The following is a 43,210-nucleotide window of genomic DNA, read 5'->3' as shown; positions in this document are numbered from 1 at the left end:
CAGCACCCCAACCCAGACCGGACACGCCCCAGGGTTGGGGAATTACGTGACGGCAGGTGAGGAATTACGTGACGGACAACCCCTCAGACCTGGGGGAATACGTGACCGCTGACACCAGGGCGTGTCGAGTGCAATGCTGGCCGGGTTTTGTTTCATCTACCGACAATCAAGATGGAGAGGTGCATTAGTTAGTGGGCACACACGGATCAGTTCAATCGTCGGACTCGCCTTCGGCTAATTCCGTTTCTCGGCGGATACTGGCCAGGTCAACGGCAGCGGTGCTGGTGTTGATGGCTGGATTGGGCGGGACTGCGCCGGTGGCGAGCGCCGACGATGATCTGTCTATTCTGGGAGGCAGTCCGTCGACCGTCTCGGCGGTACCTGACGGCGCAACTGCCGGTGAGGGCACCATTGAGTGTTCGATCAAAACGGACAATCCGCACGGCTCAGGCCATGTTGGCGGAACCATCAATGTGGAATCGCACGTGACATGCAGCGGCGCTAACAACGGGAACGTGGCGTCTCTTACTGCACAGACCCAGCTGTGGCGGATCACTCCACCGCCGGAGCGTATGAGACTCGGCAAACAAAAATCGAATCAAAATATGAACAATATCGAAACATACGCGGACACGCCGTGTATTGCCCAAAGTTACCAGTATTACGGCATCGGTATTGCAAACGTCGTCTTTCCGCCGGGGTATAAGCCCCCGACCGCGCGTATCGGACATCAAGGCCCCACCGTTTCGGTTCTGTGCGGAAGCTAGCCCAAGCACGGCACCGGTGTGGGTGTTGTGCCGCGAGCCGGCTGTTAGTCAGCGCTGTTTAGCGGTTTGAGCTGCACGCTTGGTGGTGTGTTGAGCCACGCGGTGGAGACCACCGACCAGTGCGCCACGCTGGCATAGGGTCCGGCCTCACTATGGGCGAGGCCGGACCCGTCGGTCGTGATGAGGGGGGTTGTCGAGATCGTGGGGTGGGCCAGCAGCAATCCCGCAGCCGACAGGTGCACCGCATCCCAGGATTGGGCAATCGCCGGCCAATCCGGGTACTGGCAACCGTCGGCGGTGATCGGATGTGAGGTGATCAAGGCGATCCAGTCGCGTGCTGAATCTATCCGCGCCACGCGCGCCCGGGTGGTGTCGAAATGGACTTCCCAGCGCGGGTAGTTATGACGCAGATTCTCTCCGGAGATAAGCCAGGAGTCCTCGTTGTTGGCCAGCGGCGTCGACGTCCAAAACGCGCCATCGGGTAACGCACAAAGCCGTTTTCGATTGCTGATCTGCGGTGCGCGCAACTGGGTGAGCGTTCCCTGGTGAATCTGTGGTGAGGCAAACGTGCCTAACTTCGCCAAGGCCGCCAGCGCCACCCTATCGGCGGCCTCATTCTCAGGATCATGCACATCAAGGTTTGTGACTTGAAGGCAACCATCGGAGTAGAGGTAGTCGCGAACCGCAAAAGCTGCCTCGCGGATCAGGGCGTCAGGATGTAGCGAATCGATCTTCTCTTGCGGTGAACGGCGATCGGACTTCCCCCCATATCCCAGGATCCCGACGAGGAACAGGCGACCGGGAAAGGTATCCAGGAGCGATTCATGCTTGCTCACAGCCGCCGCCTCCCCGACGGGATTTGTCTCGACGGGGCGTCGATGAATGTCGCTGTGCATCATGTCCTTCGCGTTTCGGCTCGCACACGGTGACGTGCCAGAGCGGGATATGGCTTTCGGCATACGGCTCACACCGTGCCGGCATAATCCTATGCGGTGCGCGTCGAGGCATCTGACAGCGAATTCCCCGAATCCTCTGTGGTAGCGGATTGGTGGGTCGTGCAGTGCTCGACGCTGTCTCCGACGTTTATCTGTCTCGTTTCTAGAGAAACGAGACACCTCTTTAGGCCCCACTCCCCCGGCATGCAGTCCCAGGTCGCGGCTCGAGAGCTGCACGGTCGCTCTCGACCATAGCCACGTTCAACGACGACGTTGTAGCGAAAGGCGCCGGCGTCGAGCAGCGTGCCACCATCAGCCGGAACATTCGGCCGACGGAAGATCCGAATGTCACCGAGAAACACCCGCCCGCCATCCGGCAACAGCTCAAAGGCGCGGTCGACGATGTCCGACAAGTACGCGACGCTGGGGAAATATTGAACCACTGAGTTGAGCACGACGAGATCGATGCCGCACCGCGTCAGCTCGACCGCGTCGGCCGCCTCCATCTGCAGCAGTTCGAGATTGCCCAGCAGCCGATCCCGGTGCCCCGCCAGTGCCGCTATCGCAGCCCCCGACACATCAGTCACCACGTACGGCTTCGCACCACGGCGCAACATCGGCGCAGATCATCCCTGTACCCACACCAATCTGTAGGCCCGGACCCTCCCGCCATTCAAGCCGCTTTTACGCCCTCCGGCGACCGCTGTCGAGTCCTTGCCAGCGCCGGGCACTTCCCGCACGAGACGTTGATCCCGGCGATGGCCTTCGCATTATCGGGGTCCAGCTATGACAGCGACGGCAGCTCAGGACACAACCCCAACCACTCGTTGTCTTCGTCTGACCGCTCAACGCGGTAGGTGTACTCGTCGGTCGGGTCGACCACGATGACGCGTCTAAAGAGTTGAGGTCGCGTGGACGCGTTATCCACGGGTCAGGCATGACGACCATCGTCCCATCGCAGCAGCCCAGCACTTGAATTACATCGCTTCTAAACTAACTGACCCACTACCCACTCCCGCGCGCGATTGACGCTTTCGCGCGCCCCGGGATTATGTATAGCATCATACATACCCCCCGGGAGGAGCGGCGATGCGAAGCCACCGCGCACGGATGGTCACCTCGGCCGCCCTGCTGATCAGGGAACGCGGCGCGCACGCCACCGCCATCTCCGACGTCCTGCAGCACAGCGGGGCGCCCCGCGGGTCCGCGTATCACTACTTTCCGGGCGGGCGCACCCAGTTGCTGTGCGAAGCGGTGGACTACGCCGGCGATCACGTCGGCGCCGTCATCGGCGAGGCCGACAGTGGGCTCGAACTGCTGGACATCCTGATCGAGAAGTACCGCCGCCAACTGGTCGACACCGATTTCCGCGCCGGCTGCCCGGTCGTGGCGGTCGCGGTCGAAGCCGGTGACGACCAGGACCGCGACCGGATGGCGCCCGTGCTCGAGCGCGCGGCGGTGGCCTTCGGTCACTGGACGTCCCAGATCACCCACCGCCTCATTGCCGACGGCATCCCGGCCGAGACGGCCGGCGAACTGTCGATGCTGATCACCTCTGCGCTCGAGGGGGCGATCGTGCTGGCCCGCGCCCGGCGTGAGCTCGCGCCACTGGATCTCGTCCACCGTCAGCTGCGCAAATCACTGTCGTGCGCCCTGGAAGCCCTGGGAAAGGAAACCCGCGATGACCGCTGAATGGCAGTCCACCGCCTGCATCCTCTGCGAATGCAACTGCGGCATCGTCGTGCAAGTCGAGGACGGGCATCTGACCAAGATCCGCGGCGACAAGGAGCATCCGGCATCGCAGGGCTACACCTGCAACAAGGCGCTGCGGCTGGACCACTACCAGAACAACCGAGCCCGGCTGACCTCGCCGATGCGCCGGCGCCCGGACGGCACCTACGAAGAAATCGACTGGGACACCGCGATCGTCGAGATCGCCGAGGGTTTCAAGCACATCCGCGACACCTACGGCGGGGACAAGATCTTCTACTACGGCGGCGGCGGTCAGGGCAACCACCTGGGCGGGGCCTACAGCGGCGCCTTCCTCAAGGCGCTGGGGTCCAAATACCGGTCGAATGCGTTGGCGCAGGAGAAGACCGGCGAAGCGTGGGTCGACGCGCAACTGTACGGCGGCCATACCCGCGGCGAGTTCGAGCACGCCGAGGTGGCGGTGTTCGTGGGGAAGAACCCATGGATGTCGCAGAGCTTCCCCCGGGCCCGGGTGGTGCTCAACGAGATCGCCAAGGACCCGGGCCGGTCGATGATCGTGATCGACCCCGTCGTCACCGACACCGCGAAGATGTCCGACTTCCACCTGCGGGTGCACCCCGGGACCGACGCCTGGTGCCTGGCCGCACTGGCCGCCGTCCTCGTCCAGGAAAACCTGTGCGACGACGCGTTTCTCGCCGAGCACGTGCGCGGCGCCGACACCGTGCGCGACGCGCTGCGCGAGGTGTCCGTCGGGGACTGCGCTCTGCGCTGCGGCGTCGACGAAGAACTCCTGCGGGCCGCGGCGCGGCGCATCGGCACCGCCTCCAGCGTGGCGGTGTTCGAGGACCTCGGCATCCAGCAGGCACCCAACAGCACCCTGAGCTCCTATTTGAACAAGCTGCTGTGGATCTTCACCGGCAACTTCGCGAAAAAGGGTGGGCAACACCTGCATTCGTCGATGGCGTCACTGTTCAGTACCGTCTCGGGCCGCACCCCCGTCACCGGCGCGCCGATCATCGCCGGCCTGGTGCCGTCCAACGTCGTGCCCGAGGAGATCCTCACGGATCACCCGGACCGGTTCCGGGCCATGATCGTCGAAAGCGGGAACCCCGCCCACTCGCTGGCCGACTCGACGGCGTGCCGGGAGGCCTTCCGATCGCTGGAGTTGATGGTGGTCGTCGACGTCGCGATGACCGAGACGGCCAGGCTGGCCCACTATGTGTTGCCGGCGGCGTCGCAATACGAGAAGCCTGAGGCCACCTTCTTCAATTTCGAGTTCCCCCACAACGGCTTTCACGTGCGCAGGCCGCTGCTCGAACCGCTGCCGGGCACGCTGCCGGAACCGGAGATCTGGGCCCGGCTGGTGCGGGCGCTCGGCGTCGTCGACGACGCCGACCTGCGTCCGCTGCGCGAGGCCGCCCAACGTGGCCGCGAGGAGTACGCCGGGGCGTTCCTCAGCGCGGTGTCCGCCAATCCGACTCTGGCGCGGCTGGTTCCGTACGTGCTCTACGAGACGCTCGGCCCGACGTTGCCCGCAGGAATGGCCGGCGCGGCCGCGGTCTGGGGCCTGGCCCAGAAGGTCGCGATGGCCTACCCCGAGGCCGTGCGCCGGGCCGGCCATGCCGACGGCAACGCGCTGTTCGACGCTATCCTGAACAGCCCGTCGGGCGTGGTGTTCACCGCGCACAACTACGAGGACGACTTCGCGCTGATCAGCCACGCCGACCACAAGATCGCCCTGGAAATTCCCGAAATGCTCGCCGATCTGCGGGCATTGGCCCAGGCGCCGCCGCAACTGACCACGGCGGAGTTCCCGATCGTGCTGTCGGTGGGCGAGCGGCGCGCCTACACCGCCAACGACATCATCCGCGACCCGTCGTGGCGCAAGCGCGACACCGACGGGGCGCTGCGCGTCAGCGTCGAAGACGCCCAGGACCTGGGGCTGGTCGACGGCGCCCGGGCGCGCATCACCACCGCCGCCGGCAGCGCGGAGGCGACCGTCGAGGTCACCGAGACCATGCTGGCCGGACACGCGGCACTGCCCAACGGTTTCGGCCTCGACTACGTCGGGGCCGACGGGCGGACCGTCGTTCCGGGCGTCGCCCCCAACGCGCTCACCTCGACCCGGTGGCGCGACCCGTACGCCGGCACTCCCTGGCACAAACACGTGCCCGCCCGCATCGAGCTCTGCCCGGCCGGGTGACTAGTTCATCCAGTCGGCGGAGCCGTCGCTCTTCGGGTACGGGCCACCGGTCGAGTTCTTCACCACGATCACGTCGCCCGGCCCGAAGTTGTCGAAGAACCACTTCGCGTTGGACGGGCTGATGTTGATGCAGCCGTGGCTGACGTCGCGCTTGCCCTGATCGTCCACCGACCACGGCGCGCTGTGCACGAAGTCGCCGACATTGTCGAACCGGACGGCCAGGTCGACGGTCACCTTGTAGCCGTACGTGGAGTTGACCGGCACCCCATACGTCGAGGAGTCCATCACCACGGAGGGCATCTTCTCCTGCACGTAGTAGGTGCCGTTGGGCGTCTGGTGGTTGCCCGCGGACATCCCCATCGACATCGGGATCGTCTTCTCCACCGCGCCGTTGCGGGTCACGGTCAGCTGATGGGTGGTGTCGTCCGCGGTGGCGATCAGCGAGTCACCGGTCTGGAAGCTGTTCACGGTGCCGCCCGCGTCCACCGTCACCGCCGTGTGGGCGGGCCAGAAGCTCAGCGGGCGCCACCGCAGCTGGGTCGGGGTCATCCAATAGAACTTGCCCGGCACCGGCGGGGTCGACATGACGTGGACGGCGTCCATGGCCGCGCCGGCGTCGTCGACGCGCGCGGGGAAGTTGATGATGATCGGCTGCCCGACGCCCACGGTCGAGCCGTTGACCGGGACGATCTTCGGCGGACCGAACGGCGCGACGCCGGTGAACGGGCTGGGGTTCTGCCCGGCGGCCGGACCGGCCGCCACGGGCTGGCCGAGCGGCGGCGGGAAGGGCGGCGGCGCCAGCGGGTTGGGGGGCGGCGGCGCCGCGAACGGGTCCGGCGGCGGCGCGGGCGGCCCGGGCGGGATGGCCACCCCCGGATCGCCGGGGGCGGGGTCCGGATCCGCGAGCGCGGGACCGGCGCTCAGCACCAGCAGGCCGGCCAACCCGGCTGCGCTCAGAGCGGCGAAGAAGCGTCCCCTTGTCCAGCCCGACATATGCATCCCTCCACTCACATCCTGGAGACAGTTTGGCATAGCGAGGTGACCGGCTACCCCGGTCCGCGTCCGTCACCCGCGGCAATTATGGTCGCTGACCTGCCGAGCTATGAATCACGTGAGCTTGTCGGCGCAACGTCGAGCACGTGCCGGTTGGCCGCCATACCGGCGAGCGCCGCGGCCATCAGGCCGGCCGAGGCGGTCAGCATCAGGGCGACGCTGCGCTCGTAGAGGAGGCCGCCCAGCAGCGAGCCGGCCATGATGCCGACCTGGAACGCCGTCACGTACAGGCCCGACGCCCCGTCGGGGTCGTCGGCGCCGCTGCGCATCGCGGCGGCCTGCATCATCGGCGAGACGGCGGTCGCCATCGCACCCCACAGCACGATGGCGCACGTTCCGATCAGCACAGTCGCCACGACGGGCTCGCCACCGAACGCCAGGCCCGTCAGCACGGCGAACACGGCGGTCAGGCCGGCCATGCAGAAGACGATCGCCCCACGGGGCCGCCGGTCCAGCGGCCGGGCGACCATGCCCACGGCGATCACGCCGGCGGCGCCGTAGGCGGCCAGCACCCAGGCCAGGTTCGGCCCGCGCACGCCGACGACCTCGCGGATAACCACGACGATGTAGGTGTACGAGACGAAGTGGCCGGTGACGCCGACCATCGCGATCAGGCTGACGATGATCAGCCGGCGGTTGCGGTGATGCCGGGCGCGGGGGCCGACGCAGGCGAGCTGGTCGTTGCTGAGCACCATCTCGGGCAGCAGGAGCCGGGCCACCACCGTGACGGCGGCCGCCGCGACCGTGATGCTGACCGCGGCCAGCCGCCAGCCCCACATCAGGCTCATGGCTGCCGTCAGCGGACTACCGATGACGAGGGCGAGGCTGGTGCCGATGTAGATCGACATCGTGGCGCGGCCGGCATGGCTGGGCGGCACCAGCCGGGTGGCGACGGGGGCAATGACCGACCACAGCAGGCCGTGGGTGACCGCGCACAGCACCCGCCCGGCGGCCAGCACGGCAAAGTTCGGCGCCAGCGCCGAGATCAGCTGCGAGACGGTCAGGCACGCCAGGCTCACCACCAGCGCGCGCCGCCGCGGCCAGTGCGCCGTCCACCGCACCAGCGGGAAGGTCGACAAGGCCGCCACCAGCGCGTACCAGGACAGCAGCGTCCCGACGAGGACCACGCTCACCTGCAGGTTTCGCGCGATCGAGGACAGCGCGCCGACCGGCAGGATTTCCGCGGTGACGTAGGTGAAGGCCGCCGCTGCCAACACAGCAAGCTGCGCCGCGATGCGTGGCGTCCACGTTCGCGTGGCAACGGTCGTCTCGGCTGTCCTGGCAGTCATAGCTGGGTTGCGGGATGGGCCGGCAATGCCGCCGACACGACCGCGCTGCCCCTACGGTACGCACCGAGGCAGCGGGTTCATGCATTCTTTCGTTTCAACACGCCCTAGGCGATCAGGAACGAACCAGCCGCGCGATGGCCGCGGAGGCCTCGGCCAGCTTCTCCTCGGCCTGGTCGCCGCCCTCGGCCACCGCGTTGGTGACGCAGTGGCTGAGGTGTTCGTCGAGCAGGTTCAGGGCCACCGACCGCAGGGCGCTGTTGACGGCGCTGATCTGGGTGAGGACGTCGATGCAGTACTTGTCCTCGTCGATCATCCGTGCGATGCCCCGCACCTGGCCCTCGATGCGGCGCAGCCGCTTGGCGTAGTTGTCCTTCTGCTCGGAATATCCGTGTGCGGTAGTCATGTCCCTCGTACCTCTTGCCATCCGCACCCGACGTGCGGTCGCCACCGCCACCAGCCTATACCCCGATGGGGTATGACCCGCGCATTTGCGATGCGGCCGTCCGCGCATACTTGAACGATGGCCCCCACCACCGGTTCGGCGCAGGACGCCGACATCAAACCCCGTAGTCGTGACGTCACCGACGGCCTGGAGAAGGCCGCGGCCCGTGGCATGCTGCGCGCGGTAGGCATGGGTGACGAGGACTTCGCCAAGCCGCAGGTCGGGGTCGCGTCGTCCTGGAATGAGATCACGCCGTGCAACCTCTCGCTCGACCGGCTCGCCAAGGCGGTCAAGGAGGGCGTGTTCGCGGCGGGGGGGTACCCGCTCGAGTTCGGAACGATCTCCGTCTCCGACGGCATCTCGATGGGTCACGAGGGGATGCACTTCTCGCTGGTGTCCCGCGAGGTGATCGCGGACAGCGTCGAGACCGTGATGCAGGCGGAGCGGCTGGACGGCTCCGTGCTGCTGGCCGGCTGCGACAAGTCGCTGCCCGGGATGCTGATGGCCGCCGCGCGCCTGGACCTGGCGTCGGTCTTCCTCTACGCGGGTTCCATCCTCCCGGGCGTGGCCAAGCTCTCCGACGGCAGCGAGCGTGAGGTCACCATCATCGACGCGTTCGAGGCGGTCGGAGCGTGCGCCCGCGGGTTGATGCCGCGCGAGGACGTCGACGCCATCGAGCGGGCCATCTGCCCCGGCGAGGGGGCGTGCGGCGGCATGTACACCGCCAACACGATGGCCAGCGCCGCCGAAGCGCTCGGCATGTCGCTGCCCGGCAGCGCGGCGCCGCCGGCCACCGACCGGCGCCGCGACGGTTTCGCGCGCCGCAGCGGCCAGGCCGTCGTCGAACTGCTGCGGCGCGGCATCACCGCCCGCGACGTCATGACCAAGGAGGCGTTCGAGAACGCGATCGCGGTGGTGATGGCCTTCGGCGGCTCCACCAACGCGGTGCTGCACCTGCTGGCCATCGCCCACGAGGCCGAGGTGGCCCTCACGCTGGACGACTTCAGCCGAATCGGGTCCAAGGTGCCGCACCTGGCAGACGTCAAGCCGTTCGGCCGCCACGTCATGTCCCACGTCGATCACATCGGCGGCGTGCCGGTGATGATGAAGGCGTTGCTCGACGCCGGCCTGCTGCACGGTGACTGCCTGACGGTGACGGGCCAAACCGTCGCCGAGAATCTCGCTGAGATCGCCCCGCCCGACCCGGACGGCAAGGTGCTGCGCGCGCTGAACGATCCCATCCACCCCACCGGGGGGATTACCATCCTGCGCGGTTCGCTGGCCCCCGAGGGGGCGGTGGTCAAGTCGGCCGGCTTCGATTCCGACGTGTTCGAGGGGACCGCAAGGGTTTTCGACGGCGAACGGGCCGCGCTGGACGCCCTCGAGGACGGCACCATCACCCAGGGCGACGCGGTGGTGATCCGTTACGAAGGCCCCAAGGGCGGCCCCGGGATGCGGGAAATGCTCGCCATCACCGGCGCGATCAAGGGCGCCGGGCTGGGCAAGGACGTCCTGCTGCTCACCGACGGCCGCTTCTCCGGGGGGACGACCGGCCTGTGCGTCGGGCACATCGCGCCCGAGGCGGTCGACGGCGGACCGATCGCCTTCCTGCGCGACGGTGACCGGATTCGGCTCGACGTCGCGAACCGGACGCTCGACGTGTTGGCCGACCCGGCCGAATTCGACGCGCGCCGATCGGATTTCACGCCGCCTGAGCCTCGGTACAAGACGGGTGTGCTCGCCAAGTACGTCAAGTTGGTCAGCTCCGCGGCGATCGGCGCGGTCTGCGGTTAGGCGCGCCGCCGCTAGCGCACCAGCGCCAGCGCGAAGCCGTCCCAGCGCTTGGCCCCCACCGTCTGGATCACCGCGGTGTCCAGGCGGGGATGCTCGCCCATCTGCTGGAGGGTCTCGCGCACCGCACGCGCGGCGCCGTTCCCCGAGGTGGCGGTGAGCACTTCACCCTCGCGAATCACGTTGTCCGCCACGATGAGCGCGCCGGGGCGCGCCAGCCGGACCGCCCACTGCAGGTAGGCGGGGTAGTTCTCCTTGTCGGCGTCGATGAACACCAGGTCGAACGGGCCGCCGCCCACCGTCGGCAACGTGTCGAGCGCCGCGCCGACGATCACTTCCACCCGGTCGGCCAGGCCGGCCCGCTGCAGGTTGGCCCGCGCCACCTCTGCGTGCCTGGGCTCGTATTCCAGCGTCACCACCCGGCCCTCCGGGCCCGCGCCGCGGGCCAGCCAGATGGTGCTGAACCCGCCCAGCGTGCCGATCTCGAGGATGCGCCGCGCCTGCGTCGCGCCGGCCAGCAGCGAAAGGAATTTGCCTTGCTGCGCCGACACCGCGATCGACGGCAGCCCGGCGGCCTCGCTGGCAGCCAGCGCCTCGGTGAGCGCCGGATCGTCGCCGATCACCGTGCTGTCCAAGAAGGCGTCGACGTCCCGGGGGGCGGCCGGGGAAGCGGCCTGGGAAGCAGCGTTGTCGGTCATGCCACACACGCTAGCCGCAGAAACCGGCGCGCCATTCGCTTCATACCCGGAGGGGGTATACAGTGAGTCCGACCAGCAAGACGCAGAAAGGAAGGACGACATGGCGAATTACGAGGAAGGAACGTTGCTGACCTGTGGCCACGAGGGCTGCGGCTGCCGCGTCCGCATCGAGGTTCCCTGCCACTGTTCCGGCTCGGGCGAGCCGTACCGCTGCACCTGCGGCGACGAGCTGACCCCGGTCCAGTAACGGATCAGCGTCCGAACGCGCGGCCGGCCAGGTCGACGCCTGCCCGGAGTCGCATCGAGGCGGCCGAGCCGCCCACCGCCACGGCGTGGGGGCCTGCCTCGATGCGCCAGCCGCCCGCCCGGGCGCGGTAGCGGGCGAGCAGGCGCGGGTCGACGGACGTCACCGCACGCCCTCCTTGGCGTAGACCACGCGCAGCACATGCCCGAGCTCGGGTCCCATGACCAGCTCGGCCAGCCGGCAGAACGTGGCCACGAATTGCGGACCGTGGGGCGGCTCGGCCCGGCACAGGTGGTGCGCAACCTCGTGCAGCACCACCAGCTCGCGCAGCGCCCAGTCCGCGGTGTCCCGGTCGGGGACCGCGATAACCCCTGCGCCGTCGCGACTTTCGTAATGTGCCGCCGAGGCGGCCCGGCGCGGCCGCACGCTCAGCGGTGACACGCCCGGCCACTGGTGCCGCACACCGGGCAGTGCCAGCACGTCGTCGACGTAGCGCTGGACTGAGGCGATCGACCCGAACCGCCCCTCCGGCGGGAGCGTGAGTTGCGTGCCGAAGAACTCCACTGCGGGCGATCCGTGCTCGGCGGCGCGGTCGAACAGCGTCCGGACGAACTCCTCGGCGGCGTACACCTTGGCCCGCTGGGAGTCCCTCCTGCCCGAATCGCCCGAACTCAACTCACCGGCCCAGCGCGGTGCGCGCGCCGGGCAGTTCGGCGCTGTTGCCCAGTCGCGCCCGACGGCCCGCCCGGTCGCCCGCGCGCCGCGCCGCCGACGAATACCCGGCGGTGGCGCTGGTCGCCCGCCACGTGCCCCGCGCCCGGGACGCGCCGCGATAGAAGTCGTGCAGCTCGACCTCCTTGTCCCGCAGCGCGATCGCGGTGCCCGGGGGGCGGCGCCGGTCCTTGGTCGCCTCGCGGCGGGCCTCGTCGCGCGCCTCGGCCAGCCGCTGACCGACGCGGGCCCCGAAGGCCAGCTGGAAGTTCAACCGGGCCGTGATGGTCGGCGTGGGGCGGTGCGCGCCCGAGGCCAGGTACGCGTCCGACGCGCGGACCATCTGGACCACCAGGCTGGCGTAGAGCGCGTGGCTCGCGTCGATGTCCTCGGGGAATCCGTAGGCGTACAGGAACGTGGAGTTGGACGCGATGTCACAACGCACGTCGTTCGCGGAAGCGATCAGCACGAACAGCTGCACATAGGTCCGCAGGCCCCTGGTGCCGGCCGCGCCGATGGTGATGGTGCGCTGCGTCGGCGCCTGCGCCGGCGAGCGGTTGGCCGCGTGCGACCGCGCCACCGCCAGGTCGATCGAGGCCCCCGTCGCCAGCCGCTGCGCGGCGCTCATGAACGCCTCAGCCTCGTGGGGGTTGTCGGTCCCCTCGGCCTGGCGCAGCAGTGCGGCGATCCGGGACAGCATCTTGTCGTCGGTCACTTGCGCCACTCCTCGTCATCTCTACGTTCTGCATCGTCGCCGGCGCGGGTCATAGCGCCAAACTAACGGAGCCGTACGACACGACGCTCAGAGCCGCTGGGAGATCCACGCGACGACGTCCCCCAGCACCTGGTCACGCTCGGGTTCGTTGAAGACCTCGTGATAGAGACCCGGATACACCTTGAGCTCGACGTCGGTCGATCCCACACAGTCGACCAGGCGGCGGCTGCCGGCGACGGGGATGAGCCGGTCGTCGGAGCCGTGCACGACCAGCAGCGGGGCGGTCAGCGCGGGCGCCCGGTGCGGCATGGTCTCGCCGACCTGCAGCAGCGCCCGGCCGATGCCGGTCGGAACCTTCCCGTGGTACACCAGCGGGTCCTCGTTGTAGGCGGCCACCACCGCGGGATCCCGGGATATCGCTTCCACGTCGAGTTCCTCGACCGGCAGCCCGGGCACGACCGCGCCCAGCACGCGGGCGGCGAGCGCCTTGACCCGTGAGATCTGGTCCTGCGCCGCCACGGCCGGGCCGGAGAGCACCATCATGTCGTAGTTGTCCGGGCGTTCCACGCCGTAGGCGAAGACGATCCCGCCGCCCATGCTGTGGCCCAGCACGATGCACGTCAGCCCGGGGTGCTCCCGGGTGGCGATCCCGACCAGCGTGTCGAAATCGGCGGTGTATTCGGTGATGTCGCGCACCAGCACCCGTTTGCCCCCGGAGCGGCCGTGCCCGCGGTGGTCCAGCGCGTAGGTGACCAGTCCCGCCTCCGCGAAGCGCTGCGCGACGTGGTCGTAGCGGCGGGCATACTCGCCCAGCCCGTGGGACAGCACGACCACGGCGCGCGCCGGGGTGTCCGGGGTCCAGACGTCGTACACGATGCGCACACCGCCGACGCCGTCGAAATTGCGTTCGGAGCGCGTCGCGGGAGTCCTAGTCATCAGGGCCAGCGTAGTGGCTGGCGGCCCGGTTCACCGGTTTGCCGGACCCCAGTCCCTGCGTAGGCTCATGCATCGTGAGGCTGCTTGCGGAAGACGCCGACGGCGCGGCGGTCGGGGGCGACTTCTCGGCCCGCGCCGAGCCGTACCGTCGCGAACTGCTCGCGCACTGCTACCGGATGACCGGGTCGGTGCACGACGCCGAGGATCTGGTGCAGGAGACGCTGCTGCGGGCGTGGAAGGCTTACGACCGCTTCGAGGGCAAGTCGTCGATGCGGACCTGGCTGCATCGCATCGCCACCAACACCTGCCTGTCCGCCTTGGAAGGGCGGCAGCGCCGCCCGCTGCCCACCGGGCTCGGCTCGCCCAGCTCGGACCCCACCGCGGAGTTGGTCGAACGCGCCGAAGTGCCGTGGCTGGAGCCCCTGCCGGACACGTCGGACCCGTCCGTGGTCGTCGGGTCACGGGAGTCGGTGCACTTAGCGTTCGTGGCTGCGCTGCAGCACCTTTCGCCGCGCCAGCGGGCCGTGCTGGTGCTGCGCGACGTGCTGCAGTTCAAGGCCGCCGAGGTCGCCGAGGCCGTGGGCACCACCACCGTCGCCGTGAACAGCCTGCTGCAGCGGGCCCGCACGCAGCTGGAGGCCGTCGGGCCCAGCACCGACGACCGGCTGGCCCCGCCGGATTCGGCCGAGACCAAAGACCTGCTGACCCGCTACATCGCCGCGTTCGAGGCCTATGACATCGACCGGCTGGTCGAGCTGTTCACCGCCGAGGCGATCTGGGAGATGCCGCCGTACGCGGGCTGGTATCGGGGCGCGGCGGACATCATCGCGCTCATCCACCAGCACTGTCCCGCCGAGTCGCCCGGCGACATGCGCCTGATCCCGTTGACCGCCAACGGCCAGCCCGCCGCGGCGATGTACATGCGCATCGACGGCGTGCACGTGCCGTTCCAGTTGCACGTGCTCGACGTGACCGGGGACCGGATCGCCCACGTGGTGGCCTTCCTCGACGGCGCCCTGTTCCCGAGGTTCGGCCTACCCGATTCGCTGTGACGGGCGGGCGTCCCGTTCCCACAGCGCCCGCCAGTCGCGTTCTTCCTTTTGCTTGTCATAGTGAAGCTCGACCGACGGTGCGGTGAGATGGATCGCCGGGTGCGGCAACGTGAAGAAGTCACCTTCACCCTGCGCTGAAGCGCCGCCTCCGGTGTCGAGATCCAAGCTGCGGCGAATCCCACTTCCCGCAAATACTTTTCGCGCGCCAGCGCGAACTCAGGCGTAGTGCGGGCGCAGGTTCAGCCGCAGCATGCGGTCGAGGAACCGATCCGAGCCGACCCGGGCCAGCCGCGCGAGGACCGCGGCGTCACGCCCGATGGTGTAGCGCGTGCGCGGGCGCGAGACGGTCGCCGCCTTGACGATCACCTTGGCGGCGCGGTCGGCGGGCAGGCCGTCCGCGCCGAACGATCTCGCCTGCGCCATGATGGCGGCGATGAGATCGTCGTAACGCGCCGATTGCCCGGCGGTCATGCCCGCCACCAACCGCTCGGCGGTGGACACCCCCCGCTCGGCGATCTCCGTCTTGACGGCGCCCGGTTCCACCACGACGACCTTGACCCCGTGCGCCGCGACCTCGCGGCGCAGGGCGTCGCTCACGGCCTCGAGCGCGAATTTCGAACCCGCGTAGGCGCCGTAGGTCGGCATAGCCACCCTGCCACCGATCGAACTGATGTTGACGACCGTCCCCGAACTGGCCAGCAGGGCCGGTAGGAGCGCCTGGGTCATCGCGATGTGGCCGAACAGATTGACCTCGAACTGCCGGTGCCATTCGGCCATCGGGAGGATCTCGACCGGCGCGTTGACGGCGATCCCGGCGTTGTTGATCAGAGCCCGGAGCGGCCGCCGCAGCGGGTCGCGCGCGACGCGATCCGCAATGGCGCGCACGTGCGATTCCACCGTGATGTCCAGGATGTGGGGTTCGATGCCGTCGGCCCGCACCGCGTCGGCGTCGACATCGCGGCGGACGCCGGCCAGGACATGGAAGCCTCGGCGCGCGAGCTCACGTGCCGAGGCCGCCCCCATGCCCGTCGAGGCGCCGGTCACGACGATCAGTTCCCGGGGTTCCGGCCGGTTCGAAACGTTCATCGGATCTCTCTTGGTGAGGCGCAAATTGAGTTGACACTGTCAACAAAATCTAGCCCGCTGAGTTGACGCCGTCAACCGAAACCGAAGGCGCTTATGCTTCTGCTGGTGGCGACACGAGCGGAGACCGCGGCGGCGACACGCCAGTCGCTGCTCGATGCCGCGGGGGCGCTGCTGGATATCGGCGGGCCGGAGGCGGTCACGCTGCGCGAAGTCGGTGCGCGAGCCGGCGTGTCGCGTTCCGCGCCCTATCGCCACTTCCCCGACAAGGAGAGCCTGCTCACCGCGCTCGCCACGGACGCGTGGAGCGAGCTCGGCGACGCCCTGGAAGCCCTTGCCCGAAGCCATGATTCGCCGGATGCCGCCCTGCGCGCCGCCCTGCTCTCGCTAGTCACGGTCGGGCGGACCCGTCCTCACCTGTACCGCCTGATGTTCGCCGTTCCCTCGGGTGATCCCACCGCGCTGGCGCGGGCCGCCGAACGCACCCAGGACCTGTTCCTCGAGATCGTGGCCCGCATCGTCGGTCCGCGGCGGGCGCGACAATTCGGAGCGCTGCTACTGACCAGCGCCCACGGCATCACGGGCCTGGAGCTGAGCGGTCACCTGGTCTGGGACAAGTGGCAGACCGACGCCGAGCGCCTCATCGACACGGTCATCGGCCTGCTGCCGCGCGCGAAGGAGCGCCCGGGGCGGGCCTAGAACAGCCGGCTGTCCGGTGCTGGGCCCGGCACCGAGCGGACCAGGCCAAAACCGGTCACGAGCGGCAGGTCCAGCGCGGACAGCAGGCCCGGCGGTGCGGAGCACACCGCCGGGATGGCGTTCACCATCCGGGAGGCGCCGGCGATGCGCGCCCCGAGGTCGTGGTCGTGGTCCTCGGCCATCTCGAATTCGCACCGCATGCTCGGCGAGCCCTCGATCTCGACGCGATAGAGCCCCCGGCCGGAGGCCAGGCCGAAGCCGAGGTCCTTCGGCGGAATGGAGATCAGCGGCTGCGGCCAGTCTGGAGCGATGTCGTCGCACATCCGCGTGACGTGGTCGAGGACGAAGGTCGGCCTGTCCCCGACGTAACCGGTCAGGGTGGAACGCATCGCCCCGATCGTCCCGGCCGCGACGTGACCCGTCGGAGTGTCGAACGATTCGGTGGCGGGGACGCGCTCGTTGGTCTCCTCGATGTTGTCGATCTTGACGCCCAGGCCGGCGGCGAGCTGGTGCAGCACCGTGCCCCAGCCGAAGGCGAACATCCCCGGCTGGGCGGCGAAGGCCTGGTATTCCGGCGGCTGGCCGAACCCGAGGATTTCGTACACCGCGGCCTTGTCGGGGTAGGTGGCGTAGTTGAACATCTCCGTCACCCGCACCGATTCGATCACCCGCGATACCCCGGTAAGGACCAGCGGCAGAACGTCGTTCGCGAAGCCGGAGTCGATGCCGGTGGTGAAGAACGACGCACCGCCGTCCAACGCCGCCCGGCGCAGCGGCTCGGCGAACGCGGCGTCGACCGCGTCGGGAAAGACCAGCGGCACCACCGAGCACGACACCACGTTCTTTCCGGCCCGCAGGGTGGACGCCATGTCCTCGACCGCCTCGAGTGGCCGCAGGTTCGCCCCGGCGGCGTAGACGACCACGTCCGCATCACCGGCGAGCATGGCGGCCGGGTCCTGCGTGGCCGTCACCCCCACCGGGTCGATCCCGCACAACTCCCCGGCGTCGCGCCCCGCCTTGGCGTCGCTGTGCACGACGACGTCGACCAGTTCCAGCTCCGGGTGGTCGATGACTCCCCGCAGGGCGATCACACCCATCGACCCCGGTCCCCAGACTCCCACCTTGTACACGATTCTCCTAAAATTAGGATTCATATCGTTATTATTTGGGCGGATGGTAAGGAGCGGGTCATGCCCACGTCAACCGTGAAATCGCCGCCCACCACCCGGGTGATGGACGTGCTCACCGCCCTGGCGGATTCGCCGCACGCGAAGACGTCGGCCGAGCTGGCGAAGAGCTGCCGGATCAGCACCTCGACGTGCGCCCTGGTGCTCGCGGAACTGGAACGGCGGGCGTGGGTGACCCGGCGCGAGGACCGTCGCTACGTGCTGGGCAGCGGGCTATTCGGCCTGGTGCACGGGCTGCGGACGCAGTTCCCGTTGCTCGACCGCGGACGCGAGGCACTGCGGCTCCTGCATGACACGCTGGGCGCGGGCTGCTCGATGTCCAAGATCGGCGGACGGCACCTGAGCACCGTCGATGCGGTCGGCCACGGCACCGACGGCGGGCACGCGGTGGGTCAGCGCTTCCCGATCGATCCGCCGTTCGGCCTCGTCGCGATGGCCTGGCGGGACGAGGAATTCGTGCGGGCCTGGTTGCACCGGGTGCTGCCCCGGTTGAGCCGCGCCGAAATCGCGGAGCACCAGCGCGTGCTCGCGGACATCCGGGCCCGCGGCTACGGGGCGTGGCGGTTCGACGACACCCATCAGTCGCTGCACAACCGGCTCGCCGGCGTGCTGGCGTCTCTCGAGCCGACCGCCCAGGTGACCCGCCAGCTCACCACACTGATGACGATGGTGACACTGCAGTCGGTCACCGATTCGCTCGAATCCGAGCTGTCGTCAACCGAATTCGTGGTCCTACCTATTTTCGGCCAGGACGGTCAGCCGGAGTATCAGGTCGAGATCCACCTCGGCCACCCGACGGGCCTTACCCTGCCGGCGCTTGACGACGCGCTTCGCCGCGCTCAGGCACTGCTCGGCGCCGGGCCGGCCTGACGGGGCGGGCTGACTAGGCTGGCGGGATGGCTGCCAACGCGGAGATCCGGCGTGCCGCCGACCGGGCCGCCACCACGACGCCCTGGCTGCGGTCGCTGCACTCGTTCTCCTTCGGCGATCACTACGACCCGCACAACACCCACTTCGGCTTGCTCCTGGTGAACAACGACGACATCGTCGAGCCGCTAACCGGATTCGACACGCACGCCCACCGTGACATGGAGATCGTCACCTGGGTGCTACGGGGCGAGCTCACCCACTCCGACTCCGCCGGCAACCACGGGGTGATCTATCCCGGCCTGGCGCAACGCATGTCGGCCGGCAGCGGGATCCTGCACTCGGAGCGCAACGAATCGGCCACCCAGGCGGTCCATTTCGTGCAGATGTGGGTTGTCCCGGAGGTGACCGGCATCGCGCCGGACTACGAACAGCGTGAGATCGGCGGCGACACCCTGGACGGTCAGCTGGTTCCCGTCGCGTCCGGCATGCCGGGCCATGACGCGGCCATCGGACTGCACAATCGCCACGCCGCGCTGCACGCCACGCGGTTGCGGCCCGGCGCCGCGGTGTCCCTGCCGCGGGCGCCTTACGTCCATGCGTTCGCCGCCCGCGGCCACGTCACCCTCGAAGGGGTCGGCGAGCTGCGCGAGGGCGACGCGGTCCGGTTCACCGACGCCGACGGCCGCCTGCTGACGGCCGTCGAACCGGCCGAGCTGCTGGTGTGGGAGATGCACGCCACGGTCGGGCTCAGCACATAGAGTGTGCACGACAGACAGGAGCCCGCATGTCCCAATCGCAGCCGCGGCACGCGGCGCCGAACCCGAAGCGCGATGTCAAGGCGATTCGGACTGTGCGCTTCTGGGCGGCGCCGCTGCTCATCACGCTGGCCCTGATGTCGGCGCTGTGCGCGCTCTACCTCGGCGGCATCGTCAACCCGATGACGAACCTGCGCCACTTCCCCATCGCCGTGGTCAACGAGGACGCCGGGCCGACGGGGGCCCAGATCGTCGACGGCGTCGTTGCCGGATTGGACAAGAACAAGTTTGACGTCCGCGTCGTCTCCCACGACGAGGCGCAGCAGCTGATGGACAGGGTCCAGGTGTACGGCGAAGCCGTGATACCGCCGACGTTTTCGTCGCGGCTGCGCGAGTTCGGCGAGAGCGCCGTGGCACCCATGCACGTGGAGCGGCCCGCGATCACGATCGCCACCAACCCGCGGGCCGGCACGCTGGGCGCGAGCATCGCCGGCCAGACGCTGACTCAGGCGATGGCCGTGGTCAACAACCGCGTGGGCCAACGACTTACGGCCGATGTCGCGGCCCAAGCCGGTGGGGCACCCCTGACCGGGGCCTCGCAGCTGGGCATCGCCAATCCCATTGACGTCAAGTCCACCGTCTACAAACCGCTGCCCAACGGCACCGGCAACGGGCTGTCGGCGTTCTATTACGCCCTCCTGCTGCTGCTCGCCGGCTTCACCGGCAGCGTGGTGGTGAGCACGCTCGTCGATGCGCTACTCGGCTATGTGCCAGCCGAATTCGGCCCCGTCTACCGCTTCGCCGAACAGGTCAGGATCTCACGGTTCCAGACGCTGCTGGTCAAGTGGGCGATGATGGTGCTGCTGGCACTGCTCACCTCGGGCGCATACCTGGCGATCGCGCACGGGCTCGGCATGCCGATCGACCACGGCTGGCGGCTGTGGGCCTTCGGCGTCTTCGCGATCGCCGCGGTCGGGGTCACGTCCAGCTCCGTGCTGTCGGCGCTGGGCTCGATGGGCCTGCTGGTCAGCATGCTGATCTTCGTGATCCTGGGCCTGCCGTCGGCGGGCGCCACGGTTCCCCTGGAGGCGACGCCGCGGTTGTTCCGCTGGCTGGCCGAGTTCGAGCCGATGCACCAGGTGTTCCTCGGCGTGCGGTCGCTCGTCTACCTCGACGGCCGCGCGGGCACCGGCCTGTCCCAGGCGCTGACGCTGACCACGATCGGCCTCGTGATCGGCCTGCTCTTCGGGGGCATCATCACGCACCTGTACGACCGCAAGGGCTTCCACCGGATCCCCGGGGCGGTCGCGATGGCGATCGCCGTCGAGCACCAGGCGGCCTACCAAGCGCGCCAGGGTAAGCGCACCGAGGCCGATCAGCCGGAAGCCGAAAGCGTAAGCGAGCAAACGTAATTCGAGCGTCGCCTGAGCTTGACCCGGTCGTTATCTATGTTGACAGTGTGACTGGTGTGACTAATGCTGTTGTCATTGCATCCACATCAGGGCCGAAAGGGCTACCGTGCAGACCTCAAGCGCAAGCTTGCGCCGGCTGGCTGCCTGCTGCGCTGCCCTCGTCACCTGCGCCGTCCTGACGGCGACCCTCGGGCAGCCCATCGCCCGCGCCGCCGACGGGCGAGACCTGCTCGCCAGCGCCATCAACTCCACCAGGGGGTCCTACCTGGTCTACAACTTCGGCCCGGGCCATCCGGCGCCGATGCTCAACGCCGGCGGCGGCTGGTACGAGATGGACAACGGCGGCCACCTGATGATCATCAAGAACGCCGCGGGCCGGCTGGCGCCGCACCTGCTCGTCGACACCCATCAGGGCGACCAGGCGCGCTGTGAGAACAATCCGGCGGCTCGCACCAGCGAGGGGCTGTGGCAGGCCTCGGAGGTGTACGCGCCGCTTCAGGCGTGGCAGCGCATGGGCCAGCCGACCATCGCGATCAACGCGAACTTCTTCGACGTGCGCGGGCAGAAGGGCGGCTCGTGGCGCCAGACCGGGTGCAGCTCGCCGCTGGGCGCCTTCGTCGACAACACCCGCGGCCAGGGCCGCGCCAACCAGGCCGTGACCGGCACCGTCGCCTACCCAGGGAAGCAGGGGCTCTCCGGAGGCGGGGAGAGCTGGAGCGCGCTGACGACGATGATCCTGCCGTCGGGCGGCGCGCCGTACGTGGTGTGGCCGCGGACGAAACAGGACTACGACGCCGCCACCCCGGTGGTCCAGGATCTGCTCAACAAGAACGAGCGATTCGTCGCGGTGTCGGGCATCGGCCTGTTGGCGCCGGGCAACACCGGGCAACTGCACGACGGCGGACCCAGCGCGGCGCGAACGGCCCTGGCCTACGCCAAACAGAAGGACGAGATGTACATCTTCGAGGGCGGAAACTACACGCCCGACAACATGCAGGATCTCTTCCGCGGCCTCGGCAGCGACACCGCCATCCTGCTGGACGGGGGCGGCTCCTCGGCCATCGTGCTGCGCCGCGACACCGGTGGCATGTGGGCGGGCGCCGGCTCCCCCCGGGGGTCGTGCGACACCCGCCAGGTCCTCTGCGACTCCCATGAGCGGGCGCTGCCCAGTTGGTTGGCGTTCAACTAGGTTTCGGCCCCCACCGGAAGATCATCAGGCTGGTCGCGACCACGGCGGCCGTGAGGGCGAACACCGGGGCGACGACGAACCGCGACATCGTCGCGCCCACCAGCGCGCCGGCGCACATCGTTGCGACGACGCTCAGGCGCAGCCCTTCCCGCGCGCCGGTGCCGCCGCCCAGCCTGCTGTCCAGGCCGAGGCTGACAATGGTCGACGTCAGCACGGTGGTGGACAGCTCCTGGATCCCGAACTGGCGTGCGCTGGAATGCTGCAGCCCGAAGGTGACCGCGAGCAGCCCGATCATGATGAGCTTCGAATTGTCGTGGTAATGCAGCACACCCGCGCCGGCCAGCACCGACAGCCCGATCAGCAGCACGATCTCCGTCGCCAGCACCGTGGTGATCCACGGTCGCGCGCGCTCACCGAAGAAGCGTGACACTCGGCCGCTGACGATCGTGGTGCAGACGAAGGTCGGCAGCGCCACGACGACCGCGGTGAGGTCGATGCTGGTTCGCGGCGCGAGCCAAAAGCCAAGGAAGATCACGTTTCCCGTCATGTTGGCGACGAAGACGTGCCCGAGCACCAAGATGCTGATCGCGTCGGCGAGGCCGGTGGCAAAGGTCAGCAGCAGCAGGGCGACGACCGTGGAGCGCTCGGATACGGGGGAAGTGACGGCCACTAGACGTGGGGGGTCAGGTCCAGCGAGGTGATGGTGGTCATCCTGGTGACCAGCCAGCGGCTGCCCGAGCGCTTCATGAACAGCCGGTACGACAGGTACTTCAGCGACGGGATGTTCTTGGTCAGCGGGCTGGTCGATGACGTGTTCGTGTACACGATGACGACGGCGTTGGAGTCGTCGATCGATTCGACCGCCGCGCCGGTGACTTCGGTGCTGTTGGTGATCTTGGCCTGCTTGTTGGGCGCGACGATCGCGTCGATGAACTTGCGGTACTGGGCTTCGAAGTCGCCGCTGAGGTAGGCCGCCGCGCGGTCGGCCAGGCCGTCCATGTTCTCCGGCGTGTAGGTCCACAGCGTGGTGATCGCGTTGGCCGCCGTGCGCGCGACGTTCATCTTGGTCGCGGCGGCGGCGCGGTCGGTGAGGTACGGCTGCACGGTCGCCCCGGCGAACGCCGCGGAGCCGACGAAGAGCACGGCGGCCAGCGCCACGGCGATGGGGAGCCACTTGCCCGCGAGGCGTTTGGTCCGGACTCGACCACGCTTGGCGGGCGCCTCGGGCGTTTCGTCGACGGTGGTCCCCTCGTCGGTAGCCGCGGCGGGCGCGTCGTCGGTCAGATCACCTGCTGCAGGTTGCTGATCTTCCACTGCTTCCCTTCCTGCGTAGCGGTAGCCGTCCAACGGTTCGTGTTTTCGATGACCTGCTTCTCGTCGGGCGATTTGGTGCTGACCGCGGTCGCGACGATGACGTTGACGCTCCCGTCGTCGTTCCATCGCTCCACCCCGGCGCCGAGCACCGTCCCGGTGGCCGGTTCGGCACGAGCGATCTGCAGCAGGATCTCGTTCGCCTTGTCGCGGTACCGCTTGGCGAACTCGCCGGTCGCCTGGGCCTGCACGCGGGTCACATAGTCGTTGGCGTGAAACGGGTCAATGGAGGTGAACTGCGTCATGAACCCGGTGACGTAGCTGAGCACCTCGCGGTCCCTCGACTCGGCGCGTTCGGAGGACTGGTAGGAGATCAGCACCAACGCCGACACCGCGATCGCGGCGGCCATCAACACCGCTGTCACCGTGCCGGTCACCGGCAGCAGCCACGACCGCCGCGCCGGCAGCGGCTGCTCGACGAACAGCGGCTCCTCCCCCGGCTGGACTCTGCGCCGCGGACTCACTTGCCGCTCCCGGAGGGCTTTGGTTTGGTCAGCACCGCAAGATCGTCGACGCGCCAGCGGTCGTCCCCGCCTTTGGCGAACACCACCCGGACGGTGGCGGTGATGTACCGCTCGTCGGGCGCGGCGCCCCGCCGGCCCTGCAGGAACAGCAGCATCGTCGCCCGCTCCGGGGCCGCGTCCAGGACAGCGCTGTTGACGGGCCAGTACTCGTTGATGACCGGGTTGGCCTTCCGCACGATGTCCTGCTGTGCCGCCAGCTGGCCGCGGTACTTATCGGTGGCCAGCGACCGGGCGCGGGCGAAGTCGTCGGCCAACGATTTCGGATCGTAGGTCAACATTTGGGCGACGATCTTCGGCCCCTGGACGGCGATCTCGGTCTTGGTCTGTTGGGCGGCCCGGTCGTGCGCGTACACCACCACGCCACCCACGGCGGCGCCGCCGATGCACAACGCCGTCGCCGTCGCGAGGACGCCCAGCACCCAGGGCCGCACGTTGGGCCGCGGGCCGTCGGCGCGCCGCACCTCGGTGCGCAACAGCATGTCGGCGAAGGTGCGGCCACGCGAATCCCACAGTGGCCAAAGCCATCCCACCACCGACGCGGTGTCGAGCAGGTGGGCCAGGTCCCGGAGCAGCAGCGCCCACGGCGTGGGGGCCGATCCGTCACGCCGGGTCACCGCGATGCCGAACAGGGCGCGCCCCAGGCTCCACCCGGTGACCGTCGGCAGCAGCAGCCTGTTGAGCAGCATCAGCAGAATCGCCAGCCCGCCGAAGGCGACACACACCCACCACCACACCGGATGCTGCGGCAGGCTCAACGCGACGAGCGCCATCGTGACGACCACCGCCGCGCCGGGCAGCGCGTCCACACTGATCGCACCCGCACGAATGCGCCACGGAGCCAACGCTTCTGGTGATAACTCACGAACGGTGGTGGCCTGAGGCTCCTCGACCACCACGGTCACTTCGTCACCTGGTCGAGCTTGGCGATCTTGTACTCGCCATCCGCCAGCGCCATTGTCACCCGCAGGCGATATCCGGTCTCTTTCTGCTGGTCGTTGCTGTCCACCTTGACGCGAAGCGCGACGAGCACATCGATCGATCCGTCGCCGTTGTTGCGCTCGACGGCCGCCCGCACGTCGGACACCTGAACGTGGACGTTGGCGGCCTGGTAGGCCTGAACGATCATGCTGGTGTAGAGCAGGGCTTGGGAGTGGAAAGCGTCCGTGCCGCAGTCGATGATCTTCTTCTCGCTGGCGGCCATCGCGTTGGTGTCGGGCGCCTGGGTCGCCGAAACGCAATCGACCGCCGCCTTGAGCGCGGCGGCGTCGTTGCGGGCTATGGTCTGCGCCTCTTGATGGAACCGCAGCGCGAAGTAGCCGCCCGTCCCGATCGCCGCCGCACACAGCACGAGCGCGGCGGCGATGCCGGCCTGCCAGCCGCGGCCCAGGCGCGACGGCCGACGCGCGACCTCGGCCTCGGTCTGGGCCTCCGGCTCGGCCCCGGTTTCGGCCGCACCCGCGGGCTCGGCTTCGGCCTCGGTCGGCTCCTCTACCGCGGGGGCGGTGGCCGTCTCGTCGGTCTCGTCGTGGACGACGTCCGACTCCTGAAGATCCGTTGACCTGAAGGTGCGGTTGCGCCTACGCAGACGACGATTCGTCGGCATGGGTGAGGGGTTCAGCCGGCTGGCGCCAGCATCTCCTTCCATCCGTCGTCTCCTGTTTTGGTCGAGTTTTCGACGGAGTACTTGACCCCGTCGGGCCCCACCAGCTGACCGCTCTGCGGGCTGTACATCGCGACTGGGGGCCCGCCCGGAGTGTAAACACACGGGTTGGGCTGCTGGCCGTTGCACTGCACCGTACCCGATCCGGGCCGCGACAACGGGTCGCTGACCGGTGGCGGCGTTCCCGAGACGCGGTCCGACGGGGCCGGGTTCAGGCCGTTGTCCACCGACGGCGCCGGGATCACCAATCCCGGCTTGACCGGCTGGTCACAGCGGGCCGCGGGTGCCGGGCACGTGAGGATCTGGTTCGGATCGCCATACCAGGGGTTGGTACCCGCCGGCACGTACGGCTTAGGGTCGCGGCACTCGCGTGGCGTGGCCGCCCGCTTGCCCGGGACGTCGGTGCAAGGGATGTTGCGCGACCCGCGCACGCTGTTGGCCGGGGTGTCCATCGGGATCTTGCAATACGTCCCCGACGGCAGCGGCTGCATGCTCGTGTCGGCCGGCGACCGCCACTCCGGCGCCGGGATGAACCCGGTGAGGCACGGCGGCGGTTGGTTGATGGACAGCGCGAGGTCCAGGGCCGCCTGGTTCGGGAACGGGGCGGCCACCGTCTGGGCGATCGACGCGCCCTGCGGCAAGAACACCAGCACCTGCTCCACACCCGCGTGGTAGCGCTTGAGCAGGTCGAACACCACCTCGAGGTTGGCCAGGGTCTGGGGCAGCGAGTCCCGGACGTCGTTGAACACCTCGTTGACCTGATCGGCCGTCGGCGCGGCCTGGGACAGGATGCTCCGCACGTGCTGGTCGTTCTGGGCGGCCTGGGCCGACAACCTGTTCAGGTTGCGGGCCCAACGCTCGATGGCGCTGCCCGAATTGACTTGGCTGTCCAGGATCGGTCCGGAGTGCTGGATGAGGTCGTTGGTGTCGGAGATGTTGGTCTTGAAGTCACCGACGATCGCCTGCGTCCCGTCGACCAGGCGCTGCAGGGCGGGGCCCAATCCGCCGACCGACTGGGCCGTCTCGTCGAGCAACGAGCTGATCTTGTCCTTCGGCAGGGCGGCGAGCCCGCGGTTGGCGGTGTCCAGGGCCGGTCCGATCTCGCTGGGCACCGTGTTCTTGCACTTCGGGCCGGGCCCGCAGGTGATGGTCTGCCCGTCGGAGAAGAACTGGTGGGGATTGCCGCCGGTCGACTCCAGGTCGAGGTACTGCTCACCGACGGCCGAGACCGAGTGCACGTTGGCCGTGGCGTCGACCGGGATCTTGTAGCGGCTGTCGAGGCTCATCTTCGCGTGGGCACCGGTCTCGGTGGGCTCGACGTCGGTGACCTTGCCGATGGTGATGCCGCGGTAGGTCACGTTGGCCGTGGGGTACAGGCCTCCGGACGCCGGCAGCTCAGCGTTCAGCGTGTACCGGCCGATACCCACCAGGCTGGGGATCTGCAGGTAGTACACACCCAGCACCAGGATCGAGATCACGGTCATGATCCCGAAGATGATCAGCTGGCGTCTGATGAACGGTGTCAGCAATTCCTATCCGCCCTTTCCACCAGCGGTCCGCCCGGCGCGTCATTGGGGTTCGGCGTGTAGCGGACGTCGGGGATCATCGTCTCGGGGTCGCGGCCATACGACTGCTCCAGCGCCCGGAGCGCACCCGACAGCCCGGTGCCGGTGAGGAACGCGTTGTCGACCGCGCTGTAGGTGACGTCGAGCGTCAGCGAGAGGTTGATGTAGTCACCGCGGAACAGCTTCGGCACCGTGTCGATGTCGAACGGCTGGGTGAGGATCAACTTCAGCGCGCCGATCAGATACGGCGAGGCCTTGCCGAGCTCCCTGAGCGGGCACTGCAGCGCCTGGAGATCGGTGTGCAGCGGTCCGCGCGCCTCCGACAGGTACTGGTCGGCGGCCTGGCTGAGCCGCCCCAGCGAGTCGACCGCGTTGATCAGCAGGTTCTTGGTATCGGCGAAGTGCTTGATCAGCGGCGGGAGGTCGGTGAGCACCCGGTCGAGCACGTCCGCCCGGCCACCCACGTAGGCCAGCAGCCGGTTGGTGGAGTCGATGGCGTGGGTGATGTCGTCACGCTGCTGGTTGAGCTGGTCGGTGAAGGTGTCCAGCTTGCCCAGGAACGAGCGGATCTGGTTACCCCGCCCGTTGAAGATGTTGAAGACCTCGTTCTGCAGCACCTCCAGGTTGGGGATGCCGCCGCCGCGCAGGATCAGCGACAGGCTCGCGAGCGTCTGCTCGGTGGTCGGGAACGCCGAGGAGTTCTTCAGCGGGATGGTGTCGCCGTCCTTGAGGAGCTGCTGCGCCGGGTTCGGCGGGGCGGCCAGCTCCACGTGCTGCGAACCCAGCAGCGAGGTCTGGCCGATCTTGGCCGTGGCGTTCTTCGGCAGCTTGACGTTCTTGTCGATGCCCAGTGTCAGCGTGGCGATCCAGTTCTTCAGCTGAATCGACTTGATGGACCCGACGAAGACGTCGGCGACCATCACCTTGCTGTTGCCGTTGATGGCCAGGGTGTCCGGCACCTGCACATAGATCGTCATGGCGCCCGAGCCGCTGCCCGGACCGCCGGGGATCGGCACGTTCGAGATGCCCTTCCAGCCACACGAACTCAGCGCCACCGCGGCCACCCCCAGCACCAGCGCTTGCCACGCCCGGTGCCGGATCAGCCCGGCGACGCTCCTCGCGCGCCTCAGTGCCCGACGGTTCGGCTTGCTCCTCGCGCGTTCCGCGCTCGTCGCGCGCCTCAGTGCCCGACGGTTCGGCTTGCTCCTCGCGCGTTCCGCGCTCGTCGCGCGCCTCAGTGCCCGACGGTTCGGCTTGCTCCTCGCGCGTTCCGCGCTCGTCGCGCGCCTCACGACCCGAGCCCTGCGTCAAGCGGAGAGGGCGTCGGCGCGACCGGGCCCGGAACCACACCGGGGCCCGGCGGTGGCGGCGGGATCGGCACCTGCGGCGGGTTCAGCCCGATGAGCGGCGAGGGGTTCTCGTCGTAGGCATTGGGCGGTCCCGGCGGTGTCTGCAGCGTCGACTGGACGGGCGCGATGTCGGGGCCGCCCATCAGCTCGGCCAGCGAGTCGGGCGTCATCAGCCCCGCCGTGATCGGCCCCACCTGCTGGCCCTGCATGCCGGGGGCGACGATCCAGCCGGGCTGGGTGTTGCGGTGCGAAGTCGGGGTGTCCGGCACCCAGATGCCCGGGACGGTCGTGTCCTTGTATCCGTTCGGCGGTTGCAGCCGCGGCTCGGAGTACGCGATTTCCTTGGGCAGGGTCTCGGCGGTGCTGAACAGGTTCAGGCCGAAGGGCGGGTAGTTGAACTTAATCGAATCGAGGATCGGCCCGAGGTACTGCGCGCACAGCTCCGCGGACTCCTGGTAGCCGGCGCGGCTGCCGGCCTGGATCGCGCTGCAGATGAACTGCATGGGGTTGGCGAAGTTGGTGATCGCCGGGATGGCGACCACCGCGCCGTGCGACGGGTGGTAGATCTGGTTGATGTTGGAGGCGGCCGTCGGGAGGATATGCAGCGCGGTCTCCAGCCCGTTCAGCGAGTCCGGCTGAAGCAGCGAGTTGGTGGCGGTCGCCAGGTTGTTCACGTCCTGCGTCAACACCTGGCGGTTCTTGTCCAGGAACGGGCGCACGGTGGACAGCAGGCTGTCGAACTGCTGCACCGCGTTGGCCAGCTCACCGTCGTTGCGCGCCAGGCGGGTGGTGACGTCGGCCAGATTCTGGTTGAGCGCGACGAACTGCTGGTCGTCCTGGTGCAGGGCGTTGACGAACAGTGCCAGGCTCTTGAGCACCGCGAAGAAGTCGCCGCGGCCCTCGTTCAGCGCGGTCACCGCCTGCGAGAGGCTGCTGAGCGTGGTGTTGATCTGCTTGCCCTTGCCGGCCAGTCCGTCGGCGAAGGACTCGATGACCTCACCGAATGGGCCCTTCGGCTGCTCGGGCGTCGGGCCGAGCTTGGAAATGATGTTGGTGATGCTGTTGCGCAGCTGGTCCCACTCCACCGGGACCTGGGTGCGGTCCTCGGGGATCACCGCGTTGTCGCCCAGCACCGGGCCGCCCTTGTAGGCGGGCTCCAATTGGATCGCGCGCGACGCCACCAGCGTCGGGTTGAGGATCACCGCCGACGCGTTAGCCGGCACCTTGTACTTGTTCTCGTAGTGGAAGGTGACCTTCATCTTGTCGCCGGCCGGCTCGATCTTGTCGATCGCGCCCACCCGCAGACCCATGATCTGGACCTTGTCGCCCGGGTACAGCGCGTTCGCCGCCGGGAAATAGGCGACCACCGTGTTGTTCGTCAGCTTCTGATAGAGCTGCCAGCCCGCGTACCCGACCGCCAGCACGAGCACCACCGCCACCGTGCCGACGATGATCGTCGCCCGGGTCAACTTCGGTAGCCGCATGTTGCGGATGTCAAAGATGGTGCTCAATTCTGGCTACCCCCTCCCGCTGCGCCGCTGCCCCCGGTACCGCCCGGATTGATGAACGGTGCCGGCAATTGCTCTCCCGGTCCGGGCGGAGCCGGCGGGCCCGGCGGCAGGGCCGGGGCGAAAGTCGACGGCGGCGGCGTCGGGCCGGCCGGCGCCAGGTTCTCGGTGCGCGATCCCGGCGGCGCCTGCGTCGGCAGCGGCACCGGGGTGCCCGGCGCGTTCGGGGGCGGGTCGCCCGGCCGCCCGGCGATCGGGATGCCCGGCGTCGGCGGCAGGCCGTCCGGGTTCGGCGGCGACGTCGCGACGTCGACGGGCGCGGGGAAGCCCGGGCCGCCGAACGGACCGATGTTCGCACCGGCGCACGGCAGCGGGTTCCACGGCCGGGGCAGGCCCTCGTCGCCGACGGTGACGTTGCCGCCGGGGTTGGCCGGCGTGTAAGAGCAGGGCGATCCCGGCGGAACCGCGGGCCCGGGGTGCTCCGGCGTGCCTTCCAGCACCGGCGGTGCGGGCGGCGGCGCGCCGTTCGGGAACCGGGTGCCGTTCGGGTCGGGCCAGCGGAACTCCGGCAGGCCGGCGCTGCGCCAGAAGTTCTCGGGGTCGATGCCGCGCTTCTTGAAGGCGGCGTCGACGAACGGCTGGATGATCTGGTACGGCGCCAGGTTGTGCAGCACGACCTTGAAGAACGGTCCCGACGCGATGGCCTCGTTCAGCGACGGGAGGAACTTGCCCACCTCGGTGAAGCCCGCGGCCAGGTCGTCCTTGCGCTGCACCAGGATGTCGCTGACCGTCCGCAGCTGCTCGAGCACGTGGTTGAGGTTCGGGTTGTCGTTGATGAAGCCCTTCACCTGCTGGGAGAACGCGGCGACGTTGGCCAGCAGGGCGTCGATCGCGCGCCCGCGCTCATTGAACGCAGCCAGCAGCGTCTTCGCGTTGACCAGGAGGCGATCGACCTGATCGCTGCGGTCGCCGAGGACGCTCGCCACCTGGTTAGCCTGGGCCAGCAGGTGTTTGATCTCCTCGTCGCGCTTGCCGATGGTGTCGGAGAATTTCGCGACCCCGTCGAGCGCGGCGCTCAGGTGCGGGTAGGTCTGGTCGATCGTCTCCGAGAGCACGTGCAGCGACTGCTTCACCGTGTCGATGTCCCACCCGGAGGCGGCCTTGGTGGCGTCGAAGAACGCGTCGTAGATCTGGTAGGGCGTGGTGCTCTGGCCCAACGGCAGGGCGCTGCCTGGCCGCAGCGCCTGGTTGCCCCGGGCCTCGATCTCGAGGATCTTTTTGCCCAGGATGGTGTCGGTCTTGATGGCCAGCCGGCTCTCGGTGCCGATGGTGGCCGTGCCGATGTTGAACTTGACCACGATGTGGTCGCCGTCGATCTTCAGGCTCTCGACCTTGCCCACGTCCACGCCGGCGATGCGCACCTTGTCGCCGGTGCTGATGCCGCCGGTGTCGGTGAACTGTCCGTAGTACTCGGGCTTGGCGGTGAGCATCGGAACGCTCGTGATGCTCTGGCCCACGCCGACCACGAGCAGCGTGACCAGGATGCCCATCACGCCGATGCGCATCCGGTTGGGCGGTTCAAGCGTTCTCATTGCGGCGTGCACCTACCCGTCGGCTGCTGGAAGAGCCGGACCGTGCGGATGGGACCGCCGGGCTGCAGGCCGTTCAGCTTGAGAGTGATGTCGCAGGAATAGAAGTTGACGAAGTCGCCGTAGGACCCGATGGCACGGCCGATCATGTTCAGGGCCGTGGGCACCTTCTTCAGGTAGTCCTGCAGTTGATCCTGTTGGTCGATGAGGGGCTGCTGGACCGCGTCTAGGTAGTCGATGGTCTTGTGTAGCAGCCCCCGGTCCTCGGCCAGCAGGTCGGCCACGGTGCCCGCGGCATTGCTGATGTGCGCCGTCCCGCCGGCCAGCTGGTCCTTGTGGTCCTTGAGCCCGGTGATCAGACCCTCGAGGTTGTTCACCGTCTGGTCGAACTGCTGCCGGTGTCGCACCGTGGTGTCCAGCACGATGTTCAGGTTCTTGACCACCTGGCCGATCGCCTGGTCACGCTCGCCGAGTTGGGAGGTGAGCTGTGCGGTCTGATCGAGGATGTCGTTGATGGTCCCACCCTGCCCCTGGAACACCGTGACCAGCGCCGTCGCGATGGTGTTCACCTTCTGCGGGTCCAGCGCCCGGAACAGCGGCTTGAACCCGCCGATCAGCGCGTCGAGGTCGAGCGCCGGGGAGGTCCGCGCCACGGGGATGAACCCACCGGGCGAGAGCACGCGGTCCGCGCCCTCGCCGTCACCGCGCTTGAGCTCCAGGTAGCGGTTGCCGATCAGATCTAGGTACCGGATCTGGGCGGTGGTCGACTGGTACAGCGGCACCCCCCGGTCCACGTTGAACTCCACCTTGGCGCGCTTGCCGCCGTCGACCAGGTCCACCGAGGCGACCTTGCCGATCTCCACGCCCGAGGCCCGGACGAACTGGCCCGCCCGCAGCCCGCTGGCATTGGTGAATTCCGCCGTGTACTTGTACGTACGGTCGAAACGCATCTGCCCGAACACCACGATGATCATCACGGTGAACAGCAGCAGCACCAGGGAGAAGATGCCGAGTCGGACGAGGGTACCGGTGATTTTCATGGGTTGATCGTGTTATCCCCTACCTGGCGGCCCCAGACGTACTCGGTCGCGTAGGGCGACCCCGTGTCCAGGTGGTTGTACGGCGCGATGCTGTTGCCGGTGTCCATGACCAATTCCGGCGCGGGCCACAGGTCGTGGGTGATCTGCTGCCAGCAGCCCGGCGCACCGCCCGGCCCGCCGCGAGCGTTGACCCGCGGCAGGTTCTCCGGATAGGTGTAGGGGTTCGGTGCCCCGCCGACCACCCCGGCAATGCCGCCGAGCCCCATCGTGAGGAGTCCCACCGCGGCGAGCGACAGCGGGTTCGCGATGAGCCCCAGGCCGGACAGTGCCTCGGTCTCGGTGGCCAGCGAGTAGCCGTTGCCGCCGAGGAACGAGGCGGCCTTGGGCTCGATGTCGTGGTAATTGCGGATCGTGCAGAAGATGGCCGGGCTGTAGGTGTCCAGCAGCTGCGCCGACGGGACCAGGTCTTTGGCGCCGCGCGCTAGGTAGGGGCCGCCGCGCTCGAAGATGTCGGCGCCGGTGTTGCCGAAGCCGGCCGCCGACAGCAGGGCCTGATCCAGGTCCTTCTGCTGGCGGTTGATGGTGCGGGCGGTCACCACCGCGTTGTTGAGGAAGTCGAGCAGGTCCGGAGCGGCGTCGGCGTAGGTGTCGCCGAGCGCCGCCAACTGCTGGATGTCCCGGCGGGCCTGCGGCATCTGCGGGTTGACGTCGTCGAGGATGGCGTTGGCGTTCACCACCGACTGCCCGAACCTGTCACCCAGCCCGGTCAGCGACTGGGCGGCCGCGCTCAGTGTCAGGTTGAGCTTCACCGGATCGACCTTTTCGGCGATCGAGGTGATCGTCTGGAACAGCGTGTTGATCTCCGTCGTCACCGTGCTCGCGACGATCGTCGTCTGCGGGTTCAGGTGCCCCTTCGCGATGGTGTTCCCCTGGGCGTCCCTGGGCGTCGTCAGGGAGACGTACTTGCCGCCGAACACCGTGGTGGCCTTGATGTCGGCGGTCACGTTCGCCGGGATCAGCGAGAGGTACCGGGGGAAGACGTCCAGCGTGAATTTCGCCGCCGGCTTCCCGTCGCGCACGGTCTCGCCGATGTTGGCGACCCGGCCGATCTCCACCCCGTTGTAGGTGACTTTCGAGCCCGGGTCCATGACGAGCCCGGCGCGCGATGCCACCATCGTCAGTTTGGTCTTCGGGGTGAAGTCGCCGCGGAATTGCCCGTAGACCAGGACAAGGACGATCGCGCCGATCACGAGCAGCGCGACGCCGGCCAGTTTGTACGGGGGCGTCCGCTGCGAGTTGGCCTTGATCGGGTCCGCCATGGCACTACACCGTTAGCGCGAAGTTCGGGTTGACGCCGTAGAGCGCCAACGCTGCGGCCAGAACGACAACCTGCACCGACACCAGCGAGAACCGCATGGAGCGGCCGACGGCCTCGCCGACGCCGACGGGCCCGCCACCGGCGTTGTAGCCGTAGAAGCAGTGGGTGATCATCACGACCGCGGTGATGATGATGGCCTCGAGGAACGACCAGAAGACGTCGTCGGGCCGCAGGAACGTCCGGAAGTAGTGCTCGTAGGTGCCGTTGGACTGCCCGTAGAGCACGGTCGTGGTGATCTGCGGCGACAGGAACGACATGATCATGGCCAGCGCGTAGAGCGGAATGATCACGACGAGGCCGGCCATGATGCGCGTGGTCGCCAAAAACGAAATCGACTTGATGCCCATGACTTCCAGGGCGTCGATCTCCTCGCTGATTCGCATGGCGCCCAGCTCGGCGGTCGCGCCGGCGCCCACGGTGGCGGCCATCGCGATCCCGGTGACGACGGGCGCGGCGATGCGCACGTTGATCAGGGCGGCGAAGAACCCGGTGAAGGCCTCGACGCCGATGTTGCCCAGCGAGGCGAAACCCTGGATGGCGACCAGGGAGCTACCGGACAGCGTGACGAAGCCGACGATCGCGACGGTGCCGCCGATCACGGCCATCGCACCGGTGCCCATGCCGATCTGGGCGATCAGGCGCAGCGTCTCCTTGCGGTAGTGGCGCAGCGCGTGCGGCATGTGCCCGACGGCGACGGCGCCGAACCACGCCATCTGACCGATGTCGTCGACCGCGCGGACCACGGCTCCGCCGTAGCGGTTGACGTTCTCCACCGCCCGGGGGAACCGGGCGCGCAACACCGCAGCGGTCGACATGTCAGCGCCCCGTCCCGAACCGCACGCCGATGGTGGTGAGCACGACGTTGACCGCGTACAGGGCGACGACGCACAGGACGACGGTCTCGTTCACGGCGGTGCCCAGGCCCTTCGAGCCGCCGCGCACCGTCAGCCCGCGGAAACAGCCGACCAGCCCGGCGATGAGGCCGAAGATTGCCGCCTTCAGGGTGGCGATGACCACCTCGGGCAGGCCGGTGATGGTGGTCAGGGTGGCGAGATACGCACCGCCCGAGACGTTCTGCAGGTACACCCCGAACAGGTAGCCGCCCACCAGGCCGACGGTGATCACCAAGCCGTTGAGCAGCGTGGCGACCAGGGTCGCGGCGATCACCCGGGGGACCACCAGGCGGTGGATCGGGTCGATGCCGAGGACCTCCATGGCGTCGATCTCCTCGCGGATGGTGCGGGCACCGAGGTCCGCGCAGATCGCCGTCGAGCCGGCGCCGGCCACCACCAGCACCGTGGTCAGCGGCCCGAGCTGGGTGACCGCGCCGATCGCCGCGCCCGCGCCCGAGAGGTCGGCGGCGCCGAACTGGGCCAGCAGGACGTTGAGGGTGAAGATCAGCAGCACGGTCAGCGGGATCGACACCATGATGGTCGGCAGGAACGCGACCCGCATGATGAACCAACACTGAAGGATGAACTCGCGCCATTGGAAAGGCCAGCGGAACAGCGCCCGTCCGGTCAGCACGCACATCCGGAAAAACCCACCGATGAGGGTCAGCGGCGTCTGCAGTTGGTCGCGCACATAGCCCACCAACTGGGGGCCCTGCCGACCCGTAGACGTGGACGTCACCGCACCCCCCTCGCGCCTGCTCGCCCCGACCTCACAGGTGTGATCATCGGCTCCCTACTCGCAGGTAGTAACGGCGACCACAGGAATGTACCCGATGGTTTCGCACGTGTGAACCGCATCTCCACAATTAACCCTTCGTCAACAGCAGGCAAACGTTACAGGTACTGTCAGCCCTCCTCGGCTGTCGTCGAACCCATTGCATCGGAACGTATCTCGAGAAACTTTGCGCTACCGTAACGGACGCGCAGCTCAGTCTTGAGCACCTTTCCGGAGGGGTTGCGGGGTAGCGCGTCGACGATCTCCAGCGCCTTGGGGTGCTTGTAGCGGGCTAACCGCTCGGCCAGAAAATCGGCGAGGTGGTCGAGCCGCAACTCCTCGTCGGTGACCGCCGCGACCGCGATAGGTACCTCGCCCCACTTTTCGTGGCTGCGGCCGATGACGGCCACCTCGACGATGCTGGGATGGCTGGCGAGGATGTTCTCCACTTCGGCGCAGTAGATGTTCTCCCCGCCGGAGATGATCATGTCCTTCTTCCGGTCCACCACCCAGACGTAGCCCTCGTCGTCCATCCGGACGAGGTCCCCGGAGTGGAACCAGCCGCCCGCGAACGCCTCCGCGGTCGCCTCCGGGTTGTTCCAGTAGCCACTCATCAAGGTGGGCGCCCGGTAGACGATTTCGCCGACCTCGCCGACCGGCACGTCGTTCATGTTCTCGTCGACCACGCGGGCCGCGACCGTGGGGATGACCTTGCCGACCGAGCCGCGCTTACGGATCGCGTCCTCGCCGAGCAGCATGCACGTGACGGGCGACATCTCCGTCTGGCCGAATGCGGCGAGGATCTGCGTCCCGGGGAAGGTCGCCGACATTTCGCGCAGCAACGCGTCCGGCGCCGGCGCAGCGCCCCACGACATCACCCGCAAACTCAGGCCGCGGGGGCGCGCCCGCTGCTCGGCACACACCGCCTGCCATTGCGCGGGGACCAGGAAGATCCCCGTGACCTTCTCCGCCGCAAGCACGTCGAGCAGCTGGCCGGGGTCGAACGCCCCGAGCGGATAGATCACCGTCGGGGTGCCGAGCATCATCGGGGTCAGCATGTTTCCGATCCCGGCGATGTGGAAGAACGGGACGCCGATGAAGCCGACGTCGTTGTTGATGTCCGCGCCGTTGGTGTAGAGCCCGGTCATGGTCTGCCCGGCCAGGTTGGCGTGGGTCAGCACGGCGCCCTTGGGCCGCCCGGTGGTGCCCGAGGTGTACATGATCAGCGCCGGCGAGTCGTTGGGGATGTCGACCGGCTGGTGCGCCTCACCGGGCTCGTCGACCAGATCTTCGTAACCGAGCACCGTGTCGTCGGTCGAGCGGCCCGCGACGATGATGGTGTCCACCGACGGCTGGATCTCACGGACCCCCGTCGCGACGGCGGCGAGCACGGGTTCGGTGATCATCGCCCGCGCTTCGCAGTCCTCGACCAGGAAGGCGATCTCGGCGGGGGTCAGCCGGAAGTTCAGCGGCACCGCGATCCCGCCCAGCGCGTTGATCGCGAGTACCGACTCCACGAACTCGGTCCGGTTCAGCATCAGGATCATCACCCGGTCGCCGAACCCGATTCCCCGCCGACTCAGGGCGGCCGCCAGCGCCTCGACGCGGCCCCGCAGCCCGGCCCACGTCACGGTGTTCCCGAGGAACCGCAGCGCCGTGGCGCCCGGTTGCATCAGCGCGTGGCGTTCCAGCTGAGTGACCCAGTTCTGCCGCCGGGCGCGATACAACTGGTCGCTCTCCCGTGACCCCCGTGCCAGATGGCCGGCCAATTGCGCGGTCAACCGAACACTCCCCTTCACTCAGGCACCGATTGCGCCAGGTTGATATTTGATAAAACTTGGTGTTGTGTGGGTCACACTATGGCTTTGTCGGCGCCCTGACAAGACCTGACAAGCCCCCGAAAAGCCGAGGCAGCCGACGTGAATCCACCGATATCCACTCAGCCGAGGAGCCGGCGCCCGCTGCGCCGGTCGCAGTTGTCCGACGAGGTGGCGGGCCGTTTGCGGGCGGCGATCATGTCCGGCCGGCTGCGCGCGGGGACGTACATCCGGCTCGACGAAACCGCCGCCGAGCTGGGCGTCAGCATCACGCCGGTGCGGGAGGCGCTGCTGAAACTGCGCGGCGAGGGCATGGTGCAGCTCGAGCCGCACCGCGGCCACGTCGTGCTGCCGCTGACCCGCCAGGACATCGAGGACATCTTCTGGCTACAGGCGACGATCGCGCGGGAGCTGGCGGCGGCGGCCACCGACCACATCACGGACGCCCAGATCAACGAGCTCGAGCGCATCAACGCGGCGCTCGAGGCGGCCGTCGGCTCCGCCGACGCCGAAACGATCGCCGGCATCGAGTTCGCCTTCCACCGAGTCTTCAACCAGGCCAGCGGCCGGATCAAGCTGGCCTGGTTCCTTCTCAATGCGGCGCGCTACATGCCGGTGCTGGTCTACGCCGGCGACCCGCACTGGGGTGCGGCCGCGATCGATAACCACCGCCGACTGATCGCGGCGCTGCGCCGGCGCGACGCCGTCGCCGTCATCGAGCACACCGTCGAGCAGTTCACCGATGCGGCCCACCGCCTGACCGAGATGCGGGACCGGCTCGGGATTTTCGACTAGCTGAGTTTTACCGGGCGGACAGCTGCTCGGCGCGCCGCTTGAGGTTCTCGGCGAGGTGGTCCAGCACGTTGCCCGCCAGCGACTTCACCATCGGGGCGGGGATCGGCATCGTCGTCTCGACGTCCATGTCGACGGTCAGCAGGCTCGACGCGCCGGTCTCCACCACGCTGAACAGCTGCTCCTGCTTGCTGAACAGGTCGCCCTGCTGCAGGACGGTCTGGATCTGGTTCTCCCCCGGGTAGTACACGGCCTGGATGAACGTGGCCTGCATGCCTTGGTAGTCGGCGTCGAGCCGCAGCTGGCTGGGGCGGCCGTCGTCATAGCGGGCGAGCACCCAAAGGCCTTGGATCTCTTCGTTCCACTGCGGGTAGGCCTCGAAGTCGGCGACGATCCCGAGGATCATCGCCGCGTCGGCGCCCACCTCGACGGTCTTGCTCAAAACTGGCATGGCCCGAAGCATAACGGGGCGCCGACGCGACGAAAGAGTCGGCGGTGGGGGCGATCTCACGCCCCGTCGACGCGCGCCGTCGACAGCAAATCCCGAACGACGTCGGGGATCCGGATCGGCTTGCGGCTGGTTCGGTCTACGTAGACGTGCACCCAGTGCCCGAGGGCGGGGATCGGTTCCGCCGGGTTCCGCGCCCGGAACAGCGCCAGCCGGTAGGTGACGCTGCTGCGGCCCAGGCGGGTCACCGCGATGCCGACGGCGAGGTCCTCCGGGAAGTGCACCTCGGAGAAGTAGCGGCAGCCCGACTCGGCGACGACGCCGAGCGCGGGCGTCGTGAGCGGGTCCAGGCCGGTGGTCGTGTTGATCCAGCCGTTGATCGCGGTGTCGAACAGCTGGTAGTACACGGCGTTGTTGAGGTGGCCGAACATGTCGTTGTCGGCCCACCTGGTTCCGACCGGCCGGCGCACCGGGAAGTCGTCGCCGGTCAGCCCGTCCGGCGCGGGGGGAACCGAAGGGGTCGAGCTCATGACCTACCAGTACCGCATGGCTTGCCGGAACAGGTCCGCCAGGACCGGTTTGCTCATCTCGCGCGGAGCGTTCTGCAGCAGGCGCTGCTGGGGGTGGGCGCCCTCGGTCAGGGCCGCCACGTCGTCGTCGGTGTAGCCGACCCCGCTCAGCCCATTGGGCATCCCCACCGCCCGCATGATCCGGATGAGTTCACCCGCCAGGACCTCGCCCGCATCCGGGGCGCCGGCGTCCCGGGTGTCGGCGCCAAGCAGCCGGGCGCCCTCCAAGTGCCGTTCCGGACTCACCTCTGCCGTGTACCGGAAGGCCGCCGGCGCGTTGACGATCACGGCCATTCCATGCGGCACGAGCGGCTCGTCGGCGGGGTAGCCCGAGGGGCGGAAGTCACGCACCAGGCCCGCCACCGCGTAGGCCATGCCGTGTGGCGCGTGCACGCCGGCGTTGCCGAACGCGATGCCCGCGAGCGTGGCGGCCCACATCATCTGTTCCCGGGCCTCGCGGTCCGAGGCGTCGCGCACCGCGCGCTCGAAGAACTGCCCTAGGGTGCGCAACGCCTCGCGGCAGCCCATGTCACTCCACGGGTTGGCGCCCTGGCTCATCGGTCGCAGGCTCGGCCGTTCGGGGGCGCGGCGCCGGGTATACGGACGCGCGGTGTAGGACTCGAGCGCGTGCGACAGGACGTCGAGGCCCGCCGAGGCGACAACCTCGGACGGCAGGCTCGCGGTGCAGTTGGGGTCGACGAGCGCCTCCGTCGGGCGCAGCGCGTGTGACGCGATGCCGGTCTTGGCCTTCAGCGCCAACAGGTCGAAGATCGCGATCCCGGTGACCTCGCTGCCGGTGCCCGCCGTGGTGGGGCAGGCGATGTGCGGCCTGAGCGGGCCGGGCACGGGCCTGCCCTCGCCGATCGGCGCGTTGACATAGGCCAGCAGGTCGGCCGCATGCGTGCCGTACAGGTTGGCGGCCTTGCACGTGTCGATGACGGAGCCGCCGCCCAGTGATACGTAGCCGTCGGGCTTCGCCTCCTGCGCGAAACGCGCTGCGTCCAGAAACGACGCGTCGGTGGGCTCGACGTGGACGTCGGTGTAGGTGACGACGTCCAGGCCGGCCGCGATCAGCGAGTCGTGCGTCGCCGCAAAGACGGGCAGCGCGGCGACGTCGGCGTCGCTGAACAGCGCCACCCGCCGCAGCCCGAGGGCACGGGCCCGGTCGCCCACCTCCGCCAGGCAACCGCGCCCGAACGTCACCCGCGACGCGTCGACGGTGAAGGCGCCGTCGCAGCCCTCGGCGGGAATCGGGACATCGCAGCAGGACATCACCCGCCATCCTGTCAGACCGCGCGCGGGCTACCGGGGGTGCATGGGCGCCACCGGTTCGACGGTGGTGTCGGGGAGGCGGTGCTGTTCGATGTAGTCCCAACGGATCTGGTAGCCGAGCCCGGGTGCCGACGGTATCTCGACGAATCCGTCCGCGCCCAGCGGATCACAGGGCGCCTCGAGATAGGGGGGCGCGCTGTCGTAGCGCGCCCCGGGGCCGAGCAGCCCGCGCTCGTAGTATTCGCACACGTCCTCGCTGGTCGCGCCGAGCACCTGCAGGTTGCCGAAGCCGCTCATGTGGAGCTCGCAGCGCATGCCGACCGCCTCGCACATCGCGGCCAGCTTCATCACCCCGGTGATGCCGCCGCGCAGCACGTCGATGCGGCTGATGTCGGAGGCGTCGCGCAAGATCCAGTCCGCCCGGGTGTAGATGCCGCCCTCCGCGATCTCCGGTGAGCAGATGGGGATGTCGAGCTCGCGGGCAAGCTTGACGTAGGACTCCGCGCGGTATTCGGGCATCGGGTGCTCGTACCAGTAGAACCCAAGCTTTTCCAGTTCCCGGCCGACCCGCAGCGCGTCGGCGTAGGTGTGGTACGTGCCCCAGGGGTCGAACATCAGCACCATGTCGTCACCGACGGCGGCGCGCACCTCCCGGCAGGCCTGGATGTCCCAGTCCACGTACGACGGCCGGGGCAGCGCGGGTTGGCCCGTCGCGGGATTCCAATAGTGATAGGGGTGGATCTTGTAAGCGCGATAACCGCGCTGCTTGCATTCGGCCGCGTGCGCGGCGTATTGGTCCGGCGAGCCGAGATTGTTGAAGCTGCTGGCGTAGGCCTTGACCTTGTCGCGGGCGCCTCCGAGCAGCTTGTGCACGGGCAGGCCGGCCACGCGACCCGCCAGATCCCACAAAGCCAAATCGATGACGCTGCAGACATTTTCGGGGAGCTTGGCTGCCCACAGTTGCCGCCAGATCTCGGCCCGGTCCAGCGGGTCCTGGCCGGCGAGCAACGGTCCCAGAAAGTGGGTGATCAGCGCCTGATCTCCCGGCAGCAGGCCGTCCTGGTCGCCGTGGAAGTGCCCGCCGAGGTAGTAGCCCTCGGCGCCCTCGTCGGTGAGGATCTTGGTCACGGTCTGGACCACGCGGTAATCGGTCATCAGCTGGCCGAACGAGATTCGATCGACGAATGTCTCGAATGGGACGACCTGGACGCCGGTGATCTTCATGGCACCGAATTCTTCCGGCGGTGCGCGCGCCCGGAGTAGAGGCGAAGGTCCCGCACCCGCCGCCGGCTCTCAGTCGAGCCGGATCAACTTCACCCCGGCCGGCGAGTGGGTGGTCATGTCGCAGAGCAGCGCCTCGGTGGGATCGACTGCGTCGCAGGGGATTTCCGCGGCCACCAGGGCGCAGCTCTTGAACGTGCGCGCCGCCGCGCTGAGCAGGTGCTGTGCGTTTGCCGTCGCGCGGTGGACCCCCAGCGGCCAGCCCTGACCCGCGTGACCCCACAGGGCCACCTCGGTCGCCTGGCCGTCGAGGGAGGAGAGGACTTGCCGACGAACGCGCGCGTCGGCGGCGCTGAACGCCACGACCTCGAGTCGATAACGCAGACACTCGCCGTCGGCACGGATCACCCGCGCCGTCGAGGCCCGATCGGTCTCGCGGACGTCGAACGTTGGAGCGACCATCGATCCATTCCTCACCGCCGAACGCCAACGGTGCGGTCGGCGCGCCTGGGGGCTTGTCTCGGACTTGTCGGGACTACCCGACAGAGTGACACTTCGACGGTACTTTGTAAAGCTGCGGCCGGCGGGTCAGGGCCGCCTCCGGGCCTGGAGCTCGGTGAGGATTTCGTCGGTGCGCTGCCCGAGTTGCGGTGCCACGGAACGCGGCGCCCACGGCGTGCCGTGGAAATCGGCCGGTGTCGCCAGCATCGGCACGGCGGCCACGCCATGGGAACGTCCACCACGCCACCCGCCGCGCGGAACTGCTCGTCGGCGATGACGTCCTCGACCGTGTTGATCTGCGACTAGAAGAAGTCGGGCTCCCCCGCGAACACGTCGGCCCATCCGTCGAGCGGCCACTCGGTGCGGCCCACGGCGCGGCACAGTGCGGGCCAGTGCCGCTCACCCTCCAGCCCGACGATCCAGAACCGCCGACCGTCGCCGGCCGTGTAGTTGTTCATGCACGGGTTGCCCATCGATTCGCGTTGCCCGATGGCGATGGGCTGGCCGGTGCCCGTGCGCTGGCGGGCGACCAGCGCGGCGCAGACCGCGGCGGCCAGGCTCATGCCCGCGGCGTGGGCCGGGTGAGCAGGCGGGCCGACACCGACTCGTGGTCGAGCCCGAGGCGCTGCAAGGCACCGGGACGCAAGTTCGTCACGAATACGTCGGCCGCCGAGAGCAATTCGAATGCGGTGTCCCGGCCCGCCTCCTCGGTGAGGTCGAGGACGATGCTCCGCTTCGAGCGGTTGTCCATCTCGAAGGGCGGGTTGACGCCGAGGTCGCACCCGAGCATGCGGCCGAACATGCGCGCGGGGTCGCCGGAGGGCGGTTCGGCCATGGAAGGGACAGTAATCAGCCACCCGCTCAGAAGGGTGGTGGGTCCTCGTCGATGAGTGGGCCGGGCCCGGCTGGTTGGCCAAGGCGGGCCCGACGGTTGCGGTGGCGTTCGGTGGCGACGTGGTGTGCGCGGTTTTGGGCCCGGGTGCGCTGGCGCAGGGGCATCATCGCGGCGCGCTCCCCGCAGCGCTGGTCGGCGCCCACCGAGCGTCGGCGCGGAATGCCGGTGGGCGCACACAGACTGGGGAACAGCAGCGCGCTGCCCGGTGTCGTGACATAGGTGCGCCCGTCAGGCAGCCACCAGATCACCGTGCCATCGGCGAGCTGCTCGTCGCGCCAGCCCCAGAACGTCTTCAGCAAATG

At 68.6% G+C, this 43,210-nt stretch carries 43 protein-coding genes and 3 pseudogenes; 12 read left to right on the top strand and 34 right to left on the bottom strand.

The features are described 5' to 3' along the window. Nucleotides 1–278 precede the first annotated feature (278 nt). Nucleotides 279–767, top strand: a complete 489-nt coding sequence (locus SKC42_RS26145) for a hypothetical protein (protein ID WP_330967139.1) — start codon at nt 279–281, stop codon at nt 765–767. 44 nt (nt 768–811) lie between these two features. Here the strand turns inward: SKC42_RS26145 and SKC42_RS26140 are convergent, their stop codons facing one another. Further along, nucleotides 812–1,603 (bottom strand): hypothetical protein, encoded by a 792-nt coding sequence (locus SKC42_RS26140; RefSeq protein ID WP_330967138.1) that lies wholly within the window; start codon nt 1,601–1,603, stop codon nt 812–814. A gap of 149 nt (nt 1,604–1,752) precedes the next feature. Beyond that, nucleotides 1,753–2,319, bottom strand: coding sequence for a hypothetical protein (locus SKC42_RS26135; protein ID WP_330967137.1), 567 nt, complete (start codon nt 2,317–2,319; stop codon nt 1,753–1,755). Between the two features lie 472 nt (nt 2,320–2,791). Here SKC42_RS26135 and SKC42_RS26130 point away from each other — a divergent pair, with 472 nt between their 5' ends. Both SKC42_RS26130 and SKC42_RS26125 read left to right on the top strand, forming a co-directional pair. Beyond that, nucleotides 2,792–3,394, top strand: a complete 603-nt coding sequence (locus tag SKC42_RS26130) for a TetR/AcrR family transcriptional regulator (RefSeq protein ID WP_330967136.1) — start codon at nt 2,792–2,794, stop codon at nt 3,392–3,394. Beyond that, complete coding sequence (locus SKC42_RS26125) at nt 3,384–5,615, top strand: molybdopterin-dependent oxidoreductase (protein ID WP_330967135.1); 2,232 nt, start codon at nt 3,384–3,386, stop codon at nt 5,613–5,615. The genes SKC42_RS26130 and SKC42_RS26125 overlap by 11 nt, the downstream gene beginning before the upstream one ends. On the opposite strand, the gene SKC42_RS26120 is transcribed toward SKC42_RS26125, so the two are convergent. From SKC42_RS26120 to SKC42_RS26110, 3 genes are all read right to left on the bottom strand, one after another. Then, on the bottom strand, nt 5,616–6,608 hold the full coding sequence (locus SKC42_RS26120; protein ID WP_330967134.1) for a L,D-transpeptidase: 993 nt from the start codon (nt 6,606–6,608) through the stop codon (nt 5,616–5,618). It abuts the gene before it with no gap. A 107-nt stretch (nt 6,609–6,715) separates the two neighbouring features. Continuing rightward, a complete protein-coding gene (locus SKC42_RS26115; RefSeq protein WP_330967133.1) occupies nt 6,716–7,957 on the bottom strand; it encodes an MFS transporter in 1,242 nt (413 codons plus the stop codon). A gap of 112 nt (nt 7,958–8,069) precedes the next feature. Continuing rightward, nucleotides 8,070–8,360 carry a metal-sensitive transcriptional regulator gene (locus SKC42_RS26110; RefSeq protein WP_330967132.1) on the bottom strand — a complete coding sequence of 97 codons (291 nt, stop codon included), beginning with the start codon at nt 8,358–8,360 and terminating at the stop codon, nt 8,070–8,072. Nucleotides 8,361–8,477: 117 nt separating this feature from the next. On the opposite strand from SKC42_RS26110, the gene ilvD reads away from it, so the two are divergent. After that, nucleotides 8,478–10,193, top strand: a complete 1,716-nt coding sequence (gene ilvD / locus SKC42_RS26105) for a dihydroxy-acid dehydratase (protein WP_330967131.1) — start codon at nt 8,478–8,480, stop codon at nt 10,191–10,193. A gap of 11 nt (nt 10,194–10,204) precedes the next feature. On the opposite strand, the gene SKC42_RS26100 is transcribed toward ilvD, so the two are convergent. Next, entirely contained in the window at nt 10,205–10,888 is a 684-nt protein-coding gene (locus SKC42_RS26100; RefSeq protein ID WP_330967130.1) for an O-methyltransferase, read from the bottom strand. A 100-nt stretch (nt 10,889–10,988) separates the two neighbouring features. On the opposite strand from SKC42_RS26100, the gene mymT reads away from it, so the two are divergent. After that, nucleotides 10,989–11,135 (top strand): metallothionein MymT, encoded by a 147-nt coding sequence (gene mymT, locus SKC42_RS26095; RefSeq protein ID WP_330967129.1) that lies wholly within the window; start codon nt 10,989–10,991, stop codon nt 11,133–11,135. A gap of 4 nt (nt 11,136–11,139) precedes the next feature. On the opposite strand, the gene SKC42_RS26090 is transcribed toward mymT, so the two are convergent. The 4 genes from SKC42_RS26090 to SKC42_RS26075 form a co-directional block, all read right to left on the bottom strand. Further along, nucleotides 11,140–11,298, bottom strand: a complete 159-nt coding sequence (locus SKC42_RS26090; protein WP_330967128.1) for a hypothetical protein — start codon at nt 11,296–11,298, stop codon at nt 11,140–11,142. Continuing rightward, complete coding sequence (locus SKC42_RS26085; RefSeq protein WP_330967127.1) at nt 11,295–11,807, bottom strand: TIGR04338 family metallohydrolase; 513 nt, start codon at nt 11,805–11,807, stop codon at nt 11,295–11,297. Before SKC42_RS26085 ends, SKC42_RS26090 begins: the two co-directional genes overlap by 4 nt. A 1-nt stretch (nt 11,808) precedes the next feature. Next, the gene (locus tag SKC42_RS26080; protein ID WP_330967126.1) at nt 11,809–12,558 is read right to left on the bottom strand and encodes a DUF2786 domain-containing protein; all 750 of its coding nucleotides are present in this window, start codon (nt 12,556–12,558) and stop codon (nt 11,809–11,811) included. Between the two features lie 87 nt (nt 12,559–12,645). Beyond that, complete coding sequence (locus SKC42_RS26075; RefSeq protein WP_330967125.1) at nt 12,646–13,494, bottom strand: alpha/beta hydrolase; 849 nt, start codon at nt 13,492–13,494, stop codon at nt 12,646–12,648. Here SKC42_RS26075 and SKC42_RS26070 point away from each other — a divergent pair. After that, nucleotides 13,433–14,546 (top strand): annotated as a pseudogene (locus tag SKC42_RS26070) (sigma-70 family RNA polymerase sigma factor). The gene SKC42_RS26075 and the pseudogene SKC42_RS26070 sit on opposite strands and share 62 nt — an antisense overlap. On the opposite strand, the gene SKC42_RS26065 reads toward SKC42_RS26070, so the two are convergent. Further along, nucleotides 14,529–14,711: a hypothetical protein gene (locus tag SKC42_RS26065; RefSeq protein ID WP_442932270.1), complete on the bottom strand. Its 183-nt coding sequence runs from the start codon at nt 14,709–14,711 to the stop codon at nt 14,529–14,531. The pseudogene SKC42_RS26070 and the gene SKC42_RS26065 overlap by 18 nt on opposite strands. 51 nt (nt 14,712–14,762) lie before the next feature. Then, entirely contained in the window at nt 14,763–15,632 is an 870-nt protein-coding gene (locus SKC42_RS26060) for an SDR family oxidoreductase (RefSeq protein WP_330967123.1), read from the bottom strand. 105 nt (nt 15,633–15,737) lie between these two features. On the opposite strand from SKC42_RS26060, the gene SKC42_RS26055 reads away from it, so the two are divergent. Beyond that, nucleotides 15,738–16,328, top strand: coding sequence for a TetR/AcrR family transcriptional regulator (locus SKC42_RS26055; protein WP_330967122.1), 591 nt, complete (start codon nt 15,738–15,740; stop codon nt 16,326–16,328). Here the strand turns inward: SKC42_RS26055 and SKC42_RS26050 are convergent. Then, complete coding sequence (locus SKC42_RS26050; RefSeq protein ID WP_330967121.1) at nt 16,325–17,458, bottom strand: NAD(P)H-dependent amine dehydrogenase family protein; 1,134 nt, start codon at nt 17,456–17,458, stop codon at nt 16,325–16,327. The genes SKC42_RS26055 and SKC42_RS26050 overlap by 4 nt on opposite strands. Before the next feature lie 60 nt (nt 17,459–17,518). Here SKC42_RS26050 and SKC42_RS26045 point away from each other — a divergent pair, with 60 nt between their 5' ends. The 4 genes from SKC42_RS26045 to SKC42_RS26030 all read left to right on the top strand — a co-directional run bounded on the left by SKC42_RS26045 (nt 17,519) and on the right by SKC42_RS26030 (nt 21,741). Further along, nucleotides 17,519–18,385 (top strand): MarR family transcriptional regulator, encoded by an 867-nt coding sequence (locus SKC42_RS26045; RefSeq protein WP_330967120.1) that lies wholly within the window; start codon nt 17,519–17,521, stop codon nt 18,383–18,385. A 26-nt stretch (nt 18,386–18,411) separates the two neighbouring features. Then, nucleotides 18,412–19,143 carry a pirin family protein gene (locus SKC42_RS26040; protein WP_330967119.1) on the top strand — a complete coding sequence of 244 codons (732 nt, stop codon included), beginning with the start codon at nt 18,412–18,414 and terminating at the stop codon, nt 19,141–19,143. A gap of 26 nt (nt 19,144–19,169) precedes the next feature. Beyond that, nucleotides 19,170–20,552: a YhgE/Pip domain-containing protein gene (locus SKC42_RS26035; RefSeq protein WP_330967118.1), complete on the top strand. Its 1,383-nt coding sequence runs from the start codon at nt 19,170–19,172 to the stop codon at nt 20,550–20,552. Nucleotides 20,553–20,631: 79 nt separating this feature from the next. After that, nucleotides 20,632–21,741, top strand: a complete 1,110-nt coding sequence (locus tag SKC42_RS26030; protein WP_330967142.1) for a phosphodiester glycosidase family protein — start codon at nt 20,632–20,634, stop codon at nt 21,739–21,741. Here SKC42_RS26030 and SKC42_RS26025 read toward each other — a convergent pair. The 14 genes from SKC42_RS26025 to fadD5 all read right to left on the bottom strand — a co-directional run bounded on the left by SKC42_RS26025 (nt 21,734) and on the right by fadD5 (nt 37,174). Next, nucleotides 21,734–22,411 (bottom strand): YoaK family protein, encoded by a 678-nt coding sequence (locus SKC42_RS26025; RefSeq protein WP_330967117.1) that lies wholly within the window; start codon nt 22,409–22,411, stop codon nt 21,734–21,736. The two genes, SKC42_RS26030 and SKC42_RS26025, sit on opposite strands and share 8 nt — an antisense overlap. Further along, on the bottom strand, nt 22,411–23,055 hold the full coding sequence (locus SKC42_RS26020; RefSeq protein ID WP_330967116.1) for an Mce protein: 645 nt from the start codon (nt 23,053–23,055) through the stop codon (nt 22,411–22,413). Before SKC42_RS26020 ends, SKC42_RS26025 begins: the two co-directional genes overlap by 1 nt. Continuing rightward, nucleotides 23,022–23,576, bottom strand: a complete 555-nt coding sequence (locus SKC42_RS26015; protein ID WP_330967115.1) for a mammalian cell entry protein — start codon at nt 23,574–23,576, stop codon at nt 23,022–23,024. Before SKC42_RS26015 ends, SKC42_RS26020 begins: the two co-directional genes overlap by 34 nt. Beyond that, nucleotides 23,573–24,538: an RDD family protein gene (locus SKC42_RS26010; RefSeq protein ID WP_330967114.1), complete on the bottom strand. Its 966-nt coding sequence runs from the start codon at nt 24,536–24,538 to the stop codon at nt 23,573–23,575. The genes SKC42_RS26015 and SKC42_RS26010 overlap by 4 nt, the downstream gene beginning before the upstream one ends. Then, complete coding sequence (locus SKC42_RS26005; protein WP_330967113.1) at nt 24,535–25,281, bottom strand: Mce protein; 747 nt, start codon at nt 25,279–25,281, stop codon at nt 24,535–24,537. Before SKC42_RS26005 ends, SKC42_RS26010 begins: the two co-directional genes overlap by 4 nt. Further along, a complete protein-coding gene (locus SKC42_RS26000; protein WP_330967112.1) occupies nt 25,251–26,825 on the bottom strand; it encodes a virulence factor Mce family protein in 1,575 nt (524 codons plus the stop codon). The genes SKC42_RS26005 and SKC42_RS26000 overlap by 31 nt, the downstream gene beginning before the upstream one ends. Further along, on the bottom strand, nt 26,819–27,991 hold the full coding sequence (locus SKC42_RS25995) for a virulence factor Mce family protein (protein ID WP_330967141.1): 1,173 nt from the start codon (nt 27,989–27,991) through the stop codon (nt 26,819–26,821). The genes SKC42_RS26000 and SKC42_RS25995 overlap by 7 nt, the downstream gene beginning before the upstream one ends. A 158-nt stretch (nt 27,992–28,149) precedes the next feature. After that, a complete protein-coding gene (locus tag SKC42_RS25990) occupies nt 28,150–29,721 on the bottom strand; it encodes a virulence factor Mce family protein (RefSeq protein WP_330967111.1) in 1,572 nt (523 codons plus the stop codon). Continuing rightward, entirely contained in the window at nt 29,718–31,310 is a 1,593-nt protein-coding gene (locus SKC42_RS25985) for a virulence factor Mce family protein (RefSeq protein ID WP_330967110.1), read from the bottom strand. Before SKC42_RS25985 ends, SKC42_RS25990 begins: the two co-directional genes overlap by 4 nt. Continuing rightward, the gene (locus tag SKC42_RS25980) at nt 31,307–32,347 is read right to left on the bottom strand and encodes a virulence factor Mce family protein (protein WP_330967109.1); all 1,041 of its coding nucleotides are present in this window, start codon (nt 32,345–32,347) and stop codon (nt 31,307–31,309) included. Before SKC42_RS25980 ends, SKC42_RS25985 begins: the two co-directional genes overlap by 4 nt. Further along, nucleotides 32,344–33,666, bottom strand: coding sequence for an MCE family protein (locus tag SKC42_RS25975; protein WP_330967108.1), 1,323 nt, complete (start codon nt 33,664–33,666; stop codon nt 32,344–32,346). The genes SKC42_RS25980 and SKC42_RS25975 overlap by 4 nt, the downstream gene beginning before the upstream one ends. A gap of 4 nt (nt 33,667–33,670) precedes the next feature. After that, complete coding sequence (locus SKC42_RS25970) at nt 33,671–34,540, bottom strand: MlaE family ABC transporter permease (RefSeq protein ID WP_330967107.1); 870 nt, start codon at nt 34,538–34,540, stop codon at nt 33,671–33,673. Between the two features lies 1 nt (nt 34,541). Beyond that, nucleotides 34,542–35,357 carry an MlaE family ABC transporter permease gene (locus tag SKC42_RS25965; protein WP_442932269.1) on the bottom strand — a complete coding sequence of 272 codons (816 nt, stop codon included), beginning with the start codon at nt 35,355–35,357 and terminating at the stop codon, nt 34,542–34,544. Between the two features lie 167 nt (nt 35,358–35,524). Continuing rightward, complete coding sequence (gene fadD5 / locus SKC42_RS25960) at nt 35,525–37,174, bottom strand: fatty-acid--CoA ligase FadD5 (RefSeq protein WP_330967106.1); 1,650 nt, start codon at nt 37,172–37,174, stop codon at nt 35,525–35,527. A 138-nt stretch (nt 37,175–37,312) separates the two neighbouring features. Between fadD5 and SKC42_RS25955 the strand changes: the two genes are divergently transcribed. Beyond that, a complete protein-coding gene (locus tag SKC42_RS25955; RefSeq protein ID WP_330967105.1) occupies nt 37,313–38,005 on the top strand; it encodes a GntR family transcriptional regulator in 693 nt (230 codons plus the stop codon). A gap of 7 nt (nt 38,006–38,012) precedes the next feature. On the opposite strand, the gene SKC42_RS25950 is transcribed toward SKC42_RS25955, so the two are convergent. The 7 genes and pseudogenes from SKC42_RS25950 to SKC42_RS25920 all read right to left on the bottom strand — a co-directional run. Next, nucleotides 38,013–38,453 carry an SRPBCC family protein gene (locus SKC42_RS25950; protein ID WP_330967104.1) on the bottom strand — a complete coding sequence of 147 codons (441 nt, stop codon included), beginning with the start codon at nt 38,451–38,453 and terminating at the stop codon, nt 38,013–38,015. A 56-nt stretch (nt 38,454–38,509) separates the two neighbouring features. Then, nucleotides 38,510–38,980: an acyl-CoA thioesterase gene (locus SKC42_RS25945; RefSeq protein WP_330967103.1), complete on the bottom strand. Its 471-nt coding sequence runs from the start codon at nt 38,978–38,980 to the stop codon at nt 38,510–38,512. Nucleotides 38,981–38,983: 3 nt separating this feature from the next. Further along, the gene (locus SKC42_RS25940) at nt 38,984–40,291 is read right to left on the bottom strand and encodes a hydroxyacid-oxoacid transhydrogenase (RefSeq protein ID WP_330967102.1); all 1,308 of its coding nucleotides are present in this window, start codon (nt 40,289–40,291) and stop codon (nt 38,984–38,986) included. A gap of 30 nt (nt 40,292–40,321) precedes the next feature. Next, entirely contained in the window at nt 40,322–41,515 is a 1,194-nt protein-coding gene (locus tag SKC42_RS25935; protein WP_330967101.1) for an enolase C-terminal domain-like protein, read from the bottom strand. 69 nt (nt 41,516–41,584) lie between these two features. After that, nucleotides 41,585–41,974, bottom strand: a complete 390-nt coding sequence (locus tag SKC42_RS25930; RefSeq protein WP_330967100.1) for a hypothetical protein — start codon at nt 41,972–41,974, stop codon at nt 41,585–41,587. Nucleotides 41,975–42,100: 126 nt separating this feature from the next. Next, nucleotides 42,101–42,881: pseudogene (locus SKC42_RS25925) on the bottom strand (CoA transferase); the annotation flags it as partial. Continuing rightward, a pseudogene (locus tag SKC42_RS25920) lies at nt 42,875–43,210 on the bottom strand (HNH endonuclease signature motif containing protein); the annotation flags it as partial. The pseudogenes SKC42_RS25925 and SKC42_RS25920, both read right to left, overlap by 7 nt.

This window comes from Mycobacterium sp. 050134, from assembly GCF_036409085.1.
Classification (GTDB): domain Bacteria; phylum Actinomycetota; class Actinomycetes; order Mycobacteriales; family Mycobacteriaceae; genus Mycobacterium.
Note: the sequence above shows the minus strand (reverse complement) of the source record. Positions and strands in the feature narration are given on the sequence as shown.

Coding starts and splice junctions, on each gene's coding strand:
- SKC42_RS26110 (WP_330967132.1), bottom strand. CDS start 8,360: ATGACTACCGCACACGGATATTCCGAGCAGAAGGACAACTACGCCAAG.
- SKC42_RS25950 (WP_330967104.1), bottom strand. CDS start 38,453: ATGCCAGTTTTGAGCAAGACCGTCGAGGTGGGCGCCGACGCGGCGATG.
- SKC42_RS26045 (WP_330967120.1), top strand. CDS start 17,519: ATGCCCACGTCAACCGTGAAATCGCCGCCCACCACCCGGGTGATGGAC.
- SKC42_RS25970 (WP_330967107.1), bottom strand. CDS start 34,540: ATGTCGACCGCTGCGGTGTTGCGCGCCCGGTTCCCCCGGGCGGTGGAG.
- SKC42_RS26100 (WP_330967130.1), bottom strand. CDS start 10,888: ATGACCGACAACGCTGCTTCCCAGGCCGCTTCCCCGGCCGCCCCCCGG.
- SKC42_RS26135 (WP_330967137.1), bottom strand. CDS start 2,319: ATGTTGCGCCGTGGTGCGAAGCCGTACGTGGTGACTGATGTGTCGGGG.
- ilvD (WP_330967131.1), top strand. CDS start 8,478: ATGGCCCCCACCACCGGTTCGGCGCAGGACGCCGACATCAAACCCCGT.
- SKC42_RS26125 (WP_330967135.1), top strand. CDS start 3,384: ATGACCGCTGAATGGCAGTCCACCGCCTGCATCCTCTGCGAATGCAAC.
- SKC42_RS25940 (WP_330967102.1), bottom strand. CDS start 40,291: ATGTCCTGCTGCGATGTCCCGATTCCCGCCGAGGGCTGCGACGGCGCC.
- SKC42_RS25930 (WP_330967100.1), bottom strand. CDS start 41,974: ATGGTCGCTCCAACGTTCGACGTCCGCGAGACCGATCGGGCCTCGACG.
- mymT (WP_330967129.1), top strand. CDS start 10,989: ATGGCGAATTACGAGGAAGGAACGTTGCTGACCTGTGGCCACGAGGGC.
- SKC42_RS26005 (WP_330967113.1), bottom strand. CDS start 25,281: ATGGAAGGAGATGCTGGCGCCAGCCGGCTGAACCCCTCACCCATGCCG.
- SKC42_RS25935 (WP_330967101.1), bottom strand. CDS start 41,515: ATGAAGATCACCGGCGTCCAGGTCGTCCCATTCGAGACATTCGTCGAT.
- SKC42_RS26120 (WP_330967134.1), bottom strand. CDS start 6,608: ATGTCGGGCTGGACAAGGGGACGCTTCTTCGCCGCTCTGAGCGCAGCC.
- SKC42_RS26060 (WP_330967123.1), bottom strand. CDS start 15,632: ATGAACGTTTCGAACCGGCCGGAACCCCGGGAACTGATCGTCGTGACC.
- SKC42_RS26035 (WP_330967118.1), top strand. CDS start 19,170: ATGTCCCAATCGCAGCCGCGGCACGCGGCGCCGAACCCGAAGCGCGAT.
- SKC42_RS25980 (WP_330967109.1), bottom strand. CDS start 32,347: ATGAAAATCACCGGTACCCTCGTCCGACTCGGCATCTTCTCCCTGGTG.
- SKC42_RS25945 (WP_330967103.1), bottom strand. CDS start 38,980: ATGAGCTCGACCCCTTCGGTTCCCCCCGCGCCGGACGGGCTGACCGGC.
- SKC42_RS26040 (WP_330967119.1), top strand. CDS start 18,412: ATGGCTGCCAACGCGGAGATCCGGCGTGCCGCCGACCGGGCCGCCACC.
- SKC42_RS26115 (WP_330967133.1), bottom strand. CDS start 7,957: ATGACTGCCAGGACAGCCGAGACGACCGTTGCCACGCGAACGTGGACG.
- SKC42_RS25985 (WP_330967110.1), bottom strand. CDS start 31,310: ATGAGAACGCTTGAACCGCCCAACCGGATGCGCATCGGCGTGATGGGC.
- SKC42_RS25975 (WP_330967108.1), bottom strand. CDS start 33,666: ATGGCGGACCCGATCAAGGCCAACTCGCAGCGGACGCCCCCGTACAAA.
- SKC42_RS26130 (WP_330967136.1), top strand. CDS start 2,792: ATGCGAAGCCACCGCGCACGGATGGTCACCTCGGCCGCCCTGCTGATC.
- SKC42_RS26075 (WP_330967125.1), bottom strand. CDS start 13,494: ATGACTAGGACTCCCGCGACGCGCTCCGAACGCAATTTCGACGGCGTC.